Annotated in this window: 32 protein-coding genes and 2 pseudogenes; 27 read left to right on the top strand and 7 right to left on the bottom strand. The window is 71.9% G+C overall.

The features are described 5' to 3' along the window. The 4 genes from JGS39_RS05695 to JGS39_RS05680 form a co-directional block, all read left to right on the top strand. Nucleotides 1-1,778 (top strand): discoidin domain-containing protein (locus JGS39_RS05695; RefSeq protein ID WP_219567621.1); only part of this gene is annotated, 1,778 nt, incomplete at its 5' end. Between the two features lie 124 nt (nt 1,779-1,902). After that, a complete protein-coding gene (locus JGS39_RS05690) occupies nt 1,903-4,983 on the top strand; it encodes a glycoside hydrolase family 3 protein (protein ID WP_219567620.1) in 3,081 nt (1,026 codons plus the stop codon). A 69-nt stretch (nt 4,984-5,052) separates the two neighbouring features. Then, on the top strand, nt 5,053-6,444 hold the full coding sequence (locus JGS39_RS05685) for a hypothetical protein (protein WP_219567619.1): 1,392 nt from the start codon (nt 5,053-5,055) through the stop codon (nt 6,442-6,444). Between the two features lie 95 nt (nt 6,445-6,539). Further along, a complete protein-coding gene (locus tag JGS39_RS05680) occupies nt 6,540-7,136 on the top strand; it encodes a dihydrofolate reductase family protein (protein ID WP_219567618.1) in 597 nt (198 codons plus the stop codon). Nucleotides 7,137-7,185: 49 nt separating this feature from the next. Here JGS39_RS05680 and JGS39_RS05675 read toward each other — a convergent pair. Next, nucleotides 7,186-7,785: pseudogene (locus JGS39_RS05675) on the bottom strand (adenosine deaminase); the annotation flags it as partial. On the opposite strand from JGS39_RS05675, the gene JGS39_RS40625 reads away from it, so the two are divergent. The 6 genes from JGS39_RS40625 (at nt 7,666) to JGS39_RS05645 (ending at nt 14,147) form a co-directional block, all read left to right on the top strand. After that, the gene (locus JGS39_RS40625) at nt 7,666-8,412 is read left to right on the top strand and encodes an AAA family ATPase (protein WP_219567617.1); all 747 of its coding nucleotides are present in this window, start codon (nt 7,666-7,668) and stop codon (nt 8,410-8,412) included. The pseudogene JGS39_RS05675 and the gene JGS39_RS40625 overlap by 120 nt on opposite strands. Next, complete coding sequence (locus JGS39_RS05665) at nt 8,409-9,434, top strand: ABC transporter permease (RefSeq protein WP_219567616.1); 1,026 nt, start codon at nt 8,409-8,411, stop codon at nt 9,432-9,434. Before JGS39_RS40625 ends, JGS39_RS05665 begins: the two co-directional genes overlap by 4 nt. Nucleotides 9,435-9,755: 321 nt before the next feature. Next, nucleotides 9,756-10,634: a GH25 family lysozyme gene (locus JGS39_RS05660; protein WP_219567615.1), complete on the top strand. Its 879-nt coding sequence runs from the start codon at nt 9,756-9,758 to the stop codon at nt 10,632-10,634. A gap of 150 nt (nt 10,635-10,784) precedes the next feature. Next, nucleotides 10,785-11,921 (top strand): glycoside hydrolase family 3 N-terminal domain-containing protein, encoded by a 1,137-nt coding sequence (locus JGS39_RS05655; RefSeq protein WP_219567614.1) that lies wholly within the window; start codon nt 10,785-10,787, stop codon nt 11,919-11,921. 262 nt (nt 11,922-12,183) lie between these two features. Then, nucleotides 12,184-13,443, top strand: a complete 1,260-nt coding sequence (locus JGS39_RS05650; protein WP_236063412.1) for an RICIN domain-containing protein — start codon at nt 12,184-12,186, stop codon at nt 13,441-13,443. Between the two features lie 35 nt (nt 13,444-13,478). After that, complete coding sequence (locus JGS39_RS05645; RefSeq protein ID WP_219567612.1) at nt 13,479-14,147, top strand: class I SAM-dependent methyltransferase; 669 nt, start codon at nt 13,479-13,481, stop codon at nt 14,145-14,147. A gap of 20 nt (nt 14,148-14,167) precedes the next feature. Here JGS39_RS05645 and JGS39_RS05640 read toward each other — a convergent pair whose 3' ends face one another. Beyond that, nucleotides 14,168-14,464, bottom strand: a complete 297-nt coding sequence (locus tag JGS39_RS05640; protein ID WP_219567611.1) for a Rossmann-fold NAD(P)-binding domain-containing protein — start codon at nt 14,462-14,464, stop codon at nt 14,168-14,170. A gap of 176 nt (nt 14,465-14,640) precedes the next feature. Between JGS39_RS05640 and JGS39_RS05635 the strand changes: the two genes are divergently transcribed. Continuing rightward, nucleotides 14,641-14,787: a hypothetical protein gene (locus JGS39_RS05635; RefSeq protein WP_308120197.1), complete on the top strand. Its 147-nt coding sequence runs from the start codon at nt 14,641-14,643 to the stop codon at nt 14,785-14,787. Between the two features lie 31 nt (nt 14,788-14,818). On the opposite strand, the pseudogene JGS39_RS05630 reads toward JGS39_RS05635, so the two are convergent. After that, a pseudogene (locus tag JGS39_RS05630) lies at nt 14,819-15,309 on the bottom strand (GNAT family N-acetyltransferase). 80 nt (nt 15,310-15,389) lie between these two features. Beyond that, nucleotides 15,390-15,728 (bottom strand): winged helix-turn-helix transcriptional regulator, encoded by a 339-nt coding sequence (locus JGS39_RS05625; RefSeq protein ID WP_219567610.1) that lies wholly within the window; start codon nt 15,726-15,728, stop codon nt 15,390-15,392. Between the two features lie 96 nt (nt 15,729-15,824). Between JGS39_RS05625 and JGS39_RS05620 the strand changes: the two genes are divergently transcribed. The 6 genes from JGS39_RS05620 (at nt 15,825) to JGS39_RS05590 (ending at nt 21,016) form a co-directional block, all read left to right on the top strand. Continuing rightward, the gene (locus JGS39_RS05620; RefSeq protein WP_219567609.1) at nt 15,825-16,706 is read left to right on the top strand and encodes an NAD(P)-dependent oxidoreductase; all 882 of its coding nucleotides are present in this window, start codon (nt 15,825-15,827) and stop codon (nt 16,704-16,706) included. 325 nt (nt 16,707-17,031) lie between these two features. After that, on the top strand, nt 17,032-18,078 hold the full coding sequence (locus JGS39_RS05610) for an NAD(P)/FAD-dependent oxidoreductase (RefSeq protein WP_219567607.1): 1,047 nt from the start codon (nt 17,032-17,034) through the stop codon (nt 18,076-18,078). Continuing rightward, on the top strand, nt 18,075-18,713 hold the full coding sequence (locus JGS39_RS05605; protein WP_219567606.1) for an SAM-dependent methyltransferase: 639 nt from the start codon (nt 18,075-18,077) through the stop codon (nt 18,711-18,713). The genes JGS39_RS05610 and JGS39_RS05605 overlap by 4 nt, the downstream gene beginning before the upstream one ends. Before the next feature lie 96 nt (nt 18,714-18,809). Beyond that, entirely contained in the window at nt 18,810-19,676 is an 867-nt protein-coding gene (locus tag JGS39_RS05600; protein WP_219567605.1) for an MBL fold metallo-hydrolase, read from the top strand. Between the two features lie 147 nt (nt 19,677-19,823). Then, complete coding sequence (locus tag JGS39_RS05595; protein ID WP_219567604.1) at nt 19,824-20,381, top strand: DinB family protein; 558 nt, start codon at nt 19,824-19,826, stop codon at nt 20,379-20,381. A 113-nt stretch (nt 20,382-20,494) separates the two neighbouring features. After that, nucleotides 20,495-21,016, top strand: a complete 522-nt coding sequence (locus JGS39_RS05590) for an NUDIX domain-containing protein (protein WP_219567603.1) — start codon at nt 20,495-20,497, stop codon at nt 21,014-21,016. Nucleotides 21,017-21,255: 239 nt separating this feature from the next. Here JGS39_RS05590 and JGS39_RS05585 read toward each other — a convergent pair whose 3' ends face one another. After that, complete coding sequence (locus JGS39_RS05585; RefSeq protein WP_219567602.1) at nt 21,256-21,870, bottom strand: YceI family protein; 615 nt, start codon at nt 21,868-21,870, stop codon at nt 21,256-21,258. A 237-nt stretch (nt 21,871-22,107) separates the two neighbouring features. On the opposite strand from JGS39_RS05585, the gene JGS39_RS05580 reads away from it, so the two are divergent. After that, nucleotides 22,108-22,629: a hypothetical protein gene (locus JGS39_RS05580; RefSeq protein WP_219567601.1), complete on the top strand. Its 522-nt coding sequence runs from the start codon at nt 22,108-22,110 to the stop codon at nt 22,627-22,629. A gap of 147 nt (nt 22,630-22,776) precedes the next feature. Here the strand turns inward: JGS39_RS05580 and JGS39_RS05575 are convergent, their stop codons facing one another. Next, on the bottom strand, nt 22,777-23,382 hold the full coding sequence (locus tag JGS39_RS05575; RefSeq protein WP_219567600.1) for a helix-turn-helix domain-containing protein: 606 nt from the start codon (nt 23,380-23,382) through the stop codon (nt 22,777-22,779). Between the two features lie 145 nt (nt 23,383-23,527). On the opposite strand from JGS39_RS05575, the gene JGS39_RS05570 reads away from it, so the two are divergent. Beyond that, the gene (locus tag JGS39_RS05570) at nt 23,528-24,514 is read left to right on the top strand and encodes an alpha/beta fold hydrolase (RefSeq protein ID WP_219567599.1); all 987 of its coding nucleotides are present in this window, start codon (nt 23,528-23,530) and stop codon (nt 24,512-24,514) included. Between the two features lie 96 nt (nt 24,515-24,610). Here JGS39_RS05570 and JGS39_RS05565 read toward each other — a convergent pair whose 3' ends face one another. Beyond that, complete coding sequence (locus JGS39_RS05565; RefSeq protein WP_219567598.1) at nt 24,611-25,840, bottom strand: glycoside hydrolase family 64 protein; 1,230 nt, start codon at nt 25,838-25,840, stop codon at nt 24,611-24,613. Nucleotides 25,841-26,187: 347 nt separating this feature from the next. On the opposite strand from JGS39_RS05565, the gene JGS39_RS05560 reads away from it, so the two are divergent. From JGS39_RS05560 to JGS39_RS05525, 8 genes are all read left to right on the top strand, one after another. Beyond that, on the top strand, nt 26,188-30,066 hold the full coding sequence (locus tag JGS39_RS05560) for an endo-alpha-N-acetylgalactosaminidase family protein (RefSeq protein ID WP_219567597.1): 3,879 nt from the start codon (nt 26,188-26,190) through the stop codon (nt 30,064-30,066). Between the two features lie 194 nt (nt 30,067-30,260). After that, a complete protein-coding gene (locus JGS39_RS05555) occupies nt 30,261-32,585 on the top strand; it encodes a polysaccharide lyase 8 family protein (RefSeq protein WP_372456129.1) in 2,325 nt (774 codons plus the stop codon). Between the two features lie 67 nt (nt 32,586-32,652). Next, complete coding sequence (locus tag JGS39_RS05550) at nt 32,653-34,089, top strand: S1 family peptidase (RefSeq protein ID WP_219567595.1); 1,437 nt, start codon at nt 32,653-32,655, stop codon at nt 34,087-34,089. Continuing rightward, on the top strand, nt 34,086-36,383 hold the full coding sequence (locus tag JGS39_RS05545) for a serine/threonine protein kinase (protein WP_219567594.1): 2,298 nt from the start codon (nt 34,086-34,088) through the stop codon (nt 36,381-36,383). Before JGS39_RS05550 ends, JGS39_RS05545 begins: the two co-directional genes overlap by 4 nt. A gap of 79 nt (nt 36,384-36,462) precedes the next feature. Then, complete coding sequence (locus tag JGS39_RS05540; protein ID WP_219567593.1) at nt 36,463-37,887, top strand: vWA domain-containing protein; 1,425 nt, start codon at nt 36,463-36,465, stop codon at nt 37,885-37,887. Continuing rightward, nucleotides 37,887-38,906: a GlnX family signal transduction membrane protein gene (locus tag JGS39_RS05535; protein WP_236063410.1), complete on the top strand. Its 1,020-nt coding sequence runs from the start codon at nt 37,887-37,889 to the stop codon at nt 38,904-38,906. Before JGS39_RS05540 ends, JGS39_RS05535 begins: the two co-directional genes overlap by 1 nt. Continuing rightward, on the top strand, nt 38,903-40,144 hold the full coding sequence (locus tag JGS39_RS05530; protein ID WP_219567591.1) for a carbohydrate ABC transporter substrate-binding protein: 1,242 nt from the start codon (nt 38,903-38,905) through the stop codon (nt 40,142-40,144). The genes JGS39_RS05535 and JGS39_RS05530 overlap by 4 nt, the downstream gene beginning before the upstream one ends. Nucleotides 40,145-40,297: 153 nt before the next feature. Further along, on the top strand, nt 40,298-41,872 hold a 1,575-nt coding region (locus JGS39_RS05525), incomplete at its 3' end, for an acyl-CoA carboxylase subunit beta (RefSeq protein WP_219567590.1).

Raw genomic sequence — 41,872 nt, 5'->3', positions numbered from 1 at the left:
CGCAGGCCGCGGCCTGGGACACCGACCGGGCGGCCGCCGCCCACGCCGCCGACCCCGGCTCCGTCACCGCCTCCGGCAGCGAGAACGACGCCACCGGACCAGGAGCCGCCGCGGACGGCGACGGCGCCACCCGCTGGGCCGGCAACTTCGCCGACGACGCCTGGATCCGGGTCGACCTCGGCTCGGTCATCCGGATCAGCCAGGTCACCCTGGACTGGGAGGCCGCCTACGGCAAGAAGTACGTCCTGGAGGTGTCGAAGAACGGCACCGACTGGACCGCCTTCTACACCGAGGACGACGGCACCGGCGGCAGCGTCACCGCGCACACCTACCCGCAGGAGGTCACCGGCCGCTACGTCCGGATGCGCGGCATCCAGCGCGCCACCGCCTGGGGCTACTCCCTCTACTCCTTCAAGGTGTACGGAGGGGAGCAGGCCCCGGCCTCGACGACCCGCACCAACCTGGCTCTGAACCACCCCGCGTACGGCAACCTCTACCAGCACGCGGGCAATTCACCGGCGTTCGTCACCGACGGCGGCTGGCCGGCCGACCTCAAGGCGGACCAGTCGCGCTGGTCCAGCGACTGGAACGCGGACCGCTGGGTCGGCGTCGATCTCGGAGCCACCTCCACCATCGACACCGTCGACCTGTACTGGGAGGCGGCCTACGCCGTCGACTACCGCATCCAGGTCTCCGACGACAACCGCACCTGGCGCACCGTCCACCAGCCCTCAGCCGCCGACGTCGCCGCCCGCCGCGCCGACGTGAAGGCGCCGGGGGAGGCCGCCGGACGCCATGACACCGTCACCCTGCCCACCCCGGCGACCGGCCGCTACGTCCGGATGCTCGGCGTGGAGCGCCGCTCCTTCTACAACCCCGCACCGTCCACCGCCCAGTTCGGCTACTCGCTCTACGAGTTGCAGGTCTGGGGCACCGGAGGCAGCGCGGACGCCGCCTACCCGGCCCTGCCCAAGGACCCGGGCGGCGCGTACAGCACCACGTTCTTCGACGACTTCACCGCCTCGGGCCTGGACCGCTCCAAGTGGCGGGTGGTGCGCACCGGCACCGAGATGGGCCCCGTCAACGGCGAATCGCAGGCCTACGTCGACTCGACGGACAACATCCGCACCGAGAACGGCGCCCTCGTCCTGGAGTCGAAGTACTGCAAGGCGTGCACCCCCACGCCGGGCGGAACCTTCGACTTCACCTCCGGCCGCATCGACACCAACACCAAGTTCGACTTCACCTACGGCAAGGTCAGCGCCCGTATGAAGCTGCCGGTCGGCGACGGCTTCTGGCCCGCCTTCTGGATGCTCGGCAGCAACGTCGACGACCCGTCGGTCTCGTGGCCCGGCTCGGGCGAGACGGACATCATGGAGAACATCGGCTACGGCGACTGGACCAGCTCCGCCCTGCACGGCCCCGGCTACTCGGCCGACGGCAACATCGGCAAGCAGCAGACCTACCCGAACGGCGGCCGCGCCGACGCGTGGCACACCTACGGCGTCGAGTGGACGCCCGAAGGCATGACGTTCACCGTCGACGACCGGGTCGTCCAGACGACCTCCCGCCAGAAGCTCGAATCCACTCGCGGCCAGTGGGTCTTCGACCACAACCAGTACGTGATCCTCAATCTGGCCCTCGGCGGGGCGTACCCCGCCGGCTGGAACAAGGTCACCACGCCCTACTGGGGCCTTCCGCAGTCCAGCGTCGACCGCATCGCCCAGGGCGGCATCAAGGCGGAGATCGACTGGGTGCGCGTCGAGCAGAAGAAGTAGCGGTCGAGCAGAAGAAACAACCGGACCACCACCCCCCGCACCTCCAGGTCACACCCGCACCCCGCGCGCGGCACAGCATCCGCACCGCTGTGCCGCGCGCGGCCACCGCACCGAGGAGCCGCACATGCCACCACGCACCCGTCACCGGGCGAGACCCGCGACCGCCGCACTGGCCGCCGCCACCGTCCTCGCCGGCCTGCTCGCCGGCGCCGTCCCCAGCGCGGCGGCGCCCGTCGCGGCCGACGAACCCGCCCCGGTCGCCATCGACCGCTTCGAGGGCGAGGTCCCCTTCGCGGCCCAGCCCGCCGAGGGCATCTTCACCTGGGGCGGCGACGCCGACGATCCGCCCACCCTCGCCCTGAAGGAACGCGCGGACGCCCCCGAGGGCGCCAAGGTCCTCGAAGGCACCTACGACATCAGCGGCTACGGCGGGCTCAGCCACGACTACGCCGCCGACCAGCCCGCCCACGACTGGTCGGCCCACAAGGGCATCCGCTTCTGGTGGTACGGCCAGAACACCGCACCCCTGCCGCCCGGTTCGGGCAAGAAGATCAGCTTCGAGATCAAGGACGGCGGCGCCCACGGCGAGGCCTCAGAGCTCTGGACCACCTCCTTCACCGACGACTGGGAGGGCTGGCACCAGGTCGAGATCCCGTTCGCCGACTTCACCTACCGCGGCGACTACCAGCCCGTCGGCGGCATCGACCAGGTCCTCGGCCTCGACGAGATGTGGGGCTACGCCCTCACCCTGCCGCCCGGCGGCCCCGGCAAGTTCGCCATCGACGGCATGGAGCTGTACGGCAAGGCGGACGCCGCACTGAAGGCGAGCGTCGTCACCGACGCGGCCGTGCACCCCGTCAAGCAGGGCGGGACCGCCGGCATCGACCTCTCCGTCGCCACGACCGGTTCGCTCCCGCTGGACGAGCCCGTCACCGTCGCCTACGAGACCAAGGGCGGCAGCGGGGCCCCCGGCACCGACTACACGCCGGTCAGCGGCACGTACACCTTCCCCGCGGGCACCGCATCCGGCACCACGCACCGGGTCACCGTCACCACGAAGAAGATCACCGGAGCCGCCTCCGCCAAGACGGTCCCGCTCGAACTCACCGTCACGGGCGCCAAGCCGCCGAAGGAGAACCCGCAGGTCGTCATCGACGCCCACGGGCTGCCCTACCAGAACCCGAAGCTGCCGGTGAAGCAGCGGGTCGCCGACCTGCTCGCCCGGATGTCGCCCGCCGAGAAGGCCGGCCAGATGACGCAGGCCGAGCGCAACGCGCTGTCCTCGCAGGGCGACATCGCCACGTACGACCTCGGCTCGCTGCTCTCCGGCGGCGGCTCCGTCCCCACGCCCAACACGGCAGCGGCCTGGGCCAGGATGGTCGACGGCTACCAGCTGCGCGCCCAGGCGACCCGCTTCCAGATCCCGCTGATCTACGGCGTGGACGCGGTCCACGGCCACAACAACGTGATCGGCTCGACGATCATGCCGCACAACGTCGGCCTCGGCGCGACCCGCGACCCGAGGACCGTCGAGAAGACCGGCGCCGTCACCGCGAACGAGGTGCGCGCCACCGGCATCCCGTGGGACTTCGCCCCCTGCCTCTGCGTCTCGCGCGACGACCGCTGGGGCCGCGCCTACGAGGCGTACGGCGAGGACCCGGCGCTCGTCGAGTCCCTGGAGACCGTGATCCAGGGCATGCAGGGCGCCGCGTCCGGCAAGGACCTGGACCGCAACGACAAGGTGCTGGCCACCGCCAAGCACTACGTCGGCGACGGCGGTACGGAGTACGGCTCCTCCACCACCGGTTCGTACCCCATCGACCAGGGCGTCACCAAGGTCACCCGGCAGGAGCTCGAAGCCGTCCACCTCGCCCCGTTCGACGACGCCGTCAAGCGCGGGGTCGGCACGGTCATGCCGTCGTACTCCTCGCTCGACATCCTCGGGGACGACGAGGGCCCGGTGAAGATGCACGCCAACGCCGAGATGATCAACGGCGTGCTGAAGGACCGGATGGGCTTCGAGGGCTTCGTCATTAGCGACTGGCAGGCGATCGACCAGATCCCCGGCGACTACGCGAGCGACGTGCGCACCTCCGTCAACGCCGGCCTCGACATGATCATGGTGCCGACGGCGTACAAGGACTTCACGAAGACGCTCCAGGACGAGGTCACCGCGGGCCGCATCACCCAGGCCCGGATCGATGACGCGGTGTCCCGCATCCTGACGCAGAAGTTCCGGCTGGGCCTGTTCGAGAAGCCGTACGCCGACACCTCCAACCTCGACAAGGTCGGCTCGGCAGAACACCGCGCCGTGGCCCGCGAGGCCGCCGCCAAGTCCCAGGTGCTGCTGAAGAACGACGGCGGTGTGCTGCCGCTGAAGTCCACGCAGAAGGTGTACGTCGCCGGCTCCAACGCCGACGACATCGGCAACCAGGCCGGTGGCTGGACCGTCAGCTGGCAGGGCTCGTCCGGCAACATCACCCCGGGCACCACGATCCTGTCGGCCATGAAGAAGGACGCCGCCTCGGTCACGTACTCCAAGGACGCCTCGGCCGCCACGGACGGTTACGACGTCGGTGTCGTGGTCGTCGGGGAGACCCCGTACGCGGAGGGCATCGGCGACGTCGGCAACGGCCACGACCTGGAACTGTCCGCCGCCGACAAGGCCGCGGTCGACAAGGTCTGCGCCGCGATGAAGTGCGCCGTCCTGATCGTCTCGGGCCGCCCGCAGCTCATCGGCGACCGCCTCGACGGCATCGACGCCCTGGTGGCCTCCTGGCTGCCGGGCACCGAGGGCGACGGTGTGGCCGACGTGCTCTTCGGCAAGCGGGCCTTCACCGGACAGCTTCCGGTGACCTGGCCGAAGTCCGAGGCGCAGCTGCCCATCAACGTGGGCGACGCGGCGTACGACCCGCAGTTCCCGTACGGCTGGGGCCTCACCACGCTGAAGAAGCCCCCGGCCGGCGGCGAGCTCACCCTCGGCGCGCTCGCGCTGGCCGCCCAGGTCGCGGAGCGGACCGGTCTCGGCCGGACGGACGTGGGCCGGACCATCGTCGGCCAGGCCCGGCTGCTGGTCCAGCAGAAGACCGGCGGGAAGGTGACGGAAGCGGTGTCCAAGCCGTTCGCCGACGCCGACCACCTGCTGCTCACCGGTGACCTGACCGGTGCGGTGGCGAAGCTGAGGGCGGCGTACCGGGCCGCCTGAGACAAGCGGGCGGGCGGCGAGGTCAGCCGCCCGCCCGCGTTTCTCACCCGTCCGGGTTAACGTTGAATTATGCGGAACAGGTCGTTCCCCTCATTCCTGGTCCCGGCGTTCCTCGCGGGACTGCTCCTTCTGCTGTCGGCGGCCACCCTGCTCCTGGCCCCCTCCGCACCCGCCGCGACCAGCGCCTCCACCGTCGACGACGTCGCCCAGGCCCTGCGCAAGAGCCCCGTGTACGTCGATCCGGCAGCGGCCGGCCAGCTCTCCCGGGGCCAGGCCGACGCCCTGACGAAGAAGATCAAGGACGCGGACAAGCCGGTCTTCGTGGCCGTGCTGCCGCAGAGCTCCGCGTTCCCCGAGGACAGCGTGCTCCGCACCCTGCGCACCGACACCGGAATCACCGGCGTCTACGCGATCCGCCTCGGTGACGGATTCAACGCGGGCGCCGACCCGCAGGTGATGTCGCGGCAGTCCGTGCAGAACCTCACCGCGGCCGTGAAGACCCCCGGCGCGGACACCTCCGCCGCGACCCAGCTGAACGCGTTCGTCGACCGGGCCGTCGAGCAGGCCCGGGGCAGCGCCCCCAGCTCCTGGGGCGGCTCCTCGTCCGACACCGGTTCGGCAGGAGCCGGGCTGATCGTCCTGGGCGCGGTGGTGGTCGCCGGCGGCGCGGGCGCCTACACGATCGTGCGCCGCAACCGGAAGCGCAAGGAGGCCGAGGAGCAGGCCGCTCTGGACAAGCTCCGGGTCGTCGTGGACGAGGACATCACGGCCTACGGCGAGACCCTGGACCGGCTCGACTTCCACCCCGCGGAGCCGGGCGCCGACGACACGATGCGCGCCGACTACGAACGCGCCCTCGACTCCTACGAGAGCGCGAAGTCCCGGATGGAACAGGCTCGGCACCCCTCCGACGTGCGCGGGGTCACCCAGGCCCTGGAGGACGGCCGTTACTCGCTCGCCGTCCTGGACGCCCGCCGCACCGGCGGAGCACTCCCCGCCCGCCGCCCGCCCTGCTTCTTCGACCCGCGCCACGGCCCCTCGGTCGCCGATGCCCGGTGGACCCCGTCGGGCGGCACGGCCCGCGAGGTCCCCGTCTGCGGCGCCGACGAGGCACGGCTGCGGAGCGGCGAGGACCCGATGAGCCGCACCGTCGACATGGGGGACGGCAGCCGGCGCCCCTACTGGGAGGCCGGACCGGCCTACGGCCCCTGGGCGGGCGGCTACTTCGGCGGCGGCCTGCTCCCGGGCCTGCTGGTGGGCACGATGCTCGGCTCGATGCTCTCCACCCCGGCGTACGCGGCCGAGTACGGCGGCGGCGACTTCGGCGGTGGTGACTACTCCGGCGGCGACTTCTCCGGCTCCGACTTCGACTCGTCCGGCTTCGGAGACGGTGGAGGCGGCGGCTTCGGTGACGGCGGCGGTTTCGGCGGGGGCGGCGACTTCGGCGGCGGAGGCTTCTAGGACGTCCAGCGCCTCCACGACAACGGCGATGAGTTTCGGGCCGCGTGGCAGTCTCTCTTCCCGTACGCCTGACCGGTATTCGAGGAGCGAGTCACATGCGCATCGTCATCAGCGAGTTCATCAGCCTGGACGGCGTCGTCCAGGCGCCGGGCGGTGCCGAGGAGGACACGGACGGCGGCTTCGCCCACGGCGGCTGGTCGCACCCGTTCTTCGACCCGGAGGTGGTGGGCGGCGCCTTCGACAACGCGATGAGCTCGGCCGAGGCGCTGCTCTTCGGCCGCCGCACCTGGCAGACGATGGCCGCGGCATGGCCCGAGCGGGCCGGCGACCCGTTCGCCGACCGGATGAACGCGATCGAGAAGTACGTCGTGACCGACACCCTGGGCGACGACGAGCTGACGTGGAACAACACCGAGCGCATCCCCGGCAAGCAGTTCGCCGGGCGGATTCAGGAGCTGCGCGCGAAGGACGGCGGCAACCTGCTGGTCATGGGCAGCCCCACGCTCGTACGCGGCCTGCTCGGTGAGGGGCTCGTCGACGAACTCCGGCTCGTGATCATGCCGGTACTGCTCGGCGGCGGGAAGTCGATCTTCCCGGCGGACGGCGGGCTGCGCACCCTGGAGCTGGTCTCGCACGCCACCAGTGACGCGGGCGTGCAGGTGTGCACGTACCGGACGGTGGCGAAGGGCTGAACGGGGTGCGGGGCCGCGGCCCCGCACCCCTCATGGCGCAGGCCCCCGGTCAGCGGCGACCGGCGTGCGCGCGCTCGAAGGCGGCGAAGGCCGTCTCCTGGCGCCACTGGGTCGCGGCCTTCGGGTTGTCGGCGAGATAGCGGGCACAGCGTGCGCCCGGGTGGGCGTCGCCGGGCCGGCTGCCCGCGCAGGCGGAGACCGTGCGGTAGCCGGAGGGCGCGGAGCCGGCGGCCCACAGGCTGCGGCCGTCGCGGAAGGCGTACTCCAGCGAGGCGCGGGCCAGGTCCTTCAGCTCGGTGTAGCCGAGGTCGTACGTCTTCGCGGCGTACTGGTACTCGTGGCTGATGTTGATCCGTGAGACGCCCGGGTCGTCCGTGGACAGGACCACGGGGACGCCGTAGCGGCGGTAGGCGTTGAACGGGTGGTCGTCGCCCGCGATGCCGAGGATCTGCTTGTTGCTGGAGAACGGCACCTCGACCGCGACCTGGCGCCGTGCCATGGTCCGGGCGAGCTTGCGCCAGTCGTCCTCGTGGACCAGGTCGACGCCGTGCCCGATGCGCTCGGCGCCGGCGACGAGGACGGCCTCACGGATGTGGAAGGTCAGGTCCTCCGGCTTGACCAGGCCGGGGGCCAGCTCACCTGCGTGCACACCGGGCTGTCCATCGCCGACCATCTGCACCTGGGCGCCCGCCTCAACCCCACCTGGGACAAGGGGCTGGCGGAGGGACGGATCCGGGACCTCGGCCTCGACCCCGCCCAGCGGGTCGGCAGGCTCTCAGGCGGTCAGCGGGCCCAGGTCGCGCTGACGCTCGCCGTCGCCAAGCGCCCGGAACTGCTGATCCTGGACGAACCCGTCGCCGCCCTGGACCCGCTGGCCCGACGCGAGTTCCTCCAGGGGCTCATGGAACACGTCGCCGAGCACGGCACCACCGTCATCCTCTCCTCGCACCTGGTCTCCGACCTGGAGCGGGTCTGCGACCACCTGATCTCCCTGGTCGCCTCCAGGGTCCAGCTCGCCGGAGACGTCGACGACCTGGTCTCCACCCACTTCCGGCTGACCACGGCCCGCCGTGACGCGGAGAGCCTCCCGAAGGGGATGCGGGTGCTCCAGGCCACACACACCGAGCGTCAGAGCACCTTCCTGGTGCGCGCCGGCACCGCCCTCCACGACCCCGCCTGGGTGCTGGAACCCCTCGATCTGGAGGACCTGGTCCTCACCTACATGGCCGAAGGCAGAACCGCCACCGCCACGAAGACCCCGGAGGCACAGCGATGATCTGGCTGACCTGGCGCCAGTACCGCGTCCAGACCCTCGTGGCCCTGGCGGCGCTGGCCGCTGTCGCAATCGCCCTCGTGATCACGGGGACGCAGATGCGGACCTCGTACGACGGCGACGTGGCCGGCTGCTCCACCACCTGCGAAGCGGCCAAGAACGCGTTCGTCCACGAGTACGAGACGCTGGCCGCCCTCGTCACGGGACTGCTCGTCGCCGTGCCGGGTGTCATAGGGGTCTTCTGGGGCGCGCCGCTCATCGCCCGCGAGCTGGAGACGGGCACGCACCGGCTGATCTGGAACCAGAGCATCAGCCGCAGCCACTGGCTCGCCGTGAAGCTCACGGCCGTGGGCCTGTCGTCCGTCGCCGTCACCGGTCTGCTCAGCCTCATGGTGACCTGGTGGGCCCGCCCGCTCGACGAGATCACCAGCAACCGCTTCGACCCGCTGCTGTTCGACGGCCGGGGCGTCGCGCCACTGGGCTACGCCGCCTTCGCCTTCACCGTCGGAGTCTGCGCCGGCCTGCTGATCCGCCGGACGGTTCCCGCGATGGCGGTCACCCTCGGCCTCTTCGCCGCGGTCCAGATCCTCATGCCGTACGCGATCCGGCCGCTGCTCATGGAGCCGGTGCGGGCGGAGGTGACACTGGCCGGCCTCGGCATGGCGGCGCGGGAAGGACGGCCGGCGGAGGGCGCCGCGTGGAGCGCCACCGACATCATGCTGTCGGGCGACGGGGAGAACGCCCAGGTGAAGGTGGGCCTGTCGAGGCCCGGGGCCTGGGTCCTGTCCGACCTGGGACCCGTACTGAACTCCGCCGGCGAGGAGATGCGCGGCAGCGCGGGCTGTGCCGCACGGGAGACCGACCCGATGCGCTGCCTCGCGAAGTCGGACTTCCATGTGGCGGTGGAGTACCAGCCCGGGGACCGCTACTGGACCTTCCAGTGGATCGAGACGGGGATCTTCGTCGCGCTCGCGGGCATCCTCGCCGGGTTCAGCGCCTGGTGGCTGCGCCGGCGGCTGGACTGACCGTCCGGCGGAGGACCGGGCCGGGCTGTCGGGGGCCCGGCCCGGTCGGCCCGCGGGCGTCACGAGAGGTCGGTGACGCGACGCGCGCGGGCCTCCTCGAAGGGGACCGCCGACCGGCGGACCCGTCAGTCCGAGAAACTTCCGCCCGGCGCCCGGCCGTTCGTACAGCTCAGCGGGGCGGAGGGAGGTCTAGACCACTAACGAAGGAGGAAAACTATTTACCGGGTGCCCGCTCCTGTGGCTGACTATGTCGTGTTCGCGACAACTCGACGCGCGTAGAACGTCGACGGACGCAACTCCCCCCACAAGCAGGAGGCCGCCATGTTCCCCCGGACCTTTTCCCTCAAGCGCACCCAGAAGAGACTCGCCGCGGCCGGTGTCGTCGGTACGAGCGCCGCGCTGCTGCTCGGCCTGATGTCCCCCGCCGCGTCGGCGACGCCCGCGCCGGTCAACCCCGTGCCCTACGGCCAGGGCTACATGGGCGTCGGCTACGTCCAGGACAGCAGGGACTTCAAGCCCGACAGCCGCCAACTGCACCTCGGGGCCCGGGCGGACGCCGGTCTCAAGGCGAACCCCGAGGGCATCGACGTCTCCAGCTGGCAGGGCGGCATCAACTGGAGTTCGGTCCGCGGCGCCGGCATCGAGTTCTCCTGGATGAAGGCGACCGAGGGTCTGACGTACAAGGACCCGACGTTCAGCGCCAACTACCTCAACGCCTACAACGCCGGTGTGATCCGGGGCGCGTACCACTACGCACGCCCGGACGTCTCCGGCGGCGCGGCCCAGGCCGACTTCTTCGCGAGCAACGGCGGCGCATGGTCCCGCGACAACCTCACGCTTCCCGGCGTGCTCGACATCGAAGGCACCTGCTACGGCTACTCCCAGGCCTCCATGCGGCAGTGGGTCCTCGACTTCTACAACAAGTACAAGGCCCGCACGGGCCGTGACGTCGTGATCTACACCAGCCCGAGCTGGTGGAACACCTGCACCGGCGGCTGGAGCGGCATGTCCGCCCTCAGTCCGCTGTGGGTCGCGAACTGGACCACCGGCACCCCCAGCATTCCGGCGGGCTTCCCGTACTACACGGTCTGGCAGTACACCTCCACCGGCGCGGTGAACGGCGTCTCGGGCAACGTCGACCGGGACCGCTTCAGCGGTGACCGCTCCCGCCTGCTGGCACTCGCCAACAACACCCCGTGACGGCGGACGCCGGACATCGTTGCTCTCTCCCGGGCGTGACCCCCGCGTGAGGGGTGCGCGGGCCGGAGCGGCCGTACCCCGGCCGCTCCGGCCCGCGCGCTCACTCCGGGGCCCGGCCCGGCTTCACGACCGTCAACGAAGGAGCACGTCATGGGCTCGACACCACCCCTCAGCAGGCGCGGCGCCCTCATCGCCGGAGCCGCGGCCCTGGCCGGCGGGCTGGCGCCGATGGCCGGTACGGCAGCGGCCGTACGCATGCCCGAGGCCTCACCCCCGCGAGCTGCCGCCCTGACCCCGCAGCAGCGCGCCGCGCAGTGCGTCATCCACTCCTATCCCGGGCTCACGCCCCCCGCTTCCCTGATGAACGCCATCAGGGAAGGGCGCACGGCCGGTGTGATCTTCTTCGGGGAGAACATCGAGAACCTGAGCCAGATCGAGAGCGTCGTCCAGTCGATGAACGCGGCGCACGCCTCGTCCCCGGTGCAGGCCCCGCTGCTCCTCATGACCGACCAGGAGGGCGGCGTGGTCCGCCGGCTGCCGGGGGAGCCCGTCATGTCCGCCAAGGACGTCGGCGCCTCCGCCGACCCGGGGCAGTGGGCCGACTTCACCGGCAGCGGCGCGGGGATGAACCTCGCGGGCGTAGGCATGAACGTCAACCTCGCCCCGGTCCTCGACGTCTACCGTCAGAACGGCGACTTCACCGACCAGTACGAGCGGTCGTACAGCAAGTCGGCTGCGGCGGTCGCCAGTTGCGGCACGGCCTTCATCACCGCCCAGCAGGGCGAAGGCGTCGCCGCCACGGCCAAGCACTTCCCCGGCCTCGGCCCCGCGTCAGCGACCCAGAACACGGACCTCCGCCCCGTCACCCTGACCACGTCCGCGTCCACCCTGCGCAGCGTGGACGAGGCGCCGTACCGGGACGCCATCGCGGCCGGCGTCAAACTCGTGATGCTGTCCTGGGCCATCTACAACGCCCTGGACGCCGGCCGCCCGGCCGGCCTGTCCCCAGCTGTCGTCGGCGAGCTGCGCAACCGGCTCGGCTACACCGGAGTCACCATCACCGACGCCCTGGAGGCCGGCGCCCTTCAGTCCTTCGGCAGTACGTCGCAGCGCGCGGTGGCGGCAGCCGCGGCGGGCATGGACCTGGTGCTCTGCTCGTCCCGCAGCGTCTCCCAGGGGGACGCTGCGGTGACGGCCCTGAGTGACGCCCTGGCATCCGGCGGGCTCGACGGCACGGCCTTCGACGCCGCCGCAGCGCGCGTCCGCGCGCTGCGGACCGGGCTGTAACGGGCGGGCGGGGCCGGCGTCGCGGCGGGGGCGTACGGAGAGGTCCGTACGCCCCCGGCGCCGGTGAGCACGCCGCAGCAGCGCGGCGCCGGTGCGCCCAGGGGGCGGAATGAGCCCCTCCATGATCATTTTTTGGCCCATAGTGGACTCACGCCGTCACCTCGGTGGCCGCTACATTCACCCTTTGACTGGACACGTACAACCAGGAGAAAGGGTATCGATGCGCCCCACACGATCCGTCGGTCACTTAGGAAGAACGCTCATGGCCTGTGCCGCCTCGGCCGCTGTGGCCGCACTGGGCCTTGCCGTCTCACCGGCCGCCGCCGCACCTGCCGCGCCCGCCGTCACCGCGCCTGCCGTCACCGTGCAGGCCGAGCCCGGTGGCGCCTGCACTGCGGCCGACCTCGGCACCCGGCAGCCGTACGTCAAGACCACCGAAGTGACCCCGACGATCACCCACTTCAAGGGCTGGTACGTCACCGAGGGCTCGACCGGTACGCAGAAGGTCACCACCACCGTCCAGGCGACCATCGAGGTGAAGGTCGGCGCCACCGGCAGTGCCAACGTCGAGGGAAGCTTCCCCGGCGAGGTCCTCTCCAAGGCGGGCGCCACCGCGGGCCTCGAAGTGCAGCTGACCTACACCTCCACCAGTACCGCGTCGACCGAGGTCACCTGGAACTTCGGCAGTCCGGGCTATTACGGCCTCTACAAGGGCACCAAGAAGGTCACCGGTACGTACGGCAGCCTCAACTGCAACCGCGTCCAGCAGAGCGACGGCAGCTGGGCCCTGAAGTGGATCGAAGGGGCCGGCGCCGGGAGCTACACCACCTTCACCACCCTCGAAGAAGGCGCGGTGCGCTGCGAGGACACCGTTCCCGCCAACAGCATCATGCGCAAGGCCCAGGACCTCCTCGACTGCGGCTCCGCCACCGCCACCGCCACCGCGCAGCACCCGGCCGGCCCGGTTGCCTCCGCGAAGGCCGCCGAGGCCAGGCAGGAAGGCGCCCGCGCCACCGAGGCCGGGCAGAGCGTGAAGGCCACCGGGAGCCCGGCCCCCGCCACACGGGCCGCCCTGGACTGCCAGTCCCCCGTCTACCGGATCGACGTCCCCGGCAAGCCGCTGAACTGGAGTGCGCCGCTCCTTCCCGGTGACGGCATCCGCCTGCGCGAATCCAACTTCCTCAGCGCCCACCTGGACAACTGGCGGCTGTGCGACGTCACGGAGACCGACGGGGTCATCGAGGCGTCCCTGTGGAACTGGGGCAACGGCGGATGCGCGACCGTGCCGGCAGGCACCGCCAACCAGGAGGGCGCCGCCCTGACGACGGCCACCTGCGGGCAGGACGACCTCCAGCGGTTCTACATCTACCGCGACGTTCCCGGCAGCTCGAAGATCGGTGTGCAGAACAAGTACACCGGCTACATGATGGGTCACGACCGCTACGCGGACGGGGAGTTGATCCATCAGTACTCCAGCGGCAGGCCGGACGGTACGGGTACGTACGCCCTGACCGCGGTCTGACACCCCCTGCCCCGGACACGTCCTAGGTTGGGGTCATGCCAGACACGCAGTTCCCCGCGCCCGTGCCCGTCCCCGGTTCGGCCGCTGATGTCGTCCGTACCTGGGACGCCCGCGCCGATCGCTATCTCCGGCTGTTCCGGGACGAGTTGGAGGGAAAGCCCTTCGACCTGGAGACGCTGGACGCCTTCGCCGGACGCGTGGTGCCGGGCGGCAGGGTGTACGACGCCGGGTGCGGTCCCTGCGGCCATGTCACGGAGTTCCTGGCCGCCCGGGGACTCGACGTGCTCGGCATCGACCTCTCCCCGCGCTGCGTCGGTCTCGCGCGGCGGGAGAGGCCCGGCCGCCGGTTCGCGGTCATGGACCAGCGGGAGATCGCGGAGCCGCTGGACGGGCTGGTCTCGTACTACTCGCTCCACGACCAGCGGAAGGGGCAGTTGGCCGGGACCCTCGACTCGTGGGCCGGGGCGCTCCGCCCCGGCGGGCAGCTCCTGATCGTGGCGAAGGAGGGGACCGGCGACGGGGTGGTCGACGATCCGCTCGGCAGCGGAACGCGCGTGTACTGGGCGGAGTTCACGGAGTACGAGCTCCGCGCGGCGGCCGGGGAGTCCGGCTTCCGCATCGACGACTGCACGGTCCGCGAGGCGTACGAGGGCGAGATCCCGACACGCCGCATCTACCTCTCGGCGGCGCGCGGCGAGGCCTGAGCCGACCCGGCGGCCCCGGCTCAGGCGGCGTACGCCGCGGTGAACCGTTCGGCGGATTCCCAGAGCTCGTCCTCACGCCGCGGGTCGTAGGACTCGTTCGACGACCGGGCCGCACGGGTGCGGTCGACATAGGACCCGGTCGGCGCCTCGGTCGTGCCGAGGACGACGTCGGCGAGGTGGCGCCCGGCGGCGTTGCGGCCGGTCGCGAACGGCGTGAGGGCCATGGCCGGCAGGATGCGGCGCATCGCGAACCGGGCGACGGGGCCTGCGTTACGGGCGAGGCCGGTGCCGGGCACGAACCCCGGGTTGTACGCCACGGCGTCGACCCGGCCGGCAGCCGCCGCGCGTACGCGTGCACCAGATAGATCGCGGCCAGCTTGCTCGTGGAATACGCGGTACGCCCGCCGGACGCGGTGTCCGGCCGGGGGAAGGCGCCCGGACGGGCGAGGATGTTCGGGGACCGCCACGCCGGGCCGGGCACCATGCCCATGTTGTGCGTGAAGTCCCCGAAGTGGGTGTCGTCCTGATCGTTCCGGGCGCGGACCTGCGCATGGTCACCTACACGGCGGCGTCCGGCAGCAGCGACGAGGGAAAGCTCGACCTCCTGCGCGTCACGGGCGCTGCCGCCGCCCGTCCCTGACACCGGGGCCGGTGATCTGCCCCGTCACTTCTCAGTGCCGACCGACCTGGTTCGGTGCCAGCTCAGCGATGACCTCGTCGCCATCAACTGCTCCCGTCGGCACGAAACCCAGCGAGGTGTAGAGCCGTCCGGCAACGGCGTTGTCCGGGTGATAGGCCAGCCGGACAGTCCAGCAGTCCTCTTGCGCCGCCAACCAGCCCGTCATGGTCAGCAGAACAGCACGGCCGAGGCCCTTGCCCTGCTCGGCGCCGTCGATCAGCATTCCCCCGATCCAGTGCGAGCGTTCCTCGTCGTCCAGACCCCACATGACGTGTCCGACGACCGCGTCGTCGGCGTGGACCGCCAGCGAATTCCAGGTCTCCTCACGCATGGAGAGCAAGAGGTAGCGTGCTGCCATGGCAGGGACGTGACTCGCTGATCGTCGAGAGGTGCGACGTCGGCGACCTCGCGCCAGTTCTCGGCGCCCACCTCCCGCAAGGTGACGCGCCGTCCGGGCCGGTCGAAGAAGCCGTAGTCAATCATCCGAGGAGACTACTGATCACAGTTCGGTGACCCGGTGAGCGATGCCGGTCACGGCACCGGCCTGGCTTCTCCTCCAGCCCTCAGCCGGCCGCCCGCTCGCGACCCCAGGCGGCCAGCGGCTGGAGCGCGTCGTTGAGACGCTTGCCGTCCTCGGTCAGTGAGTACTCGACGCGAGGCGGCACCACGTCGTAGGCGACGCGATGTACGACACCGTCCGCTTCCAGCTCACGCATGTGAGAGGCCAGCACCTTCTCGGTGATCCCCGGAATCAGCCGACGCAGCTCGCCGAAGCGGCGGCAGGGGTGCTCGTGGAGCGCCCAGAGGATCAGCACCTTCCACTTGCCGCCGATCACCTCCATCGCGGTGTCGATCCCGCAGACGTGTCCGGCTGGTGTGCCCGGCCGGTTCAGCGTTGTCATGCCCCACCCTTCCGACGTGCTTGCTCACCTCGGGGTAACCACCCACTACCAAGTGCGTACTTGATCACCCCCGGACTCGCGACCAGCCTAATCGGCATGGCACAGAACACTGTTGAGAAGACTCCCGTCACGCTGCTGGGCCTCGGCGCGATGGGCACCGCGATGGCCCGTACCTGGCTTGCCGCCGGCCACCCGCTCACCGTCTGGAACCGCACCCCGGCCCGCGCCACGGCGCTCGCCGCCGGGGGAGCAACGGTCGCGGACACCGCCAGTGAGGCGGTCGCGGCGAACACCCTGGTCGTCGTCTGCCTGTTGGACGACACCTCGGTCGACAAGGTGCTGGCCGGTACCGACCTGGCCAACAAGGACCTGGTCAATCTGACCACCAGCACGCCTGCCCAGGCCCGCGCCCGCGCCGAGTGGGCCCGCGAGCGAGGCGCCCGCTACCTGGACGGCGGGATCATGGCCGTCCCTCCCATGATCGGAGTCCCGGAAGCCGGCGGCTACGTCTTCTACAGTGGCTCGCCGGAGCTGTTCGAGCGGCACCAGCGGACCCTGGGCGTCCCGGTCGGCACGACCTACGTCGGAGAGGACGCGGGATTCGCGGCCCTGCACGACGTGGCCCTGCTCAGCGCCATGTACGGGATGTTCGCCGGGTCCGCGCACGCCTTCGCCCTGATTCGCAAGGAGGGCATCGACCCCGCGGCGCTCGCCCCGCTGCTTGCCGACTGGCTCGTCGCGATGGCCCCGGCAGTTCACCGGACCGCCGATCAGCTGCGGAGCGGTGACTACACCAAGAGTGTCGTCTCCAACCTTGCCATGCAGGTGGCCGGCACACCGACCTTCCTGAGCACCGCCGAGCAGCAGGGGGTCAGCCCGGAACTGCTCAGCCCCTACTTCGAGCTGATGCGGCGCCGCCTGGCCGAGGGCAGCGGCGAGGAGGACCTGACGGGTGTGATCGACCTGCTGGTGCGCTGACCGGCCACTTGCCGTCCCAGAAGCGACCGTGCTGGTCACAGTTCTCAACGAGGGGCTGTGACCATCACTTTCGCAACACGCCCTGGGCCGCTGCACCGAGGAAGGCGGATCAGGCGTGCCGGAGGTCCGTGAGGACGGGGCCGTCGGTGACCTCGGCGTCGCGGATGTGCACGGCAGCGGGGTGGGCGGAGACCTCCACGCAGGCCCCGGGGCGGGGGAGCGAGGCCCCGAGAAGGTCGCCCGGTGCGAGTTTGCCGCTTCGGCAAGGATCTTTGCCGAATCCGCGCCGGGCCCGCACCATCTTCCGTAGATGGAGGTGTTTCGCATGAGCGATATGACGACGCAGACGTACGACGTGGTGGTGATCGGCGGCGGGGCCGCCGGCCTGAGCGGGGCGTTGTCCCTGGCGCGGGCCCGGCGGTCCGTGCTGGTGATCGACGCGGGCAGCCCGCGCAACGCACCCGCGTCCCACGTGCACAACTACCTGGGCCGGGAGGGCACCCCGCCCTCGGAGCTGGTGGCCATCGGCCGCAAGGAGGTGGCCGAATACGGGGCCGAGGTCGTCGAGGGTGACGTCACGGCGGCCGAGCAGCTGCCGGGCGCGGCCGGGTTCCGAGTCCTGCGGAAGGACGGCACCGCTGTCACGGCGCGACGCCTCCTCGTCACCACCGGGCTCGTCGACGAGCTCCCGCCCATCCCGGGCCTGGCCGAGCGCTGGGGGCAGGACGTGCTGCACTGCCCGTACTGCCACGGCTGGGAGGTCCGGGACGCGGCGATCGGCATCGTGGCGCTGACGCCGATGGCCGTGCACCAGGCGCTGTTGTGGAGGCAGTGGAGCGCCGACGTCACCCTCTTCCTGCACAACGGGCCCGAGCCGAGCGACGAGGAGTACGAGCAGCTCGCCGCGCGGAACATCGCCGTGGTGGACGGCGAGGTGACCGGCATCGAGGTGGGCGAGGATCGTCTCACCGGCGTACGGCTGGCCGGTGGCCGGGTCGTTCCGCGCGAGGCCGTCGTGGTCCAGCCGCGGTTCACGGCACGCTCCGGGGTGCTCGACGGGCTCGGGCTGCGGGCCACTCCCATGGAGATGGGCGGGCACACCCTCGGCACGTACATCGCGGCCGACCCGACCGGGGCGACGGAGGTGCCCGGTGTGTGGGTGGCCGGTAACGTCGCCAGCCTGATGGACCAGGTCATCGGCGCCGCCGCCGCGGGGCTGAAGGCCGGCGCCGCCATCAACGCCGACCTCGTCGCCGACGACACCCGACGCGCGGTCGAGGCCCGACGCGCCCCCTTCTCGGCCGAGGCCGAGCGTCAGGTCTGCGAGAAGACCCTCGGAAGCCGCCGCCACGGACTGCAGGAGACACGATGACCCACGACAGCACCGACGCCGCCGCCTCCGACGCGGAGCTCTGGGACGAGCGCTACCGCGAGAGCCGCCGGATCTGGAGCGGGAATCCCAACACCGCCCTCGTCCGGGAAGTGGAGGACCTGAAGCCGGGGCGCGCCCTGGACCTCGGGTGCGGCGAAGGGGCGGACGCGGTCTGGCTCGCCCGTCAGGGCTGGCGCGTCACTGCCACCGACATCTCGCGCGTCGCCCTGGACCGGGCCGCCGAACACGGGGCCGACGCGGAGGTCGCCGACCGGATCGACTGGCAGTTCCACGACCTCGGGGTCTCCTTCCCCGACGGGGAGTACGACCTGGTGTCCGCCCAGTTCCTGCACTCCATGGGCAACCTGCCGCGCGAGCAGATCCTGCGCCGGGCCGCCGCGGCGGTGGCCCCCGGCGGTGTGCTCCTGATCGTCGGCCACGCCGGCTTCCCCTCCTGGGAGCACGACCACGCGGACATGGAGCTCCCCACCACGGACGAGGTGCTCGCCTCCCTCCAGCTCCCGGAAGCGGACTGGGAGGTGCTGCTCAGCGCGGAGCACGAGCGGGTGCAGAACGACCCGGACGGCAACCCGACCACCCGTACGGACAACGCACTGAAGGTCCGCCGGCTCTGACGGTGGATACGGTCCGCCGAGGGGCATGACCGCGCCGAACTGCTGCTCTCCTGGGCGGCAGTTGGGTGTTGCTGCACGCATGACAGGATCGCGGCCATGCCTCTCAGCGTTCCCTGCCTCCGGATCGGCGCGACCGAGATCATCGCTCTCCATGACGGCGAGGGCCCGTTCTTCTCCCCGCGCGCCGAGGCCTTTCCGGAGGCCTCGGCCGCTCAGTGGGCCGAGGCCGACCGCTACGACCCGGGCGCGGTCGACGCCGAGGGCCGCTGGCGGCTCCGGTTCCGCGCCTACGCGATCCGCGGCGACAACGGCGTCACCGTCGTGGACGCCGGGATCGGTCCGGCGGACAGCCCGGCCGCATCGTGGGCGCCGGTGCCCGGTGTGCTGCCCGAGTCGCTCGCCGCCGCGGGCATCGACCCGGCCGACGTCGACACCGTGGTGCTCACGCATCTGCACACCGACCACGTCGGGTGGGCGGTCGTCACCGAGGCGGCCGTCCCCTCGGCAAGCTGCACGGCGGACGGCGTCCCTTCGCCGGGCAGCGCCGCCGGCCGCCGCCCCTATTTCCCGAACGCCGAATACCTGCTCCAGCGGGCCGAGTTCGAAGCCATCGACGTGCTCAACCCGCAGCTGCGGCAGACCCTCACTGACCCGCTCGCGGCGGCAGGCCGGCTCCGGCTCCTCGACGGGGACACGCAGATGCGCGCCGGGCGCGCGGTCGCCACGCCCGGTCACACGCCCGGGCACCAGAGTGTGCTGGTCGCCGACGGGCGCGAGCGGGTGCTGGTCACCGGCGACCTCCTGGTGCACGCGCTCCAGCTGATCCACCCCGAGCTCGCCTACGCGCATGAGATCGACCCGGAGGCGGCGAGGCAGTCGAGGGAGCGCATGCTCCGCCGCGGAACCGCCACCACGCTGCACGTGGCGACGCCGCATCTGACGGAGCCGTTCATCCCCGTGTGATCGCGGCCGGCCGGCCCGGTCAGGTCCGCACGTGCGTGCGCCGCGAGCATTGCCGTGGCGCAGCACGTTCAGGTCGGGAACTGACCTATACGGCTCCTAGCGTGTCTCTCGACCGGCGGAACAGAGACACGACAGAAGGCAGAGACGATGACCGTCAGCGGGACGACCACCAGCGATGCGACCGATGCCCCGGCCCTCAGCGACGAGCGCACCGATCTGCTGGAGATGCTGGCCAAGCACCGGCACTTCCTCCGTTTCACCACCCGCGACCTCACCGACGAGCAGGCCGGGCTGCGCACCACGGTGAGCGAGCTGTGTCTGGGCGGTCTCATCAAGCACGTCAGCGGGGCCGAGCGGGGCTGGTCGCGGTTCATCATCGAAGGCCCGTCGGCCATGCCGGACTTCACCGCGATGACCGAGGCCGACTGGGCGAAGCGGGCCGACGACATGCGGATGCTGCCCGGCGAGACGCTGGCCGGTGTGCTGGAGGACTACGCGGAGGCGGCCAGGCAGACCGACGAGCTGATCGCCACCCTGCCCGATCTGGGCGCCACCCAGCCGTTGCCCAAGGCCCCGTGGTTCGAGGGCGACGCGCGGTGGTCGGCGCGCCGGGTGCTGATGCACATCATGACCGAGACCGCTCAGCACGCCGGTCACGCCGACATCATCCGGGAGTCGATCGACGGCGCGAAGAGCATGGGCTGACGGCACATCGCAGCCCGTCGAGCGTTGGAACGGCGGGGAAGACTCACGAAGCTCCGCTCGGAGCCGCTCTAGACGAGCGCCCTCGCGGCAGCTCTGCCCCATAGGCTGCGCGGATGAGCGACCACGTGTCATCGCCATCCGGTGCCGAGCCGCCCGCACGGGCCGCCGCACCACGGGTCAGCGCCCGCGCGGTCGTGGTGGATCAGGCGCGTCGGATCCTCCTGATCCGGCACCGCGACGACGGCCGGGAATTCCACGTGCTGCCCGGCGGACGTGTAGAGCCCGGTGAGACGACCGCCGAGGCGGTCGTCCGTGAGGTGCGGGAGGAGACCGGACTGCGGGTCCGTGTCGGCGAGCTGCTCTGGGTCCGCGAGTACCTTCCGGAGCGGCACCCCGGCAATTCGTATCACCGCACCCGGTTGCAGCAGCTTCAGTTGTACTTCAGAGCCCGGCTGGACTCCGACGCCGCACTGCCGGCGACGGCGCCGGACCGCACGCAGGCGGCCGTTGTCTGGCATCCCCTGGCCGCCCTCGGCGAGTTGGTCCTGCTTCCGGCCGGGCTGGAGATTCCGCTCACCGCGCTGGGCACCGGACAGGCCGCGAGTACGCCGGTGTACCTCGGCGACCTGCTCTGATCCTGACCTTCCACCGCCCCGGCGGCGAAGCCTGCGGGAAGTCGGGAGCGAAACGGGCGCGGCGGATGCGGCTGGGGCAGCGTCGGGGGAGCGGGGCAGCGCCCACACCACTCCCGGCTCCGGGTGGCGTACACGTCCGTGAGTGCGCGGCGAACCCGCGCCGCACACGCCGAGCGCCCGCCGTCCTCCCCGTGAGGGGCGGAAGGCGGGCGCGCTCGGTGCGGGGTGTCCCCGGTGGATCAGGCCTGCGGAGCGGCGGCCTTGATCGCGGAGATGTCGAAGTTCAGCTTGACCTTGTCGCTGACCATCACGCCGCCGGTCTCCAGCGCGGCGTTCCACGTCAGGCCCCAGTCGGAGCGCAGGATGTCCGCGCTGCCCTCGAAGCCGACGCGCTCGTTGCCGTAGACGTCCGTCGCGGAGCCGTTGAACTCCAGGTCGATGGCGAGCGGGCGGGTGACGTCCTTGATGGTGAGGTCGCCGGTGACGCGGTACTTGTCGCCGCCCAGCTGCTCGGCAGCCGTCGAGCGGAACGTCATGAGGGGGAACTTCTCGGCGTCGAAGAAGTCGCCGCTGACCAGGTGGCCGTCACGGTCGGAGATGCCGGTGTCCACGCTGGCGATCTTGACGTCGATGGAGGCGGCGGAGTTGGCCGGGTCGCTGCCGTCCAGCTTCAGGCTGCCCTCGTGCTCACCGAAGGAGCCGCGCACGTTGGTGACCATGGCGTGACGGACGGTGAAGCCGATGCTGCTGTGGGCCGGGTCGATCGCGTAGTCGCCGGTGAGGGCGGCCAGGGCCGGGTCGACGGCGACGGTGGTGGCGGGGGCGTCGTTGTTCTTGCGGTTGAACAGAGCCATGGCTCCTCCTCGGGGACGTGATCGAGCGGGGCTCGAAGTAGTTGTTTAACCTTCAACGAGATTCACTGTAGACCTATCTTGTTCAAAGTTCAACATCTGCGGTCCCGACTGTTACGGAAGGAGGCGCGGCGCGGGCGTGAATTCACGTGACCGTCACCGCGGGCCCTCTGGCGGACGCGCGTAGAACTCGGGCAGTATCCTCCCTGCCCCATTGTCATGCACAGGAGGAGTCCCCCCATGGTGTCCCGTATGACGCTGCGCCCCGTCCTGACCGCCCTCGCCCTCGTGCTGGGCGTCCTCTTCGCCCCCGGCATCGGTGTCGTCGCCGGTACGACGGACGCCTACGCCGTCACCAAGCTCACCCACAGCCAGGCGACCGCCAGATTCAGCTCGTCCGGCATCACCTGGTCGTCCTCCGGCGGCTGCTCCAACCGCAACGTCTCCACCTGCACGTCGTTCGACCAGCTCAATCTGCCGACCGCCCAGGGCGCCCAGACCCTCAAGAGCGCTACGGGCTGCGCGCTCAACATCACCGGCGGCACCGAGACCGGGCACGCCAGTGGCACGTACTCGCACTGGAACGGCTACAAGCTCGACTTCGGCAAGACCACCTGTCTCACCAACTACGTGCACGGCGTGTTCAGTTACATCGGTGTGCGCGGTGACGGAGCACCCCAGTACCAGTCCGGCTCCGGCAACGTCTACGCGGACGAGGGCAACCACTGGGACGTCACGTACTACAACTGCGGCGGCTGCTGACCCGCGCCGCACGGTTCGTGGCGCGCAGGCTCGGGGGCGTCGGAGCATCGTGACGCCCCCGAGCCTGCCGCTGGAAGTCCGGAAGTCCGGAAGTCCGGAAGTCCGGAGGCCCGGACCTCCGGCGGGCCCCGGCTGTCGCGGTGAGGGCTACCGGGCCCCGGGGCCGTGGCCCGACGGGGTGCGCTGTCTCAGGCGCTCGCCCTGCGGCCCGAACATCACCAGGTACTCGACCGGCCCGCCGGGTCCGGCGTTCGCGACCCCGTGGGCGGTGCGGGTGTCGAACTCGGCCACGTCCCCGGCGGTCAGGATCAGGTCCTGCTCGCCGAGTGCGAGCCAGAGCCGCCCGTACAGGACGCACAGCCATTCGTAGCCGTCGTGGGAGATCTGGCGCGGCCGCCCGGACGGCTCCCCGACGGGCGGCAGGACGTGCTTGTGTGCGTGCAGGCCCCCGACGTACGGGGTCAGCGGCAGCACCGCCTTGTCGTCGCCGAAGCGCTGCGACGTGGAGATGCGGGGCCCGGACTCCGGTGCGGTGCCGGCCAGTTCGTCCAGCGGGACGTCGTACTCCTTCGCCAGCCGCAGAAGCACCTCCAGGGTGGGCCTGCGCCGGCCGGTCTCGATGCGCGACAGCGTGCTGAGGGAGATGCCGGTCGCGCGGCCGACGCCGCTGAGCGTGGCGCCGCGGTGTTCGCGCGCGGCCCGCAGCCGGGGTCCCATGGCCGCCATCGCGGCGGCCGTCCCGTCGTCCGTCATTCCCGCCCCCGCTTCCTCCGGTCGCCCCGCTCCACCGCTCTCCGCTGCAAGTTTGCCAGCACGGCAAGGCTTCTCGCGTCCGGTGGCCGCCGCGCCGCATGATCGACGGGGTAGCCGCGTCCGCCCGTGAACCGAGGAGATCCCCATGCAGCCCGAGCTGTCCGCAGGCCTTCGCCACCGCACCGTCGAGGCCCCGGCCGGGCGCCTGCACCTGGTCGAGCAGGGGTCGGGCCCGCTGGTCCTGCTCGTCCACGGATTCCCCGAGTCCTGGTACTCCTGGCGGCACCAGCTCCCGGTCCTTGCCGCGGCCGGGTACCGGGCGGTGGCGCTCGACGTGCGCGGCTACGGCCGCTCCTCCAGGCCTGCCGCGGCCGACGCCTACCGGCTGCTCGACCTGGCGGAGGACAACGTCGCCGTCGTGCGCGCCCTCGGGGAGGAGAGCGCGGTGGTCGTCGGCCACGACTGGGGCTCCAACATCGCGGCCGCCTCGGCCTTGCTCCACCCGGAGGTCTTCCGCGCCGTCGCCCTGCTGAGCGTCCCCTACGCGCCGCCCGGCGGCCCCCGCCCCACCGAGGTCTTCCACCACATCGGCGGGCCCGAGCAGGAGTTCTACGTCTCCTACTTCCAGGAGCCCGGACGCGCGGAGGCGGAGATGGAACCCGACGTGCGGGGCTGGCTCGCGGGCTTCTACGCGGCCCTGTCCGCCGACACCATGCCGGCGGCGGACGAGCCCGATCCGCACTTCGTGGCCCGCGTCGGCGGCCGTCTCCGCGACCGCTTCCCTGCCGGCGTGCTGCCCGCCTGGCTGAGCGAGGACGATCTCGACGTCTACGCCGGGGAGTTCGAGCGCACGGGGATGACCGGCGCACTCAACCGCTACCGCAACATGGACCGCGACTGGGCGGACCTCGCTCGGTACGACGGGGCCCCGATCGGGCAGCCGTCCCTCTTCATCGGCGGCGCGGCGGACGCCTCCACGACGTGGATGGCCGATGCCATCGACGCCTTTCCCACGACGCTCCCCGCCCTGACCGCCTCCCACCTGCTGGACGGCTGCGGCCACTGGATCCAGCAGGAGCGCCCCGACGAGGTCAACCGCCTGCTGACCGCCTGGCTCGGTGAGCTCTCGTGACGGGCCGGGCCGTACGCGGGCAACACGCCCTGGCGCACGGCCGTGCCCCCGTCCGCCGGCCGGACTCCGGAGGACAGGGGCACCCGCACACCGGACTCAGGACCCCACGGTCACCGTGAAGCGCCTCGGGTTGCCGTCGTTGGCGGCGCCCGACACGTCGGGCTCGCCCTCGGGGCGTACGTCGTCGTACGGGAAGGCGTAGCCGATCGGGCTGTTGGCGTGGACGATGCGCGACCAGTGGTTGGTCACCGCGCCCTGGTAGTAGTCGGCCACCGTGGTGCCGTTGGGCTGGTCCGGGTGGCTGAGCATGATCGAGCGGTTGAAGCCCGCCGCCAGCCGGGCCAGCAGGCCCTTCTTGTCGTCGGAGTCCGCCGGGTTGTTGGTGAACGGCCCGTGGTTGCAGGTGAAGATGTCCTTGGACACGGGCTTGGTGAAGGTGTGGCCGCCGTTGAACGTCAGGGTGTCGCCGCTGACCCGCCCGGTGAAGACGCCACGTCCGCCCTGGAGGTCGATCCGCAGATCGGTCGAGCGGTACTTCTCCCAGACCTCGTCGATCTGCGCGGTGAACAGGTCGCGGAACGGCATCTGGTCCGGCCGGTCGAAGAACGGGGCCATCAGGTTCTGCGGCGAGATGACCCGCAGCACGCTGCCGTCCGAGCCACGCGTGACCAGCTGGTCCCACGGCTGACCGTCGGCGGCGGCCTGCGCGGTGAGGCCGTCGGCGATCTTCTGTACGGCGCCGTCCGGAAGCGGGGCCACCGTGTGGGTGGCGTCGCCCTCCAGCGTCAGGCCGATGGGCAGCGCCGTCACCAGGTCGACGTAGCTGATGTTCGCGTACAGCTGCTGCGGGTTGAACGTGAACTCGCAGAACGACCAGGTGCGCCCGTAGTTCGCGTCCGTGGACGTGGCGAAGGCCGGCTCGACCAGCGACGGGCCCGGGTTGAGGTAGAAGTCCAGGGTGTCGTCGCGGACGAAGTAGACCCGTGCGCCGTACATCTGCGGAAGCGTCAGGACGACCGGGGCGCCGCCCGCCGCGTTCAGCGGGATGGCGCAGTCGACCGGGAGCGGGGTCTGCGGCGCGGCGGGGGAGTCGGGGCGGTAGACGCTGCCGTCCGGCCGCAGGAGCACCCAGCGGTCGGTGCCCTGCTCGTGACCGGTGACGTAGGCGTTCACCCGGCCGGGCAGGGACTTGTTCTCCAGGGCCAGTTCGCAGGTCGCGGCGGACGCCGACGCGTTCGGGCTCAGCGCGCTTCCCCAGAGGGGGTAGGTGAGCGCGGTGGCGGAGGCGGCGACGCCGCCGGAGAGGAACATTCTGCGCGAAATCATGGGGCGACTCCGGGTGTGTGGGGGGCCGCGGACGGGCTGGTCGTGCGGGGAGGTGGAACGGGGGCGTCCGCGGTGCGCACTACTCTCGCGACGGCCGGGACGGGCGTCAAGACTTGCGACTGAGAGCGCTCTCAAAAGAAGGAAGTCTTCACAACTCGACGCAGGTCGACGGTATTTGGCGGTGTCGCGCGGAACCGGACGCGTTGCGGTGATCAGGAACTGAACACGGCGGGCGAGGTGACCCGCGCACACGGACTTGGACTTACGCGGCACGGTTGTTGGACTGGAGAGGCCCTCGGGGCCGTACGTCGTTGACGGTGTCACGACAGGGCGACTACGCAGAGCACATGTCGCCAAGATTTACTTCGGTGGGCGCCGCAGCCGCCGCCTCAGCAGCCGTCCTGGCTCTGGCCGGGACCGCCCTGCCCGCCTCAGCCGCCGCTCCCGCTCCCGCCTCGGCCGCGGCCGAATCCGCCGTCCCGGCGGACGCAAGCGTCATCGGATCGGCGCAGCTCGCCGTCGCCGTCGCCGACGACTTCCCGCGCGTCCTCACGTACACCGACCGGGCCACCGGGGCTCAGCTGTCCGGCAGTACCCGGCCGGTCACCGCCGTCACCCTCAACGGCACCGCCCACCCGGTGCGGCTCAAGGGCGCCCCCTCGGTCACCGCGTCGGCCGCCCGCTACACCCTCGTCTTCGACGGTCTGCCCGGCGTCGAGATCGACGCCTCGCTCTCCGTCTCCGGACGCGCCACCACCTTCAAGGTGACCGCCGTCCGCGACACCGGGGCGTTCCGGGTCGGCACGATCGACATCCCCGGCCACGACCTCGTCTCCGTCGCGAGCACCGACACCGGCGCCGCGACCGCCTTCACGAAGCTCGACCCCGACTCGACGAAGACCGCCGACGTCTTCGCGAAGGTCACCGACGCCACCAAGGCCGACGCGGCACCGGTCGGCGGCACCTACGCGTTTCTCAACACCGGTGCGCTCGCGGCCGCCGTCGAGTCCAACTCCTCGTACGACAAGCCGTCCGGCGCCACCGGCGGCGACGACGCCCGCTTCTGGCACCAGGCACGCAAGGCCGACGACGGCTCCACCCGGGTCGGTGTCTGGTCCGGCCAGTGGACCTACCGCGGCGACGGCGCGCCGAAGCCGGAGAGCGGCGACAACCTGCCCTGGGCGAAGGTCGTCGTCACGCCCGACGCCAACGGGGACAAGACCGTCGACTGGCAGGACGGCGCCGTCGCGTTCCGCTCCATCGGCGTGGTCGCCCCGGGCAGCGAGGACACCGCGGACCGGGTCGTCACCCACATCCCGTTCAACTTCGCCAGCCAGGCCACCCACCCCTTCCTGCGTACGCTCGACGACGTCAAGCGGATCTCCCTCTCCACGGACGGCCTCGGCCAGCTCGCGCTGCTCAAGGGGTACGCCTCCGAGGGCCACGACTCCGCCCACCCCGACTACGGCGGCAACTACAACAAGCGCGCCGGCGGGCTGGGGGACCTCAACGAGCTCCTGAAGGACGGCAAGAAGTGGGGCGCCACCTTCGGCGTCCACGTCAACGCCACCGAGGCGTACCCGGAGGCGAAGGCCTTCGACGAGAACCTCGTCGACAAGTTGAAGCCCGGCTGGAACTGGCTCAACCAGAGCTACTACATCGACCAGCGCCGCGACATCAACAGCGGTGACCTGGCCAAGCGCTTCCAGCAGCTGCGGGACGAGACGAACAGCAATCTCAGCATGCTGTACATCGACGTCTACTACACACACGGCTGGATCGCAGACAAGACCCTCCAGTCCCTCCAGAAGCAGGGCTGGAACGTCTCCAGCGAGTGGGCCGACAAGTTCGAGCGCGGCTCGCTCTGGTCGCACTGGGCCAACGACCTGGACTACGGCGGCGCGACCAACAAGGGTCTCAACTCGCAGATCATCCGGTTCATCCGCAACGGCGAGAAGGACGTCTGGAACAACGATCCGGTGCTCGGCCAGAGTGCCATCGACGAGTTCGAGGGCTGGACGGGCGAGACCGACTGGAACGCCTTCTACGACAACATCTGGCAGCGCAACCTGCCCGCGAAGTACCTCCAGCAGCAGAGGATCACCCGCTGGGACGGCAATGACATCGCCTTCACCGGCGGGGTGAGCGGCACGGTCGAGGACGGCAGGCGGACCTTCTACGACCACGGCCGCAAGGTGCTCAGCGGCACCGACTACCTCCTCCCGTGGGACGGCGGCAAGAAGCTGTACCACTACAGCAAGTCCGGCGGTACGAGCACCTGGGCCGTCCCCTCCACGGGCTCGTACACGGTCTACGCGCTCACGGACAACGGCCGGGTGAGGACCGGCACCGTCCGTCCCGTCGACGGGAAGATCACGCTGAAGGCGGAGGCGGGGCAGCCGTACGTCCTCTACCCGCACAAGGCGCCGAAGGCCGCCGACGCCAAGTGGGGCGAAGGCACCCTCGTCGACGACCCCGGCTTCAACGACACCGGGCTGAGCGACTGGTCGAGGACCGGCACCGCCGCCCGCGACACGGACGACCAGGGCCGCAACAGCGCGAAGCTCTCCGGCACCGGCACGGCCGCGCTCACCCAGACCATCGGCGGACTGAAGCCCGGCTCGCGCTACACCGCGTCCGCCCTCATCGAGGTCCAGCCCGGGAAGACCCGGCACACCACCCTGTCGGCCGGCGGGAAGTCCGTCGCCGTGGACCGCTCCACCGCCAGGGACTACGTCGCCGCTTCCGACTGGCACGGCACGTACTTCCAGCGCGCCAAGGTGAACTTCACCGCCCCGGGGAACGGGCGCACCACCCTGCGCATCGAGGCCGCCGGCGGCAGCGCCGCGACCGTCCGCGCCGACGACGTACGCATCGTCGCCAACGCCCCGGCCACGAAGGCGGACACCGTCGTCCACGAGGACTTCGAGGACGTCGACCAGGGCTGGGGCCCCTTCCTCAAGGGTGACGCGGGCGGCTCCACCGACCCCCGCACCAGCGTCTCCCAGCTGCACGCCCCGTACACCCAGGCCGGCTGGAACGGGAAGCCGACCGACGACGTGCTCGGCGGCAAGGAGTCCCTCAAGGCTCACGAGGAGAACACCGGACTCGTCTACCGGACCGCCCCCTGGACCGTCCCGATGACCGACGGCCACCGCTACAAGATCGAGTACGACTACCAGTCCAGCCACGCCGGCGCCTACGAATGGGTCGACGGGTACGACCGGATCACCGCGGACGGTGAACCCGACACGGTCGAGACCCGTACCACCGCGATCGGCGCCCAGCACACCACCGCTCACTTCAGCGAGACCGTCACGGCGGGCTGCGGCGACACCTGGACCGGGCTGCGCAAGCGCGGCGACGCCCCCGACGGCGCCGACTTCGTCCTCGACGGCTTCACCGTGACCGACCTGGGTGCCGCCCCGGCCGGTGAGCAGGCCGCCTGCGGCACGCTCAGCCTCGACCCGGCCGCCGAGACCCTGGAGCCGGGCACGGCCAACACCGTGAAGGCGAGCTTCACCAACTACGAGGCCACCGCCGCCACCGCGGTATCGGTGAACCTCACCCTCCCCGAGGGCTGGAAGGCCGAGCCCGCCGGAGCCGTCACCTTCGACTCCGTCGCGGCCGGCGCGAAGGTCACCGCGAGCTGGCAGGTCACCCCGCCGGTGGACGCCAAGTACCAGACGTACGCGATGGGTTCCGAGGCCGCGTACACGGTCGGCGGCGCGCGGCGGACGCTCGGCGCGCAGACGTCCGTACGGACCCTGCCGCCGCCGCCCACCACGGACAGCTGGGCCAGCGACCTGGACTGGACCGCCACCTCGAACGGCTGGGGGCCGGTCGAGCGCGACCTCTCCAACGGCGAGACCGGCACCGGCGACGGCACCGCGCTGACCATCGGCGGAACGGTGTACGAGAAGGGCCTCGGCAGCCACGCACCGGCGAAGGTCCGCTACTACCTGGGCGGCAAGTGCACCTCCTTCACCGCCGAGGTGGGCGTGGACGACGTGCAGAAGAGCGCCGGAAGCGTGCAGTTCTCCGTGACGGCCGACGGCACCGAGAAGGTGAAGTCGCCGGTCCTCAAGGCCGCCGACACCGCCTGGTCGCTGACGGCGGACGTCACCGGAGCGAAGTACGTGGAGCTGATCGCCGGTGACGGCGGCGACGGCAACGGCAACGACCACGCCGACTGGGGCAGCGCCCGCTTCCACTGCGGAGGCTGAACGGCTCCATGAGGGAAGGGGCGGGCCGCCGTCGGCCCGCCCCTTCCCCATCGGGGCGGCCGTCATCGCCGTACCCCTTCCCGCCGGGTCGAGCCGTCGTCGCCGTACCCCTTCCCCGTCGTAGTAAGCGCGTGCTAGACCAACCACGGACAGGTCTAAACCACTTGCCCACCGGAGGTAGCCCCGTGTCACTCCTGCCCGTCTGGTCCCGCCGCACCTTCCTCGCCACCGGCAGCGCCACCGCGCTCGGACTGGCGCTCGCCCCGACGGCCCGCGCGGCGCAGGACGAGTTCGAGACGCTCCGGCTGCGCTGGAACGACCTCTCGCTCGGTACCGGTTACGACCCCGCCACCGAGCCCTACGCCTCCAAGCTGGCCGAAACCGGCACACTCGCCGCGGAGTTCCGCTCCACGATGGCCCCCGCCACCGATTCCCTGTGGGCCGGGCACACCTTCGACCCGCCGTCCGGCATCACCTGGAGCTACAGCCGGCTGTGGACGATGACCCAGGCGTACGCCCAGCAGGGCACCGGCCACACCGGCGACGAGGGCCTCCTCGCCGACATCCTCCGCGGCCTCGACCACCTCTCCACGACGGTCTACAACCCGTCCACGGCCCGGTACGGGAACTGGTGGGAGTGGCAGATCGGCAGCCCCCGCCTGCTCATGGACATCGTCGCCGTCCTCCGCCCCCACCTCGGCGAGGAGCGCGTCGCGGCCGCCTGCGCGGCCGTCGACCACTTCATCCCCGACTCCATGCTCACCGACTACAGCGGCACGTCGACCGGCGCCAACCGCGTCGACCTGTGCCGCTCCGTGGCCCTGCGCGGGATCCTCGGCCGGGACGCCGGGAAGACCGCGCTCGCGCGCGACGCCCTGTCGCCCGTCTTCCCGTACGTGACGAAGGGCGACGGCCTCTACGCCGACGGCTCGTTCGTCCAGCACACCTGGGTCGCCTACTCGGGCACGTACGGCCAGGTCATGCTCGACGGTCTCGGCCGGCTCTTCGCCCTGCTGGCCGGATCCACCTGGGCGGTCACCGACCCGGGCCGGCAGATCATCCTCGACAGCGTCGAGCACGCCTACGCCCCGCTCATCCACGACGGTCTGATGATGGACAGCGTCAACGGCCGTGCCATCAGCCGGGGCCTCCTCAAGAGCGACGAGCTCCGCATCATGCGCAGCGACCACTTCCACGGCCAGGGGCTGATCGCCGCCATCGCGCTGCTCGCGGGCGGCGCCTCCGCCGCCGAACGCGACCGGTGGAACGGCATGGTGAAGGGCTGGATCGAACGGGACACCGTCAGCCCGGTCCTCGCCGCGCCGCAGTTCGGCGTCGCCGACCTGTCCCGGCTCCAGGCGGCGGCCGACGCCCCCGTCCCCGCCGCACCCGAACCCGTCGGCCACACCCTGTTCGCCGCGATGGACCGGGCCGTGCACCGCCGCCCCGGCTGGGTCGCCAACCTGTCCATGTCCTCGGAGCGGATCAGCGCCTACGAGTGCGGCAACGGCGAGAACCCGCGCGGCTGGCACACCGGGGCCGGAATGCTCTACTGGTGGCAGGGACAGGACGGCGGCGGCCAGTACACCGACTGGTTCTGGCCCACGGTCGACTGGTACCGGCTGCCCGGCACCACCGTCTCCACCAAGCGCCTCGCCGACCGGGCAGGCGGTGAATGGGGCGAACCCCGCCCGGCCGTGCAGTGGGTCGGCGGCGCGCACGACGGCGAGTTCGCCGCGGTCGGACAGCATGTGAAGGGCCTCGGCTCCACCCTGGAGGCCCGCAAGTCCTGGTTCTGCGCGGCGGATGCGGTCATCTGCCTCGGCGCCGGCATCACCGCGGCCGACGGGGTCCCCGTCGAGACGGTCGTCGACAACCGCAACCTGGGCCCGGACGACGGGCAGGCCTTCGCCCTCGACGACCGCGAACGCCCCCGCTGGGCCCATCTTGAGGGCCACGGCGGCTGGGTGCTGCCCGGCGGTGCAGCTCTGCACACCCTGCGCGAGGCGAGGACCGGCGCCTGGTCCGACATCAACACGACCAGCTCCACCGAGCAGCGGACCCGTCACTGGCAGACCCTCTGGCTCGACCACGGAACCGATCCCGTCGACGCCACCTACCTCTACCTCCTGATGCCCGGCGCCTCCCGGCGCACCGTCGCCGCCCGCGCGGCCGACCGGAACTGGCTGACCGTGCTCGCCAACACGGCCGCCGTGCAGGGCGTCGCGGTGCGCTCGCTCGGGCTGACCGCCGCCAACTTCTGGCAGCCGGGAACCGCCGGAAGGCTCTCCTCGACCGCGCCGGCCGGCGTCCTCGTACGCGAGGGCCGGAGCACCACGGCCGTGCGCGTCAGCGGGCCCGACCGCAGCGGGACACCGTTCGAAGTGGTCTGGGACCACCCGGTGCGCGAGGTCGTGTCGGCGGACCCGGGCATCGAGGTCCGCGCCACCGGCCGGCGGCTCGTGCTGGGCGTGGACCCGGGGACGGCGGGAGCCACCCTGCGGTGCGACGTCCGGTAACCCGTTGGGGCCCGAGTGTGCGCGGAGTCTGGGAACGATGGCCCCTGCACGCGTACCCTCGGGCGGTATGGGGGAGTTGAGAGCGGACTGGCGGCTCCGGTTACGCCGCGGCGGAGCGGACGGACCGGTGTGCGGGGCCGGAGTGCTCCTCACCCAGGACCGGATGCTGACCTGCGCCCACGTCGTCGGTGAGGCGGACACCCGGATGTGGGTGGAGTTCGCCGAGAGCCCCGGCATCCCGCCGGTCGGCGCCCGGGTCGCCCCGGACGGCTGGCTGCCCGGCCTCGACGGGGCCGCCGGCGAGGACATCGCCGTGCTCGCCCTGGACAGCCCGCGCCCGCAGGCGGCGCCCGCACCGCTCGGCAGGCGGCTGGAGCGCGGCCGGGAGGTGTGGATCGGCGGCTACTCCCAGGCCTTCGACGACGGGATGTGGCTGAGCGGCCGGATCAGCGGACTGCACGGCGACTGGGTGCAGCTCGACGCCGGGACCAACGCCGAGGTGGTGCGCCCCGGGTTCAGCGGCGCCGCCGTCCAGACCCGGGGCGAGCGGCCGGGGACGGAGGAGGTCGTCGGCCTGGTCGTCAGCTGGCGCGGCGACCTGGAACTGGCGCCGCCCGTCGAGAACGACCTGGCGTTCTCGTACATGATCCCCGTCGACCGCATCGCCGCGCTCGTGCCGCTGGTCGCCGAACTGAGCGGTCCGGACGGCTGGGACCGCGGGCTGGAGCGGCGGCTGCGGCACTGGTTCGCGGGCGGCGAGGAGCCCGCGGTGCGGTTCGGGGTCGTCGCACGCGGAACCGGCCGCGACCGCGCCCTCCGGCACCAGCTCCACCGGGCCCACCTCGTCTGCCGGGGCGGCGCCACCCGGCGCGAGGAACTCGTCGAGACCCTGGTCGCGCAGCTGCGACCGCCCCGCCACCAGCGCAACGCCTACCGCGACTGGCTGTTGGAGGGCGGCAGGGGCCCGGACCGCTCGGACGGCGGCCGGCCCGCCGGATCGGGGCCCGTGCTCGCCGTGATCGGGCTGGACGAGGACCCCGACCCGGTCGCGCTCGTGTCACTCCTCGTACGCGTCAGGACGCTCGGATTCCGGCTGCTCGTCATCTTCCGCCGCGCCGACGGTGCCGGCCTGACCGAGGTGGCGGGGCAGTTGCTGGTGCCCGCCCTGGAGGAGCGGGCCGAGGTGCTGGTGCGCCGGGTCGAGCGCATCGAGCGGGAGTGGTCCGGACTGCGGGGCATGGTGGAGTCGGCCTCCCTGGTACCGCGCCCCGCGGTCGACGCGGCGACCCGCCGCCACCGCCTGCGGGAACTGGGACTGCTGGCCGATCCGCAGGACCGGCTGACGGAACTGAAGCAGCTGTTGCGGGAGTTACGTGACGACCTCGACCGGTCGAACGGCCCCGGGCAGCCGGGTCAGCCGGATCGGCTGGACCAGCCGGATCGGCCGGCGCAGCCCGGTCTGCCCGGCCAGCGGCCCGGACGCGGACCGGCGGAGCGCCGATGAGGATTCCGTGCCCGCACCGCCGCTTCACCGGCGCCCCCTGCGGCGGGGCCGTCCAGCCGACCGGCTACTGCGACACCTGCGGCCGCGAGGAGGGCGCCCCAGGACTGCCGCCGCTGCCCACCGTCCCCGAGCGGCACGGCCCCGCCGGACTGCTCGAACTCCCGCTGCTGGACCCCGGCAGCCCCGCCGAGCGCCTCGCCGCCGCCGAGCAGCCGGTCCGCATCGTGATGACGTGCTCGGCCGAGGCGTGCCGTACCCCGCTCGTTCCGCCGCACACGGCTGCCCCGCCACCGGACGAGGGGTACTGCCCGCAGTGCGGCGCTCCGTACTCCTACCGCCCCGAGCTGACGAAGGACGGGCCACCGCTCCAGGACCAGTACCGCATCCGCGGCCCCATCGCCCACGGCGGCCAGGGCTGGGTCTATCTGGCGGAGGACACCCACCTCGAGGACTTCGTCGCGGTCAAGGGCCTCCTCAACCGGTACGCGGAACGCGGCGCCGCCCAGGCCGGCGAGGAGCGCCGCAGTCTGGTCGCCATCCGGCACGAACGCATCGTCCAGATCCGCGACTTCGTCAGCACCCGCAACGAGGACGGCTCCGTGTCGGGCGGCTACATCGTGATGGAGGATGTCGGCGACCGGACCCTGACGGCCGTCATCGAGTCGACCCGTCAGGGCGCCTTCGTCCTCGACATCGAGCACGTCATCACCTACGGCTGCCAGATCCTGGAGGCCCTCGCCCATCTGCACGGCATGGGCTTCCTGTACGGGGACATGAAACCGTCCAACGTCATCCACCACCTCGACGGGATCAAGGTCATCGACCTCGGCGGCGTCCGCAAGGCGGGGGCCGCCGACCCGCCGCCCGTCATCACCCCGTGGTTCGCCGCACCCGAGACGGACGGCACGGGCCCCCTCACCGTCGCCCACGACGTGCACACGGTCGGGGTCACCCTGGCCGAACTGGCCGGCTGGGCCGTCGGCGACGACGTGCCGGGGCTCGGCATCAGCTCGTTCCGGCTGGCCGTGGAACGGGCCACGGCCCATGACCCCGAGCGCAGGTTCGGCTCCGCCGAGGACATGGCGGGCCAGCTGCGCGGAGTACTGCGCGAGATCCGGGCCCTGCGCGGCAAACGCGACCAGCCCGAGCCCTCCGCGTACTTCACCCCGTCCACCGAACTGCTGGGCGCCCGCCTGGGCTCGGTACCCGACTACGCGCACTGGCTCCGCCGCCCGCTGTACGGCCGCCCCGAGACACCCCGGGCGCCCGCGCTCGACTCCGGGCTGCCCACCCCGACCGAGATCGCCCGCAGGCTGCCCGTGCCCCGGCCCTATCCGCGGGACCCGCAGGCCGCCCGGTTCGGGGTCAGCAGCTACGACCCGGGACAGCCGCTGACCCAGCCGGACCACGGGGAGCGGTCGGTCGAGATCTGCCTGCACAACGCCCGGCTGCTGCTCGGCCAGGACGGCGACGAGGCCCTGTCAGCAGCCCGGGAGCAGGTCCAGGCCGCCGCCTCGATACCGGGGCCGGGGCCCGTCCGCCAGTGGCGGCTCAGCTGGCACTGGGGCCTCGTCGCGCTACGCAGCGCCGATGTGCTGGAGGACCGGCAGCCCATGCTCGAAGCGGCCCTGGAGCACTTCTCCGCCGTGCACCGGGCCCTGCCGGGCGAGTACGCGGCCAAGCTGGCGCTGGCGTACAGCGCGGAACAGCTCGGCGACGGCCGGCCGGCCGGGGCGGGTCCCTCGGCGTACGAACTCTTCCGGGCCGTGCACGCCCGCAACCCCTCGCACGTCGGCGCGGCCCTGGGCCTGGCCAGGCTCGCTCTGGTGCGCGGCGACCGGGCCGCGGCTACCGAGGTCCTGGACCTCGTGCCCGACGAGTCGCGGGACCATACCGTCGCCCGGATCGCCGCGCTCCGCATCAGGGCGGCCCGGCTCGCGACGGGGGACCGGCCGCTGCCCGGGGAGGCGGAGATCGACGCCTGCCTGGCCGCCCTCGTGCCGCAGCCGGGCTCGCCGTCCCCGGTGGTCACGGGCGACGAGGCGGCCTGGCTGCTGCGGACCGAGCTGTACGAGTGGAAGCTCGACGCCGTCCGCGCCGCGGGCCGGGACCCGCGTCCCCGGGGCGGCCCGCTGCGGATCGGGCTGCCGCCCCCGGCGGTTCGCGGGGAGCGGGAGGTACGGGCGGAGCTGGAGCAGTGCTACCGCTGGCTGGCCCGGCAGCGGCAGGGACCGGCCGAGTACGAGCGGCTGATCGACCTCTCCCACGCGGTCCGCCCGCAGACCCGCTTCTGACGGCCGTCACCGAGGGCCCCGGCCCGACCGCAGGACTCGCACCCCGTCCCCAACCCGTCCGTACCCCTGGAGGCAGTCCATGGGCGCCATCGCCCCCTCGTCCGGGCTGGAGTTCAAGGTGTCCCTGGACGTCCGGCGTGACCAGCAGCCGCACCACGACACCCGCGTCGACGCCCATCTGCGGGTCAAGGCCGCCGGCATCGGCCCCCGCGACGAGGTGCCCGCCGTCGAACTCGCCGTCGTTATCGCGCTGGACGTCGCCGCCGGACGCCGGGAGTCCGCGTCGGCCGCCCTCGCCGCCACGCTGCGCGCCCTGCCCGACGGAGCCTCCTTTTCCGTTCTGGGCGGCGCCGACGAGAGCGGGGAGCCGTCCCGCTGCTACCCGCTGCGCGGCCGGTGGGCGCTGGCCGACACGATGGAGAAGCGCCGCGCCGCGTTCAGCGCGGGCCGGATCGTCCCGGCGGCAGACGACCGGCCGCCGCCCGGCTACCCCGCCTGGCTCGCCGCCGCACGCGCGCTGTTCGCCGAACGCCCCGTGCCGCTGCGGCACCTGTTGCTGATCACCGACGGCAGCGGCCGGGACCCGGCGGACGAGGCCGGGCCCGACGGGGACGGAGGCGCGCTCAGGGACGAACTCGCAGCCTGCGACGGCGCGTTCACCGCGGACGTGCTGGCGGTCGGCGGCGACTGGGACCCGGCGCCGCTGCTCGCCGTTGTCGAGTGCCTGCACGGCACCGCCGAGCACGCCCCCGACCGGTTCGGCCCCGCGGCCACCGGAGCGCTGCGACGGCTGCGCCGGGTCCGCAGCCCCGAACTGCCCGTCGTGGTGACCGCGCGCCCGGCGGTGCGCGCGGTCGAACTGACCGAGACGGCCCCCCGCCAGCAACGCCTCACACCCACCACGGGGCAGGAGGAGCCGCACCGGACCCGCTTCCCCACCCACCAGTGGGAGCCGGGCACCCGCGACTACCTCCTCACCGTGCACGCCGACGCGAGCACCGACCCGCTCGGCGTGCTGCTGCAACTGGCCACCGTCTCCGTCGGGGACGCCACCGCCCCGTTGCTGGTCCGCTGGCTTCCGCCCGGAGTCGCCGTGGGCGCGGGGGCCACCGGCGGCGGGGGTGGCACGCTCCAGGCGATGAACGCCGCCACCCAGATGCGGACCGCCCTCAACCGCGGATACGCCGCGCTCGACCCGATGAGCCGCGACGAGGCCGAGGCGCATTTCGGCCTCGCGGTCCGGCTCGCCACCGAGATCGGTGCCGCCTGGGTCCTCCAGGACGTGCGTCAGGTGGCCGACATCGTCGACGGCCCGCGCGGAGTGGTCCGGGTCGGCCCGACCGTCGACCGTGGCACCGTGCGCCGGGGGCAGCTGCACATCGCCTCGGGCCATGGCCTGGAACTGCCCGGCCAAACCACGGGAAAGCCGGTGAAGTGCCCGCACTGCCGCCATCTCGCCGGGCCCCGCGCCCGGTTCTGCATCGCCTGCGGAAGGAGCCTGTGATGCCCTCGCCGACCCGGTGGACGCACGCCTTCCGGACCCGCCGCCGCACCCGCTCACGCACCAGGCGGCTGCTGGAACGGCACCTGGCCGTCCTGGTGGTGGCGGCGCTCGTCTCGATGTCCGCCCTGCTCGTCTCCTACCGGGAGGTGCAGAACGCCGCGGGCGAGATGCGTACCCGCGGCGCCCCCGCCGTCCAGGGCGTCGCCGCCACCCAGCTGGCGCTGTTGCGCGCCCATCTGGAGGCGCAGAGGTCGGTGGACGACGGGATCGACGAGGTGGTCGGTGCCGGAGCGCGGTACGAGAACCAGCTGGCGGCCGCCGACCAGGGCCTGTCCCGGCTCTCCGACGTACAGATCGACGGGGAACGCGGCCGCGGCGTCCTCCTCACGGTCAGGGGCGTGCTGACCTCGTACAGCACCTCCATCACGCCCGGCGCCGTCAAGTACGTGCACGACGAGCTGATGCAGCGGCAGAAGTTCACGGAGGCCAAGACCCTGCTCGACCGGCCGGGCACAGGGGTCGTGCCGCGTCTGGACGTCCTCCAGGAGCACCAGATGCGGCGCGTGGACCGGGTCAGCTCGCTCGGACCGCTGCAACGCACCGGCTGGGCCGTCGCCGAACTGGGCCTGCTCATCCTGGCCCTGACCTGCCTCAGCGGCCTGTGGGTGCTGCGCACCCGCTGCGGCCGCAGCCACGACCCCTGGCTGCTGGCGGCGCTGCTGGTGACCCTCGCGCTCGCCGTCGTCCCGCTGTGGGCCACCGTCCACACCCAGGAGCGGCTGGACACCGCACGCCACCGCCTGTTCGCCATCGAGCAACGGGCCCACGACCACACGGACCTGGCCCGCTCCCAGACGTACGTCATCGACAACTCCACCGAACTGCGTGGCCGGCTGGCCGCCCGGAGCTGGCAGAACTGGACGTACTACGGGGCGCTGGGCGGCGGCGCGCTGGTCGTCCTGCTGCCGGCCGCCGGTATCTGCCGGCGTCTCAACGCCGACTACTGGAGGGCCGGATGATCCCGTACCCCCGCGCGGTCCTGCTCGTCCTGGCCCTGTTCATGACCGCGGCCGGCTGCGGCCTCGCGGCGCCCGGCGGCAGCGACGCGGAACCGGAGGTGACGATCCTCGGCCCGTGGACCGACACGCAGGAGCAGCGGTTCAAGGACGTCCTGGACGGGTTCGGGATCCCGTACACCTACCAGGGCACCGCCGCGACCCGCGAGGTGCTGCTCGCCGAGGTCCAGGCCGGTGACCCGCCCGACATCGCGATCCTGCCGGGCGTCGGCGAACTCGTCGAGTACGCGGACGAGGGCAGGCTGCGCTCCCTGAAGGGGCTGTACGACCCCGAGGAGTACGGCAACCCGTGGCAGCCCCGTGCGCAGGGCGTCGCCGGCGATCTGTGGTGGGTACCGCTCAAGGCCGACCTCAAGTCCATCGTCTGGTACCGCGACGGCCCGGCCCCGGCCCGTCGACCCGCACCACTGGCCTCCTGGTGCATCGGCATGGGCGACGACGGCGCGTCCGGCTGGCCCGGCAGCGACTGGATCGAGGACCTCATCCTCCAGCGCGCGGGCCCGGTCCTGTACGCGCGCTGGGCGACCGGGGACCTGGACTGGACCGACGACCGTGTGGTCGCCGCCTGGACCACCTGGGCCGGGATGCTCGCCCAGGACCCGGACCGGGCCGGTGACATGCTGCTGGCCGACCACCGCGGACCGGCCGGGGGCCCCGGACTGCTCTTCGGCGGCGGCTGCGACCTGGAGCACCAGGGCTCCTTCGCACGCGCCTTCTACGGTGCCGACAAGGACCGGGCCGCCTTCGTGGACTCGGCGCGGCTGCTGCCCGGCGGCCCCTATACGGTGAAGGCCCACGAGGTGTCGGCCGACTTCGCGGCGCTCTTCGGCCGGAGCGGCCCGGCCCGCGAGATGATCCGGCGGCTCGCCTCCCGGGACGCCCAGGAGGAGTGGGGCCGCACGGGCGGGGTGTTCTCGGCCAACGCCGCGGTCCCGCCCAAGACGGGTACGGTCGACCAGCAGGTGGGCCGGCGCTTCACGGACCAGCGGGTGCCGCTCTGCCTGGACGCGTCGGACGTCATGCCGGCGGCGGTTCGGGACGCGTTCTACGAGGCCGTGCTGCTCACGATGGCGCACCCCGCGGAACCGGTACGGTCGAGGCTGGCGGACATCCAGAAGGTCCAGGACGCCCAGCCCGAGGACACCCGCCGGCTGACGGGGGTGTGCGGCAGACCACAGTGAACCTTTGTGGGACATCCACAAACGAAGACGGGTACGGACTGGTACTTCGCCTGCATGGCCCAAGGCTTCTGTCAGGCTCCACCAGGAAACCGGGCAGGAGACTGTACAGAGTCGACGGCAGGGTTTTCGCGGTCCGGTTCGTAGGGTCGGTACATGACCGTTGTGGACGAAACCCAGGGCGAGCCGAGCGATACCCGTGGCCGTGTGGCGGAACTGCTGGCACTGCGCGAGCAGGCCCGGCGCGGACCGAGTGACCGGGCGACCGAGGCACAGCACGCCAAGGGCAAGCTGACGGCGCGTGAGCGCATCGAGCTGCTCGTGGACCCGGGTTCGTTCAAGGAGGTCGAGCAGCTGCGCCGGCACCGGGCGACCGGTTTCGGCCTGGAGGCGAAGAAGCCCTACACCGACGGTGTCATCACCGGCTGGGGCACGGTCGACGGCCGCACGGTCTTCGTCTACGCACACGACTTCCGGATCTTCGGCGGCGCGCTGGGCGAGGCCCACGCCACGAAGATCCACAAGATCATGGACATGGCCATCTCGGCCGGTGCCCCGCTGGTCTCGCTCAACGACGGCGCCGGCGCCCGTATCCAGGAGGGCGTCTCCGCCCTCGCCGGTTACGGCGGCATCTTCCAGCGCAACACCCGGGCCTCCGGTGTCATCCCGCAGATCAGCGTGATGCTCGGCCCGTGCGCGGGCGGCGCGGCCTACAGCCCCGCCCTCACGGACTTCGTCTTCATGGTCCGTGAGACCTCGCAGATGTTCATCACCGGACCGGACGTCGTCAAGGCGGTCACCGGCGAGGAGATCACCCAGAACGGCCTCGGCGGCGCCGACGTGCACGCCGAGACCTCGGGCGTCGCGCACTTCGCGTACGACGACGAGGAGACCTGCATCGCGGAGGTCCGCTACCTGATCGGGATGCTGCCCTCGAACAACCGGGAGAACCCGCCCACCGCGCCGAGCGACGACCCGGCCGACCGGCGCGGCGACGTCCTCCTGGACCTGGTCCCGGCCGACGGCAACCGCCCGTACGACATGCACAAGGTCATCGAGGAGCTCGTCGACAACGGCGACTACCTGGAGATCCACGAGCGCTGGGCCCGCAACATCATCTGCGCGCTGGCCCGCCTGGACGGCTCCGTCGTCGGCATCGTCGCCAACCAGCCGCAGGCCCTGGCCGGTGTCCTGGACATCGAGGCGAGCGAGAAGGCCGCCCGTTTCGTCCAGATGTGTGACGCGTTCAACATCCCCATCGTCACTCTTCTGGACGTACCCGGCTTCCTGCCCGGCGTCGATCAGGAGCACGGTGGAATCATCCGGCACGGCGCGAAGCTGCTGTACGCCTACTGCAACGCGACGGTGCCGAGGATCTCGCTGATCCTGCGCAAGGCCTACGGCGGTGCGTACATCGTCATGGACAGCCAGTCCATCGGTGCGGACCTCACCTACGCCTGGCCGACCAACGAGATCGCGGTGATGGGCGCCGAAGGTGCCGCCAACGTCATCTTCCGCAGGCAGATCGCCGACGCCGAGGACCCGGAGGCCATGCGGACCCGCATGGTCAAGGAGTACAAGGCCGAACTGATGCACCCGTACTACGCCGCCGAGCGCGGCCTGGTCGACGACGTCATCGACCCTGCCGAGACCCGCGAGGTCCTCATCGCCTCGCTGGCGATGCTCCGCTCCAAGCACGCCGACCTGCCGTCCCGCAAGCACGGCAACCCC

The organism is Streptomyces poriferorum (assembly GCF_019399235.1).
GTDB lineage: Bacteria > Actinomycetota > Actinomycetes > Streptomycetales > Streptomycetaceae > Streptomyces > Streptomyces poriferorum.
Note: the sequence above shows the minus strand (reverse complement) of the source record. Positions and strands in the feature narration are given on the sequence as shown.

Bases quoted from the DNA above. Each gene is read 5' to 3' on its own strand.
- JGS39_RS05690 (WP_219567620.1), top strand. From the start codon at position 1,903: ATGCCACCACGCACCCGTCACCGGGCGAGACCCGCGACCGCCGCACTG.
- JGS39_RS05685 (WP_219567619.1), top strand. From the start codon at position 5,053: ATGCGGAACAGGTCGTTCCCCTCATTCCTGGTCCCGGCGTTCCTCGCG.
- JGS39_RS05680 (WP_219567618.1), top strand. From the start codon at position 6,540: ATGCGCATCGTCATCAGCGAGTTCATCAGCCTGGACGGCGTCGTCCAG.
- JGS39_RS05665 (WP_219567616.1), top strand. From the start codon at position 8,409: ATGATCTGGCTGACCTGGCGCCAGTACCGCGTCCAGACCCTCGTGGCC.
- JGS39_RS05660 (WP_219567615.1), top strand. From the start codon at position 9,756: ATGTTCCCCCGGACCTTTTCCCTCAAGCGCACCCAGAAGAGACTCGCC.
- JGS39_RS05655 (WP_219567614.1), top strand. From the start codon at position 10,785: ATGGGCTCGACACCACCCCTCAGCAGGCGCGGCGCCCTCATCGCCGGA.
- JGS39_RS05650 (WP_236063412.1), top strand. From the start codon at position 12,184: ATGGCCTGTGCCGCCTCGGCCGCTGTGGCCGCACTGGGCCTTGCCGTC.
- JGS39_RS05645 (WP_219567612.1), top strand. From the start codon at position 13,479: ATGCCAGACACGCAGTTCCCCGCGCCCGTGCCCGTCCCCGGTTCGGCC.
- JGS39_RS05625 (WP_219567610.1), bottom strand. From the start codon at position 15,728: ATGACAACGCTGAACCGGCCGGGCACACCAGCCGGACACGTCTGCGGG.
- JGS39_RS05620 (WP_219567609.1), top strand. From the start codon at position 15,825: ATGGCACAGAACACTGTTGAGAAGACTCCCGTCACGCTGCTGGGCCTC.
- JGS39_RS05610 (WP_219567607.1), top strand. From the start codon at position 17,032: ATGAGCGATATGACGACGCAGACGTACGACGTGGTGGTGATCGGCGGC.
- JGS39_RS05605 (WP_219567606.1), top strand. From the start codon at position 18,075: ATGACCCACGACAGCACCGACGCCGCCGCCTCCGACGCGGAGCTCTGG.
- JGS39_RS05600 (WP_219567605.1), top strand. From the start codon at position 18,810: ATGCCTCTCAGCGTTCCCTGCCTCCGGATCGGCGCGACCGAGATCATC.
- JGS39_RS05595 (WP_219567604.1), top strand. From the start codon at position 19,824: ATGACCGTCAGCGGGACGACCACCAGCGATGCGACCGATGCCCCGGCC.
- JGS39_RS05590 (WP_219567603.1), top strand. From the start codon at position 20,495: ATGAGCGACCACGTGTCATCGCCATCCGGTGCCGAGCCGCCCGCACGG.
- JGS39_RS05585 (WP_219567602.1), bottom strand. From the start codon at position 21,870: ATGGCTCTGTTCAACCGCAAGAACAACGACGCCCCCGCCACCACCGTC.
- JGS39_RS05580 (WP_219567601.1), top strand. From the start codon at position 22,108: ATGGTGTCCCGTATGACGCTGCGCCCCGTCCTGACCGCCCTCGCCCTC.
- JGS39_RS05575 (WP_219567600.1), bottom strand. From the start codon at position 23,382: ATGACGGACGACGGGACGGCCGCCGCGATGGCGGCCATGGGACCCCGG.
- JGS39_RS05570 (WP_219567599.1), top strand. From the start codon at position 23,528: ATGCAGCCCGAGCTGTCCGCAGGCCTTCGCCACCGCACCGTCGAGGCC.
- JGS39_RS05565 (WP_219567598.1), bottom strand. From the start codon at position 25,840: ATGATTTCGCGCAGAATGTTCCTCTCCGGCGGCGTCGCCGCCTCCGCC.
- JGS39_RS05560 (WP_219567597.1), top strand. From the start codon at position 26,188: ATGTCGCCAAGATTTACTTCGGTGGGCGCCGCAGCCGCCGCCTCAGCA.
- JGS39_RS05550 (WP_219567595.1), top strand. From the start codon at position 32,653: ATGGGGGAGTTGAGAGCGGACTGGCGGCTCCGGTTACGCCGCGGCGGA.
- JGS39_RS05545 (WP_219567594.1), top strand. From the start codon at position 34,086: ATGAGGATTCCGTGCCCGCACCGCCGCTTCACCGGCGCCCCCTGCGGC.
- JGS39_RS05540 (WP_219567593.1), top strand. From the start codon at position 36,463: ATGGGCGCCATCGCCCCCTCGTCCGGGCTGGAGTTCAAGGTGTCCCTG.
- JGS39_RS05535 (WP_236063410.1), top strand. From the start codon at position 37,887: ATGCCCTCGCCGACCCGGTGGACGCACGCCTTCCGGACCCGCCGCCGC.
- JGS39_RS05530 (WP_219567591.1), top strand. From the start codon at position 38,903: ATGATCCCGTACCCCCGCGCGGTCCTGCTCGTCCTGGCCCTGTTCATG.